This is a genomic window from Devosia sp. Z11_6, from assembly GCF_058133665.1.
Genome location: NZ_JBYUNQ010000001.1, coordinates 1 through 55,312 on the forward strand (window position 1 = coordinate 1; position 55,312 = coordinate 55,312).

Genomic DNA, 55,312 nt, shown 5'->3' on the forward strand with positions numbered 1-55,312 from the left:
TCCTGGGCATCTGCGTATCCTTTCAAAATGGGAGCTTCCCATACTTCAAAAAGGACCACTTCTGTGGGGGCAGACCAGTGTGGGGGCTGAGCTCGGATCGGCACCCCCTCACGGAAATGCCAGCGCCTGATTACGCTCGATAACGCCATGTCGATCACTCCTGTGTCCCCCGACCAACAGCCGGGGAAACGATCAAAACATGGGTCAATTCTCAGCGAAACTTCTGCCCTTGGAGGGTCAGATCTTGGTGGCAATCAACAGAACGGGGTTTCCCCGCAGGTGATGGCAAGCCCAGAGCTTGATCTGTGGACAAATGACCATCATATGGGTATGCGTTGCTTATCATATGAGGGAGATAACGGTGTTGCAGATCGATATTCCAATGCCGACAATGCCCAGCCGGCAGGACTTCTCGGCCGAGAGTGACCGCGTACGGCTCTCGAAGGTCGCCCTGAAAGCCTACAAGCGTCTCGTCCAAGAGTGGGGTCTCAAGGGTGAACAGGCGGCGGCGCTGCTCGATGTGTCCACGAGCACCTGGGAGCGCATGAAGCAGGAGGGAAAGGACAAGACCCTCAGCCAGGATCAACTCACGCGCATCTCCGCCCTGGTCGGCATCTACAAGGGGCTCCATCTGCTGTTCGCCGATGATATGGCCGACCGCTGGCCCTGGTTGGTCAACAAGGCACCGCTGTTTGCCGGGATGAGCCCAATCGACTCCATGCTCAAGGGCGGCATTCCGCAAATGCTCGAGGTGCGCCGCTATGTGGACGCCGTCCGCGGGGGCCTGTGATTGTCGATCGACGGTGTGCCGGTTGTCACCGAAGCCTTTCCGAGGACGGTTCGACTGGTAACGACGGCGCGACTGCGTGCGGCGGTGTTGACGCCTCTGGTCGATAACGAGGATGATCTCGCCGCGCTGGCCGAGATTGAGGGCGCCACGAGCAGCCGGTTGATGGCGCAGGATCGTGGCATTGCGGGGCTCGCCGCCAACGAGCTCGTCTATGACGTGCCGCACGCGCATTTCATCAACGCTTCGTTCGCCTATGCCAAGCCACAGCAGCCGAACCGGTTCAACGGTGCCGATCGTGGTGCCTGGTATGCCGCTCTGGATGTCGCCACCTGCATCAGCGAGGTCGGATATCACCTGACCAACATGCTGGCAGATGCGGGGGAGTACCACGCCACCGTGGAATACGCGGAAATGTTCTGTAGCCTTGCCGGCGAGTTCCTCGACCTCAGGCAGGTACCCAACCATCTATCGCTCGGCCCGGACACGGTTCAAGCCTACCCGGTCGGCAATGCCGTAGCTGACCGCGCCCGGGCCACTGGCCTCAACGGCATCATCTACCCATCCGTACGGCACCCGGGTGGTACCTGCATTGTCGCCCTGCGGCCGGCCGCCGTTCAGTCCGTTCACCAGGGCGCTGTCTACCGCATGATTTGGAAAGGCGATCCAGCACCGCTGATCGAAGGGCCGATGTGATCGCTTCGACCCTGATCAGATGGATGGTTGGACGGAGGCAGGGCAGGGCAGGGGCGCGTTGCCGCCCGGCAGCAATCGACCCCTTATCGGCCGTGAGCGTCAGCGCCTCCATTTCCCGGAAGCCGCCGTTCCTTCACGCCGCGGCAGCCGTCGCAGTGGCAGGCAGGAAGCAGCTCATGATGCAAATGACCTTGATGACGCGATGCGGAAGGCGGTTTTCGCATGGCCAGCATTCGGTCGACGCATCGGGTCACCCGAACGGCTTGGCGCCTGGCGTGTACAATCAGCGAGCTGTCGCGAGCCGGCTCATAGGGCGTAGGCTGTCAGGCCCTCGACCAGGGCGTCGAAGACGAGACGCACCCGCCGCACCTGCTGCAGGTCCTCATGCGTGACCACCCATGTCTCAAACTCCATCCTGAACGCGTCCGGCAACACCCGGACCAGCTCGGGGTCGCGTTCGCCCAGCCCGAGGTGACAGACGCCGATCCCAACGCCCGCACGGATCGCCGCTAGTTGGGCAAGGTCGCTGTCGGTGCGGAAGATGAAATCCTCGGGCCCGAATGAAAGGCCGCGCTGACGCAAGGTGCGGATGCCAGCCGTCTCGCTTTCAAAGCCGATCAGTCCGGCGGATCTGACCTCTTCAAACGAGGTGGGCGTGCCATGGGCGGCCAGATAGCTCCGGCAGGCGTAAAGACCGAGCCGTATAGCGCCGATGCGCTTGACCACCAGCGCGTCCTGCACCGGACGCACCATGCGAATGGCTATATCGGCCTCGCGATCGAGCAGATTCTCGGTGCGATTGTTGAGCCCCAATTCGATCACCAGTCCCGGATGGCGCGCCCGCAGCGCCGCCAGCATTGGCGGCAGAACTTCGACCCCCACGACCTCGCTGGCGGTGATCCGCACCGCACCGGCGAGCGATCCGGCCTCGGCAGAGGCGGCACGCGCAAAGGACCGGGCAGCGCTCGACATGGCCTCGACATGCGCGGTCAGCTCATGGGCAATGGCGGTCGGCAGCAGTCCAGTGGGCGACCGGGTGAACAGCACGATGCCGTGCTCGCGCTCCAGATCCTCGATGCGACGCCGAACGGTGGGTTGGGCGACATTGAGGACCCGGGCCGCAGCCGACAGACTGCCCTCGCGCATCACGGCCATGAAGGCCCGCTGCCGCTCCCAGTCGATGCTCGCATTCGGGGCACTTGCCATCATACATTTTATACTAACCGCCTGAATGCTCTTGTCAATTTGCTTTATAGCAGTCCGCATTCATATTGGTGGGACACAACAGGAGCTCACGATGATCCTTCTTACAGGTGCCACCGGGCAGGTCGGCCTTGAACTGGCGAAACAGCTTGCCGCCCGGGGTCTATCGGCCAGGGCCATGACACGCTCCGCCGCCGCCGCCGACAAGCTCAATGGCCTTGCGGGCATCACGCCGGTCACTGGTGACTTCGACGACCTGGCCTCGCTTGGGGCGGCTTTGCAGGGCGTTGAGCGGGCCTTCCTGCTCACCAATTCCACCGAGCGGGCCGAGCAGCAGCAACTAGCCTTTGTCGCTGCGGCCCAGCGGGCGGGGGTCAGGCATATCACCAAGCTGTCGCAACTGCATGCCGCAGCCAGTTCCCCGGTGCGCTTCCTGCGCTATCACGCGGCGGTGGAGCAGGCGATCCGCGTCAGCGGCATGACCTTTACCTTCCTGCGGCCCAATCTGTTCATGCAGGGATTTGTGGGTTTCGGCGGCGCCATCGCGGCCACGGGCAAGCTGTTTGCGCCCATCGGCAACGCCAGGGTCAGCCTGATCGATAGCCGTGACATTGCCGCCGTCGCCCTCGCCGTGCTGACCACCTCCGGTCACGAGGGCCAAGTCTATGATCTCACCGGTCCGCAGGCGCTGACCCATGAGGATATGGCAAGGCAGATCGGCATGGCCATCGGCCAAGCCGTCACCTTTGTCGAGATCTCGCCCGATGTCATGCGCGATGCCGCGCTCACGGCGGGATTTCCCCAATGGCGAGCCGATGGCCTGATCGAGGATTACGCCCACTACGCCCGCCACGAGGCCGACGGGGTTGGCCCGGCAGTGTCAGCGGTGACGGGGCGTGAGCCCCGCTCATTCGCGGCGTTCCTCGCCGACTACAAGACTGCGTTCACCATCAAGCCGGGAGCTGAACAATGAAACGACGTACGATGATGACTGCCAGCCTTGCGGCAGTGCCGCTGCTGGGAATGACATCAATGAGCCTGGCACAGTCCGGTGAAAGCGAACTGATGGCGATCTGGGACAAGTGGATTGCCATGTGGAATGGCGATCTTGCAATGGCCGAGCAGATCATGGCCGAAGACTACAAGCTCAACATGTACCCCATCGGTGGCGGGGACCTATCCGTTTATGCCGGCGCGGCCGGCATGGCGGGCTGGATCGGCCAGCTTCATGCGGCGATTAAACCTTTCGTCTTCGATGTCCAGGTTCCGCCACTCTTCGGCGATGGCATGATTGCCGGGCGGTGGTTGGCGAGCGGTGTCTACCAAGGCGGTTTTCCCGGTGCCCAGGCCGAGCCCGGCACAGCGGTGCGATTTGCCGGCGCCGACTTCCTGCGCATCGAAAACGGCAAGGTGGCGGAGTACTGGCTCAGTTCGGATCAGCTGGAGCTGATGACCCAACTCAAGATGCTGGGTTGACCTTGGACGGGCGCGGCCTCTTCGAAGCGCGCCCGTTGCCGAAAAGCTGCCGCTGTACCGCCCTGCCATTCGCATCGGTCAAGGGTGAAACGACCGACGCGTCCGACCTGCCGTTCGCCGCCCATACTTCGACGTCGTCATTGCCATGCATATGCTGTACCATGTGCCCGACCATGGCCGGGCCATCGCGGAGATGCACCGGGTGGCTTTATCTCGTCGCTAACCGGGTTGCTTTACCGGGTGGACTTCGGGCGGAGGCCCGAATGGGGCAAGTATTGCATGAGCTCCCGGCGAGATCCCGCTTCCGTTCGGCAAGCGTAGTCGCCAAGCAACCCTGTACTGAACAGGATGCCCCGATATGCACGCAGTCCCTGGTCCTCCGTGTACCCCGTCATCACCCTGGCCTTCTCGGCCAACGCACGGACTTCCTCCAATGCCTCTCGCGTCACCTCGATCTCGCAGGCCTCGAGCAGGGCCTCCAGGCTGAGGTAGCGAACCATGATGCCGTGCCAGAATTCCTTGCCGGCGGGAACCGGAGGCAGGAAGGGCTCGCCCTCCGGCAGGGGCGGCAGTACCCGATGCGGCCTCGGGGGAAAGTTCAGCGGGGGGAAGTAATCGAGTGGCGGGGAGGCCGGGACATGGCTCCCCAGCTTGCCAAGATAGTCGTGCACGGGCGTACACGCTATCGTGACGCGGGAAGGCCCTAACGTGCGTCCCAGTGAGGGACCGATGGGTAACGAGAGGAAATCCTGGGCGCGGTACGACCAATTGTAGGCCTTGTTCCCCTCCGCGGTCCTGACCACGAGAACGGCGTGAAAGACCGCCCGTATATAGTCGTCGCTGGTGACGCCGCCCCTGACCGTCTCCGGGGTGGTCATGCGCAACCCGGACAAGTCGGCCCAAGCGTTCACCACCTTGTAGGGGTCACCATGGACCTGAAGGCAGTAGGGGTCCGTACCCGCGGTGGACTTGGCCTTCCAGGCAACCAGGCCGATGTTCGCCGCCGACCACACGAACAGCAAGGCGACCATACCCGGAACGGCCACCGCCAGACACGTCAGCCGGACCCATCCCGGGCCATGCCTCCCGGCACGCCGTTCAATCCACAGCAGGAGGAGTATCGGCAGGTCCAACAGGGTGTAGAACGCGAGAAGGAAGCCGTAGGACCTGATGTCCTCCAAGCTCCCCGGTTTTGGGTTACCGCCGAACGTGAACAGCAAGACACTGCCCACTATCATCACCGCGCAATGGAGATGCATTGCCTTTCGGGTGAAATGACGCGATTCCAGCCGCCGCCACCACTCGTATGCGGTTGCAATGAACAACACGGCGAACGGCGAAACGACGAACCCTGCCGTGAACAAGACGAGGCCGTGGGGAGCGGGGATGGTCCACCAGACGAGATGCCAAGTCCAATACGCGCACCAGGCACAGGCAAGCAGCCAGAGTAAGGAAGGGATGCCTCGGAAGGCGGAGACGGGGCGGAAGTCGCGGCTCACGTGGTTGGACATCGCTCGACCCACTTCGGGGACCGTACACTAAACTAACCATTCGGACCGCGTATCCTCCGAGCCCGAGTGGCCGGGCAACTACGCGGGGAATCGGATTTGGTGTTCTCAGGTTGTCACCTTTTATATAGGACGGAGCAGTATTGTCTGGTGGTATATAGGCAGGTAACCTTTTGATATTTTAAGTTGTGACGACAATCACGCCGCCTAAGAACAGCCCACCGGGAACATACGATGCCGAAATTGCGCCTGTAGTTGCTCGGCATGTCGGTCCTCGTGGGCATGGGCAGTACGGTCGCCCGAGCCTCCATGGACCTGCAGTGCCCGGCGGCTACCAGGCAGGAGTTCGAACGCGTTCTGGTGGATGATGCAGAGATGGTCCCGCAATCCGGAGGCGCTTACCGCGGGCCGGACGGGACGGTCTTGACCACGCAAGATTACGAGCGGTTCTGCCTGAACGAGAGTGATGCCGGGGTGACCCTCCTCATGGTCGAGACCGACGGCGACTTCGTGGTCATCGGCGTGCGGTTCGGTGCCGATCGCGCGGACGCCGAGCGGCTGCTCGAGGAAGAGGTGCAGTCCAATGCCAGGTTAAGGGGCGTCAAGACTCTTGCCTATCTCACTCCCACCTACAAGGTCGTCAACCTCACGTCTGTGGGCGAATAGTGCCGGAAACCAACCCTGGGGCCACTGTCGCTCGCCCGGGCCTCTGATGAGTGCCTGGCTGCTAGCGCAACAAGACGAGGAAAGCTCCGCGCATAGTTACCTCAAAGTTTGGCATCGCTTCAGCACTTTGACCATCTTAAAGGAGGCATAAGACTGGCTTCGCAACGGTCACCTATAGCATAACTCCCCCGAAAGCCGACTGTCCGCAACCCACCCCAGAACAGACTTTTGGTGATGACAGGAAAATAACCCGCAATCTCTCCTTGAAAACTGGAATGTGCCTGATACACATTGGTTTTCGAGCTATTTCGCTGTAAGCCTTGCGGTTCCGGAACTCCCGGAGAGTCCCTTCCTCTCCGCCACTACGCCTAAGCGCTTGTTCTTTCAGCGTGTGTGCCGCGATGCCCCCGTTGTAACCCCAGCAAGTACACCGAAAAACACTGCTCCCTTACCTCCGCAGCAGGAATGCCGGCTGGCAGTCCAGATTCGTTTGCCCCGTCACCCTTGATCCGCGCTCTTGTCTTTCCCGCAGGCGCCTGACCATGCCTGCGAGCAAGGCCAGAGGGAAAGCCGTTGTTCGCGTCTCGGCCGTGCAGACCGCAATTGCCGAGGTCCAGCTTTTGAACGAGCACTCTCCATGACGCCTCGGGTGTCCCCTGACGCCACGATGGAATGGATCCATCGCGTCCTGCCCACGCCCCGGGGACTTGACGCGCTTGACGCGCCGACCGCGACGACATACAGCGGCCGACCGACAGGACCTTCGATGTCGTGGCACGTTTGCTTCGGGCTCCGGACCTAACCGCCTGGGTGGCTTTCCGAGAACCGCTTTGCGGCTGCCAGCACCGGGATCAAACCGCGGCCGGCATCGCTGAGGCTGTACTCGACGCGCGGTGGTTGCTCGCCAAAATCCTGTCGGATCAACAACCCGTCATGCTCCAACTCCCGCAGATGCTGCGTCAGCATCTTCTGGGAAACCTCCGGCATGTCCCGTCTGAGTTCTGAGTTTCGCAGTCTCGGTCGCTCGAAAAGACGGAACAGGATCGGAAGTTTCCAGCGACCGCTGACCATGGCCAACACTCTCGTGACATGGGCCGCCGATCCCTCTGGCCCCAGGCAAACAGACCGATCCGGATTGGGTACAGGCCCTATTAAGTGCGTAATTGTCTGGGTCATGGACCGATCTATCTATGCGAAACGAACTTCACGATAGGCGCTATGGCATGGATTTGAAACTGGACGGCAAAGTCGCACTCGTTACCGGGAGCAGCAAAGGGATGGGCGAGGCGATTGCGCGTGGGCTCGCTCGCGAGAAGGCGACCGTCATTGTCCATGGTCGCGATCGTGGCAAAACCGAGCAGGTTGCAAAAGAGATCGTCGCCGATGGCGGGCGTGCCCATGCGGTGGTCGGGGACTTGACACTTGATGGGGACGTGCAGCGCCTCGTTACCGAAGCACGGGACCTTGCTTGCCCGATCAACATCGTGGTCAATAATGCGGGTGGCTCCGGCGGCACCGAGGACTGGACCAATACGCGGGCGGCCACCTGGGCTTCCGCTTTTGATCGCAACGTGGTGGCCGCGGTCAGGGTAACGGCTTTGTTGCTGCCGCATATGCGGGCGGCCAAGTGGGGGCGGGTATCAACATCGCGAGCCTGGCTGGTATGATGCCGCCCGCGACGCGGCCGGACTATTCGGCGGCGAAAGCCGCGATGATCGCGATGACGGCATCATTGGCAAAGGCGGTGGCGCTCGACGGCGTCACGGTGAACACCGTGTCGCCTGGCACTATTCGCAGCACCAGCCTCGAGACCGGTTTCCGAGCTGTCGGCATTGCCAACGGTATTCCCGCGGGCGCGGCTTGGGAGCAGGTTGAACAGACCGTGTTGCCCATGTTTGCGCAAGTCCCACTCGGCCGCGTTGGAACATTGGAGGAAATTGCGGACGACATCGCCTTCCTGGTCAGCCCTAGAGCCGGCTATATCACTGGGTCGAACCTGCGATTGGATGGCGGCATGCTGCCGACTACTTAAGTGATGCGGAACGATCAATGAGCATTTTCGACCACGTCAGCATTCATGTCGGTGACTTGACCGGTTAGGCGCATCCTAGTTGCAGGCGGGCAGCCGGCGAATGGCGGTCGCCTGGCGTCCTTGGGCCAAGCGAGCGGGTGGACGTTGTCCCCCGCAGAGTGCTTACCCCCGGGTAGTTTCGACAACGGGCTCCAGTACGGCCGCGCCATGGCGCAAATTATCGCGCCGCTTTCGAAGCGAGGTCTGGCGAGCGCCTTTAGATCGCGCCGAATTCCGACACGTCCACCGCCATTTTGTTGGAAAGGCGGCCAAGGTCATCCGCGATGGCGACGGCTGCTGACTGGAGGATTGGAACAAAGCGCTCGCAGGCCTCCAGTTCAGATGTGAAGGCGGATTTGAAATAGGTCAGCCCCAGGCTCGCCAGCACGCGTCCCTCAAGGCTAATGATCGGCACGGCAATGGTGTTCGAATTGCGCGGCTCGACAAATGAGGCCCGCGTCGCGTAGCCCGCCTTGCGCACCTGTGCCAGCAAACGGTGGACCTCCTGTGGATGATGGCTGAGGCCATCCTCGGGATCTTCCGACTTGGTCAGCGCGTCAAGGATAAGCGCAAACTCTTCGCTCTCGATAAACGCGACATAGGCCAAGCCCAAGCCTCGTGTCAGCATCTGCAGGCGTCGGTTGACCGTGCTATGGAATGGCGACACCGGGCTGTCGGGCACCGTGCTGAAGCGCACAACCATGCTGGTATAGTCTGGCAGGGCGATGGCTATGGGCCACTTGTGCTTGCGGGTAATGGCCAGCGCCCAGGCACGGCCCGCTTCAACTACGAGCGGGCTCTTGTGGTAGCCCGAACTAAGCGAGGTCACCAGCCCGCTCACCTGATAGCCGCCCTGTCGCGTATCGTTCTCCACATAGCCCGCCTCTTCCAGGGTCTTGAGGATGCGAACGAGCGTGGGCTTGGGCAGTCCTGTGCGGGCATGCAATTGCGCGATCGTGTTTATAGGTTGCCGGTTGAGTTCCAGCAGCACACTTAGACACCGTTCGATCGACCGTATGCCCACCGTTTGCCCCTTATTCCATCGCGCATTGTTGTTCCGCAGCACGAAACAGGGGGGACTATAGGTTGAGCCGCGCCGGCGTCAACCTCTATGCCGACTGGGTATCAGGCGGGAGAGTTTTATGGGCACGAGTGCACAAAATCGGGAACAGGCGCGGCAGCTTATGGCCGGTGTCGATGAAGACGTCGCGGCGGGTCTGCTGCGGGGTGCATTGGACCTGCATGTGCATTCCGGCCCCTCGACCATGCCGCGCCAGCTTGACCATATGCAGGCCGCCGAAGAGGCCATAGCCGCTGGCATGCGTGCCGTGCTGTTCAAGGATCATCACTATTCTTCCGCCCCGTTCATCCCGCTGATGGAGCGGCTGATCGATAACGACGAATTCTCCATGTTCAGCGGGCTCGTGCTCAATAACTCCACGGGCGGCCTGAACCCCTATGTGGTCGACGCCCAACTCAAGATGGGCGCCAAGCTGATCTGGATGCCCACAGCGCAGTCCGCCAACCACATCCGCAGTTCGCACCGCAAGTCGCGGCTCGTCTCCAATGTGCAACTGATGAATTCGCCGGCCTTGACGGTCGTCGATGAGCTGGGCAATGTCCTAGACGTTGTTAAGCAAATCCTTGATCAGATTGCCGAGTTCGACGTTATCCTGTCGTCGGGCCACCTGCATGTTTGGGAAATTTGGAAGCTGTTCGACGAGGCACGCAGCCGTGGCGTCAAGCGCCTGTTGATCAACCACCCGATGTACGGATTGCACTTCACCCCTGAAGACGTGCGCGACTTCGCCAATCTTGGCGTGATCGTAGAGCAGTCCGCCGCCATGTATGTCGACTCGCGCTTCAATGTTTATTCGCCCCAGGAACTCAAGGACCACATTGATGCGGCGGGTGTCGCCAATTCGTCGATCGGATCTGACCTTGGCCAGGTGGACAATCCCACCCCGGTCGAAGGCATGCGACAGGCAATCAAGCTCTGCCTAGCGCTGGGCTACAGCGAGGCCGATGTTCGCACCATGGTGACCCACAATCCTGCGCGCCTCGTGGGCCTGGCGACCTGAGGCGGGAGCCAATACCTGATAGAAAAAGCCGGGGTGCTCATGCCCCGGCTTTTTCGTGTCTACGGCTCGGCCCTCGCTATCCGTTGGGCAGCGGGTAGTCGTCTGCATTTAGCACCCAGCCGGGCTTGAGCGAGAAATCCAGCCGCGGCGGCGCGAAAATGTCCACAAGTTGGTTCACCTCCGGCCCTTCGGCTGTCGTGGTATGGATCGAAGGCGGCGGGATCACGCAGATCGAGGGGGACTCGCAATAAAGGTGCTCGTCCTCACGCCATACATTCATGTTCGTGGTCCACGGCCAGCGCAGATGGTGTGTAAAGGCGCCACTGAGCGCCAGCGAGCACTGCTCGAAATCGTCGTGGTGGTGCGGCGAGACGTTGTCGCGCGCCCGCGGACCAACGCGGGGGGTGAGGAAGTTCACCATGAAGGTGGTGCAGCGGAAGATGCGGCCAAAGCGCGACGGATCCTCGGGCACGTCCAGCGTGTACCACCGCAGTTTCAGCCCATCAGCAGGCTCGGGCCAAGCCTGGAACGGCGGCACATTGGGGTGCGGGTCAGCGAAGGCGTCGGCATTTGAAGCGGCATTGGCCATATCCGCCGATTTCGGCGTCAGCAGCCGCACGATTGTACCCGGCGTCAGCATCCGAATAGTGCTCTTGCCGGGGGGCACGAATACCACCGAATATCCTGGTACCAGCTCGGTGCCAGCTTCGGTTGTGATCTCGACCCGCGTTTCTGCATCGGGGATGACAACAGCGTATTCGTCGGCCTGCGCGGTACGCTCGAACGCGCCGCCTTCCAAGGCCTTGCTGTAGGCTACGACGAAGTTCTGCCCCCGGCTGATCCAGGTCTCGCCACTGGCGTCCTTGATCTGGGGCGGGGTGCCATAGAACAGCGCTAGTTGCGAGCCGAAGAACGAGTTGTGCACCCAGCTCGCTTCGGGCTTCGGCTTATCGCCGGACAGGGTGGATCGCGGATCGCTGGAATTATACATGTCAGTTGTCCCTAAGATTATTGTGCAGGCACTATTCGGAAAGCGGCGCCTGCTTCTTGAGTCCGAGGATTTCCCGCGCCTCGCCAGGCGTAGCCACTTGGCCGCCCAACTCCCGCACGAGCCGAACCGCTTTCTCAACCAGTTGCGTGTTGCTTTGGGCTAGCACGCCCTTTTCAAGGAAAATGTTGTCCTCGAGCCCGACCCGGATGTGGCCGCCCAGCAGCCAGGCTTGGGCCAGCATGGGATATTCAAAGCGGCCAATCCCGCACCCACCCCAGTTCGAGCCCGCCGGCAGCAGGCTCTTGAGATAAGCCATCGTTTCTGGCGTGGCGACGGCGCCGTAGCGTACCCCCAGCACGATCTGACAGAATACCGGCGCCTCCAGCTTGCCCTGACGCACCATATCGTTGAGCAGTTGAATGTCGCCGCTGTCGAACACCTCGACTTCCGGGCGAACGCCTGCCGCCTGAATGCGCTCAGCCATGATGGACAGGTTTGTCGGCGTATTGATAACCACCGACGTGCCCGAATACATCGTATTAAAATCGAGGCTGCACAGCTCCGGTCGAAGCACTTCCACATGCGACACGCGCGGTTCAGGCCGCATCAGCGTTGTGCCGGGTGAGGCAATGCTGGGATTTTCCTCGCTTGGAATGAACCGCTGCCCCGGCCCGGTAGTCAGGTTGATGACCACATCTTCGTCGGCCGCGCGAAGGCGCTCGACCACTTCGTGGTAATGTTTGAGTTCCATGCTAGGACGCCCATCGTCATGGCGCACATGCACATGGATGATTGCAGCGCCTGCTCGGAGAGCCTCAAGCCCGGCATTGGCGATCTGCTCGGGCGTTACGGGCAGATAAGGCGTTTGCGCCAAGGTCGTGATATTGCCCGTCACCGCGCAGGTGAGGATGGTGGGATCGGCCACGGTCAGGTCCTTCGAACGGCCGCATAGGCGGCTTGGTGAGGGCTAAGTCCCACTTGCTGTCTGCCACCAGCAACCGGATTCCGGCACCGTTTCGCTCAAGGAAACGCCGTGTCGGCGCCATTTCGCACAGGGAAATGGCACTGGTTCAACGTCTCGCGCTGCTGCCGTCTACGTATAGAAGGTGCGCAAAAGGGAACGATCCATGTCTGAGCAGCGCCCCCACTTCTCCACCTTTCGTGCCCGCCTTTTGGCGCGCGAGCGTCTCTTTGGCACCTTCGTTAAGCTGCCAACTACCCAAGTCATCGAAATGCTGGGGCAGATTGGCTATGACTTCATCATCATCGATCAGGAGCATGCGCCGCTGGATCGCTCCATCACGGACCTGATGATTTTCGCTGCCCGCGCCGCAAACCTCGCGCCGATCGTTCGAATTCCTGAATTTACCGAAGCCAATGTTCTGTCTTGTCTCGACTGTGGGGCGATGGGCATCATGGTCCCCCATGTTGCTTCCGTTGAAAAAGCTCGGGCAATCGCGCGCGCTGCCCACTACACTCCCGGCGGCCGAGGTTTTGTCGGCTTGTCGCGGGCGAGCAACTGGGGCAGCGTGGGTTCAGTCCAGCATATGGCATTGCAGGATAGTCAGATCGCCGTGATCCCCATGATCGAGGATCAGGACGCCATTGATCAGGCCGGCGACATCGCTAAACTTGAGGGCATCGACGCCCTCTTTGTGGGGCGGGGCGATCTGACGGCCTCGTTCCGTGACAACCCGGACGCCGCGCGCAATGTCGCGGACATTGCCCGCCGTGTGGCTGATGCCGCCAAGGAGGCCAATACCCCCCTCATGATGCTGCCGACGACCAAGCCGGATATGGAGTTCGTCACCGCCCTGGGCGCCACAGCCATCGTGCTCTCAAGCGATCACGGCTTCATCCGCAACGCCGCCACGGCGGCGCTCAAGGATTTCTCGGCGTAACAATCGGAGATCTGGCATGGATTTGATTGATGTTCCGCCGCTCGCCGCCCCACGCACCGTTTTGGTGACTGGCGGCAGCAGTGGCATCGGCCGGGCGACCGCCGCGCGACTTGCCGCCTTAGGGTCAACCGTCATCGTTGGCTACAACAGCCAAGCTGAAACTGCCAATAAAGTTGTTGCTGGTTTAAAGGGCAGCGGCCACCTTGCCATGCGGATCTCCATGGAGGATGGCGGGACCATCGCCGAGGCGGCCGCTGCCATCGACCAACGCTTCGGCAGCCTCGACGCGTTGGTCAACTCCGGCGGATCCACGACACCTGTGCCAGTGGCCGACCTCGCCGCTCTGAGCGACGACATTTTTGATCAAACGGTTCTGATCAATCTGCGGGGGCCATTTGCAGTCATGCGAGCCTTTCGCCCCCTGCTGGAGCGCGGCACCGGCGCAGCGATCGTCAATGTCTCGTCAATTGCCGCAAGAACCGGAATCGGCAGCAGCCTGGCCTATGTAGCGGCCAAGGCGGGTGTCGATGCGCTCACCATCGCTCTGGCCAAGGTGTTAGCACCCAAGGTCCGGGTGTTTTCGGTCTCGCCCGCTGGCGTGGATACTGGCTTTGTGCCGGGACGCTCGCGCGAGCAACTGGAAAAGACGGCCGAACGGCTGCCGCTTGGCCATGTCACCACACCTGACGATGTGGCTCGCGCCGTAGTGGCCTGTATCGTCAATTTGACCAGCTCCACCGGCATCGTCGTGCCGGTGGATGAGGGACGGCACCTCTGAGACAGTTCGCCTCGCCAGGCGGAACGCCTGCTGCCGGTGCCTTGCGACCAGAGGATGATGCACTAGTGATGAAAGCGATCGGCCTTACGGGCTTAGGTGGCAGGCATGGATAAGCTGAACTTCTATATCAATGGCCGGTGGGTCGAGCCCGTCGGTGCCCCGACTTTGGGCGTAGTCAGTCCGGCAACGGAGGAAACCATCGGCCGGATCAGCCTGGGCTCGTCTGCCGATGTGGATCGCGCCGTGAGCGCAGCCCGTCGCGCTTTCGCATCCTATTCCGAGACCAGCGTCGAGCAGCGCTTGATCTGGCTTGGCGGCATTATTTCGGGCTTCCGCGCGCGGCTGCCCGAACTGGCGCGGACCATGACATTGGAAATGGGTTCGCCGATCACCTTTTCCACCGAACGCCAGGCCACCGTCGCGCTGTTCCACTTCGAGGAAGCCGCTCGTGTGCTCGCCGACTTTGCTTTCGAGGAACGCATGGGCCCTGGCATCGTGCGCCACGAGCCCATCGGCGTGTGTGGGCTGATAACGCCATGGAACTGGCCGCTCAACCAGGTGGCCTCCAAGGTTGCGCCGGCCATTGCGACCGGCTGCACCGTGGTGCTGAAGCCGAGCGAAATCGCTCCGCTCAGCGCCATGATCCTTGCCGAGATCATCCATGATTCAGGTCTGCCGCCCGGCGTGTTCAATCTGGTCAATGGCGACGGCCCCACGGTGGGGGAGGCGCTTGCCTCACACCCCGAGATCGACCTCGTTTCTTTCACCGGCTCGACCAATGCCGGCATTCGCGTGGCCATGCTGGCGGCCCCAACTGTTAAGCGGGTGGCGCAGGAATTGGGTGGCAAGTCCGCCAACATCATCCTGCGTGATGCTGATATTCGCGCCTCTGTGATCGCGGGCGTCCACGCTTGCTACACTAATGCTGGCCAGAACTGCCAGTCTCCAACCCGCATGCTTGTCCACGTCTCGCAGCGGGACGCCGCCTTTGATGCGGCAAGAACCGCCGTAGCCTCGATCCGCCTCGGCGACCCGCTCCTGCCGGAGACCACTCTGGGACCGCTGGTCAGCCAGAGCCAGTTCGACAAGGTGCAAAAGCTTATCCAGAGCGGCATCGACGAGGGCGCCACCCTGGTCGCCGGCGGGACTGGCCGTCCAGCCGAGATGAACCGGGGCTACTACGTTTGCCCGACGGTGTTCGGCGATGTCACCAGGCAGATGACCATAGCCCGCGAAGAGATCTTCGGCCCGGTTCTTTCAATCCTCAATTACGAAACCGAAGAGGAGGCGATCGAGATCGCCAATGACACGCCCTTTGGTCTGGCAGGCTTCATCCAGTCCAGCGACCCTGAGCGCGCGCTCAAACTGGCCAAGCGCATCAGGGCAGGGCGCATTTATCTAAATGGCGCACCATTCGATCGCAGTCTGCCGTTCGGCGGCTACAAACAGTCCGGAAATGGCCGCGAGTTCGGGGTCTACGGCTTCCGTGAGTATCTCGAAGTCAAGGCTGTGCTGGGCTATCCAGGCTAGCGCCCGAACACCAGCATCAGCTTCAGGAGTGTGCACGTGAAGATTACGCAAGATGTTGTTCAGGGCGGACTTTTCACCGCCATCGGCATCATCGCCCTGCTAATGGCGCTCGGTTATCCGCTGGGCACGCCGGGCCGAATGGGCCCAGGTTTTTTCCCGGTCGTCATCTCAGCTCTGCTGACTCTAACCGGATTTGCCATCCTGGCGCGAGCCCGCCTTGGTACCTCCGAGGCAATCGGACTGACGCGCTGGTTGCCTATTGCCATTGTCTCGGGTGCGATCTGCGTGTTCGGCTTCCTGCTCGACAAGTTGGGATTGCCTCTTGCGGTGCTCCTGCTGTGCCTTGGAGCTGGCATGGCCAGCATTCGGTTCGAACTGAACTGGAAGGCCGTTGGTGGAGCCGCAGCCTTTTCGGTTGTCTGCGGCGTCCTGTTCGTTTCGCTGTTGGGTCTGCCCATCCCGCTGGTCGGGACTTGGCTGCAGGCTCTGGGCGCTCCCAGTATCTAAGAGGTCGACATGGACATCTTCAGCGGGCTGCTGCTCGGCCTACAAACTGCCAGCACGTTTACAAATTTCGCATATTGCTTTGCGGGCGTGCTGCTGGGCACCGCCGTCGGCGTGTTGCCGGGCCTCGGTCCTATTGCCACCATTTCCATGCTCCTGCCCTTCACCTTTGGGCTACCGGTCGACACCGCCCTGATCATGCTGGCGGGCATCTTTTACGGCTCACAATATGGTGGCTCCACCACCGCGATCCTGATGAACCTGCCCGGCGAGGCCTCCTCGGTGGTGACCACGCTCGATGGCCACGAGATGGCCAAGCAGGGCAAGGCGGGTCGGGCGCTCGCCGCAGCCGCCATCGGAAGTTTTTTTGCCGGGACGGTCGGCACCCTTTTCATCGTCATCGCCGCACCCATTCTTGCCGGCATGGCTCTCAGCTTTGGTCCCACCGAATATTTCTCGCTGATCGTACTCGGTCTCGTTACCTCAATGGTACTGACATCCGGCTCTTTGCTCACTGGCTTTGGCATGGTGCTGCTGGGCATGCTGCTGGGCCTCATCGGCACCGACGTTAATTCAGGGGCCGCGCGCTATACCTTCGGCTCACCGGACCTGATGGACGGGCTGAACTTCGTCATCATTGCCACTGGCATCTTCGGTCTGGGCGACGTCCTGGCTAATCTGGAAAATGAGGATACGCGGGCTGCAACCATCGCAAAGGTGAGCTCGCTGTTTCCCACCCGGGACGACTGGAAGCGCATGACAATGCCCATCATGCGCGGTACCGGCATCGGCGTGCTGCTGGGGGTCCTCCCGGGCGCTGGCCTGCTGTTATCTTCATTCTCAGCTTATGCGCTGGAAAAGAAAATCTCCAAGCATCCGCAAGAGTTTGGCAAAGGTGCCATTGAGGGCGTGGCTGCGCCCGAAGCTGCCAACAATGCTGCCGCCCAAACCGCCTTTATCCCCATGCTGACGCTGGGCCTGCCAGGCACCGCAACCATGGCTCTGATGATAGGAGCGCTGGTGGTCCAGGGCGTGCAGCCGGGCCCCAATATCCTGACCGAGCAACCCGCCCTTTTCTGGGGACTGGTCGTGTCGATGTGGATCGGCAATCTGCTGCTGCTTATCCTCAACCTGCCGCTTGTCGGCATGTGGGCCAAGCTGATCTCGGTGCCCTACAAATATCTGTTTCCGCTGATTTGCGTATTCACCGCCATTGGCGTCTACAGCATCCGCAACAGCGCTTTCGATGTCTACCTCATGGCCCTGTTCGGCGTGCTTGGATATGTCTTCCGGAAGGCCGGCGCCGAGCCAGCCCCTCTGATCCTGGCATTGATCCTGGGTCCCATGGCGGAAGAATATCTGCGCCGTGCGCTGCTGATCTCGCACGGAGACGCGACGGTTTTCGTCACGAGCCCTGTCAGTGTCGCAACCCTGCTGATCGCAGCGGTCCTCCTGGTCTCGATCCTCCTGCCTGCCTTCCGAAAGGTGCGGCAGGATGGGCTCCAGGAGTTAGACTGACCTCAACCCGCCCGTTCACTAAACACGAGGACCAGTCATGCAAATCAACGTCGGCCAAGGTGAGGGCGACTATCTCAATCGCGCGGTGCTGTTCGACCTGGTACGCCGCGAACGCTTTGCGCGCGACCAGCGCCGGTTCGATGTGATGGCTGCGTGCTTTCATCGTGACGCCTATGTCCGCACTAGCTGGTATGACGGCAGAGGGGGCGACGCCTATGTCGCGGCAACGCGCAAGTGGATGAGCAACACCGGCAACAGCAAGCATTGGGTGTTTCCCGCTTTTGCTCAGATCATTGGGAACCGCGCCACAATCGAAAGCCCGGCCATGATCTTCAACCGGGCCAAGCTCGAAGGGGTGGAAGTCGACTTCCAGGTATTCTGCCGGTTCTTCTCCCGCGCTATATGCGAGGGTGGCGGCTGGAAGTTGGCTAGCTTCCACGTCTTTTTCGAGCGTGACGTGATGGCGCCCACGCTCACGTCTGACCCGCTGCCGATCGACCGCGCCTTGCTCGACACCATGCGGCCCTCCTACAAGTTTCTCACCTATATCCAGCGCAGCCGTGGCGTGATGGTCAACCAGGACCTGCTTGGTGATGACCGACCGGAGGAACTCGCGGACTTTCACGCCAACGAAGAGCAGTGGTTGGCAGGCGAGGGACCTGTTTCGTGAGGTGGAATGGGCGGCTTGTTGAATACCTGCTGCTGTAGCTATTGCGCTAAGTATCGCTCCAGCCAAGCCCAAGCAATCGAAGAGGGCGTGCAGGAGGGAAACATGAAAAGACGCGAATTTATCGTCCTTGGCGGTACCGCAGGACTATTGGCCTCAACAGGAATTTCGTTCGCGCAAGATAGCTGGCCCAGCAAGCCGGTTACAGTTCTTTCAGCTTATCCGCCGGGCGGCACCAGCGACATCCTTGCGCGCCTCGTTGCCGATATCCTGACCAAAGAATACGGCCAGCAATTCGTGCTTGAGAATATTGCTGGTGCCGCTGGCGCGCTGGCCGGTGGCAAGCTCGCGCGGTCCGCGCCGGATGGTTACACTATCCTGGTAAGCGGCAGCGCACCTCTGGCGGCGAACAAGGTGGTGCAAACCAACCTTGCCTATGACCCGGAAGCTGATTTTGAGCCCATTACGGTTTTTGCCGAAAGCCCGGCGCTGCTGACTGCCAGCATGAACGCCCCAGCCAAGACGCTGCCGGAGTTGATCGCCTATGCCAAAGCCAATCCGGGGCAGGTCAATATCGGCAATCCCGGCGCCGGCACCAAGGGTCACATTTGTGCTGCCATCATTGGCCAACAGGCGGGAGTGGAAATCAACCACGTCCCCTACAAGGGCTCGCCGCCTTTGGCCGCCGACCTGCTTGGCGGGCACATAGATTTTTCCGCCGACGCCCCGGCCAACTACCTTGCGCATATCAAGGCCGGCAAGCTGCAGGCCCTTGCGGTCACCTCGGCCCAGCGCATGGGCGAGCTGCCGGATGTGCCAACCGTTGCCGAGCAGGGGTTTGACGGTTATCAGCAAACCCTATGGTTTGGTATTGTTGGCCCCAAGGGCATGCCGGCCGAGATCATCAGCAAGATCAACGATACGCTCAAGACCTGGAGCAAATTGGCGGAATCGCAGGCGCTGCTGGTTTCGCTCGGCGTGGCGCCTGTCCTGAACACACCGGACGAAATGCGCGAAACCGTTGCCCGCGAGATCGAGGCGATCCGGCCGCTCGTCGACGCCGGGCTCGTGCAGCCGACCTAAGGACACGTTCTAAACGCATGTTTATTACCGCCCCTCGCTCAGGGGCGGTAATACCCGCCACGAGTATCGCCCCGCTGACCATGTCGGCGGGCTCTCGAATGTAGGGGCGATTTCTGCACTTCAGCAATTTCGTTGCTCTATACCTTGAGCTCCCAAGGTCCGCCCTCCTCAAGCACCAGCCACCATTGCCAGCGCTCGCTTCTGCGCGGCGATACGGAAGGGGGCGTTGAGAGCGCCGTAGCCGGCATAGCCTGCCCGGCGTTGCACAATCTCAAAAAAGAAGCCTTCCCCAGTATTGCGCGAATACACCTGGAAGAACTCCCCATCGGCATCCCGGTCATAAAGAACATTGCCGGCGCGCAGCCGATCGAGCATGGCTTCGTCAATCCCCAGCCTTGCCTGCAGATCCTCGTAATAATTGGGCGAGATTTCGAGCGTCGCCATGCCATTGGCGCGCAGTGCGTTGGCAGCGGCAAAGATGTCGGGGGTAGCGAAAGCCAGGTGCTGGATGCTGGAGCCAAAAGTTTCGGCGATGAAGCGGCCGGCTAGCGTTCGCTGACTTTCCGCGCCGTTCAGCGTCAGCCGCAGTGAGCCCGACGCATTTTCGATGACCTGGCTGCGCACCAGCCCTGACGGGTCCACCACATCCACCATCGGGCTCTTGTCGGTGACAAAAATGGATCGATAGAAGAGGATCCAGGTCAGCATTTCCTCGTAGTTCATGGTTTGCGCCACGTGGTCGAAATGCCCAAGCCCGGCTGTCTGCAGCGCTTCGGGGTCGCTCACGGATTCAAATTCGATATCCCAGACCCGGCCCAGCGGGCTTCTCGTGTCGAGGAAATAGATCACGCCGCCCCCGACGCCGCGGATGGCGGGGATGCTGAGCTGGTCCGGGCCGACGCGTTGATTGAACATTTGCGCGTCCAGCGCCCGGGCGCGTTCGACCGTCGCGGCAGCGTCATCGACGAGGAGGCCAATGGCATAGGCCGAGGTGCCGTGGGTCTGGTAGGCGGAGTGGGCAAGGCCCTCGCGTTCGGTGTTGATGATGATGTTGATCTCGCCCTGGGTGAAGCGCTCGACGGCCTTGGCCCGGTGCCGGCCAGTGAGGCGGAAGCCAAGTTGGCGCAGATAACCGGCCAGCACGCCCGCTTCGGTTTCGTCGGCGGCAAACTCCACGAAAGCGACGCCCTTGACGTCGACGCGCGGCGGCAGTGTGGGCACGGCGATGGCGATATCGGGCTCGGCCTGGCGGACCTGATCCATCAGGTAAACCAGCGAGCGATGGCCATCGAGCGCGATGGTGCGCGGCGAGCCGGAGCGGAACTGGTCGTTGAAGATCTCGAGGGAAATGGGGCCGTCATAGCCCGTGGCGGCGACGGCGCGCATGAACTCGGTGACCGGCAGATCGCCTTCGCCGGGCATGTTGCGGAAGTGGCGGCTCCAATACAGCAGGTCCATGTCGATCAGAGGGGCATCAGCCAGTTGCACGATGAAGATCTTGTCGCCGGGAATGGAGCGGATGGAATTGGGGTCGAGCTTGCGCGAGAGCGTGTGGAAGCTATCGAGGATGATGCCCAGATTGGGGTGATCGGCGCGGCGCACGATTTCCCAGGCATCGCGATGATCGTTGACATGGCGGCCCCAGGCTAGTGCCTCGTAGCCGATGCGCAAGCCCCGGCGCCCGGCCCGCTCGCCCAATTCCCGCAGATCGGCGGCAGCGCGGTCGATGCCGCCCAGCGAAAGGGGGGAAACGCTGGAGCAGACGAGGATCAGGTCGGTTCCGAGCTGCTCCATGAGGTCGAACTTGCGCTCGGCCCGGTCAAAGGCTTGGCTGCGCTGCGGCTCGGGCAAGCCTTCAAAGTCTCGGAACGGCTGGAAGAGGGTGATGCTGAGGCCAAGATCGGCCACCATCGCCGCCACATCGCGCGGGGAATGGGCATAAGCGAGGAAATCGTTCTCGAAAATCTCGACCCCGGCGAAGCCGGCGGCGGCAACCGCCTCGAGTTTTTCGCGCAGATCGCCGCTGATCGACACGGTTGCAATCGAGGTCTTCATGGCCGTTCTCCCCATTTTGAGAGGAGAGTACGAACTAGTTAGTACATTTGCAATGCAGGTTCGAATGGTGGCCGAAGCGGTGGCGATGCTGATGGCTCAGGGGAGCTTGTCGGGCCTCGTGACGAAGCGCAGCACCATCTCAACGGCCTGCTGGCGCAGCGAGGCCTGGGCGGCGGGGCTGCCCACATCCTTGCCGAAGATCTTGGAGAACGTGGCGCGGTTGGACACGTTGAAAAAGCACAAGGCGCTGATCTGCCAGTGGACTTCGAGCGGGTCGAGCCCGGGACGGAACACGCCGTCCGCCAGGCCCTTGGCATAGATGGCTTCGATATTGCCGATGGCGGTGACGTTGAGTTCGCGGATCACGCCGGAGCGCTCGAGGAACTCGCCATGATGAATGTTCTCGATCATCACCATGCGGATAAATTCCTCATGCTGATGGTGATGGTCAAAGGTGAATTCCACCAGGCGCTTGAGCGCATCGAGCGGGGGCAGGCCCGCCACGTCGAGTTGGGCTTCGCCCTCGCGCACCTGGCGATAGGCGTTCTCGAGGGCGCTGAGATAGAGCCCTTCCTTGCTGCCGAAATAATAATAGATCATGCGCTTGGAGGAGCGCGTCTTGGCGGCGATCTCGTCGATGCGGGCGCCGGAAAGTCCGTTGAGGGCAAATTCCTGCGCCGCCACTTCAATGATGTTCTGCCGGGTGCCCTCGGGATCCTGCGCGCGGGTTGGCGCGGCCCGGGCGCGGGTCTTGGTGGTTTCGAGCCGGGTACTCATATCAGCAACACCTTCCTCCGGCGCGGCAATTGACTAAACTAACCGGTTCGTACATTCTGCCGCAAATCGCTCAACAGCATTTATCGGCTGGCCGGCGTGAAACACAAGGCCACTCCCAGTTGCAACGGCAAGTGGCGGGCGGGGAGACGGGTTTTGCACATCGCCATTAGTCCGGCACAGCCGTTGGCCCACCTGGTGCTGAACGGGGAACTCCCCGCGCGCGACGGGATCACCATCGGCCTGGTGGGTCGCGGCATTGGCGGGTCCCTGTCGCCGCTGATGCATGAGCGTGAAGGGCAAAGGCTGGGGCTCGATTACCGCTACCACCTGATCGATTTTGACCAGCTTGGCCTGAGTGACGCGCAATTGCCGGAAATCCTCGCCGAAGCGCGGGAGTTGGGCTTTGCCGGCCTCAACGTCACTTATCCCTTCAAGCAGGCCGTGCTGCCGCTGCTTGATGACCTGGCGCCCGATGCCGCCGCAATCGGCGCGGTTAACACCGTGGTGCTGGGTGATCGTATGGTCGGGCACAACACCGATTGCTGGGGTTTTGCCGAAAGCTTCCGGCGCAATCTGCCGTCGGCCGCACGCCAGCGGGTGCTTCAGCTCGGCTCCGGCGGGGCGGGGGCCGCGGTGTCGCAGGCGCTGCTGCAATGCGGGGTCGGGCGGCTCGATATCTACGACACCGATGCCGCGCGGGCGCAGGCGACGGTGAGCCGCTTGCGTGAGCGGCTCGATGCCGATGTCCATGCCATCAGCGATGTGGCAGAGGTCGCGGGGCGGGTGGATGGGATTGTCAACGCCACCCCGGTGGGCATGACCAAGCTGCCAGGCATGCCGATCGATCCGGCCTTGATTTCGTCGCGGCATTGGATTGCCGATGTGGTGTATTTCCCGCTGCAAACCGAGTTGATCCGGCATGCCTATTCGCAGGGTTGCGCGGTGATGCCGGGCGGCGGCATGGCGGTTTACCAGGCGGTGCGCGCTTTTGCGCTGTTTAGCGGATGCCAGCCCGACCCGCGGGCCATGGCGGACAGCTTCAACGCTGCCATTACCGGCTAGATCCGGCCGGTCGAGAGCACATAATCGACGCCGCTCCGGATATGGGTCGCGAGCTTGGCGACAATGGCGTCGGCATTGCGCTCCATCGCCAGCTCGAACAGCGCCTTGTGGTCGCTCATCACATCAGCGCCGCGAAAGCTTGCCGCCAGCATATGATAGCGAATGAAGCGGTCAAACACGGAGGCATGCAGCGCCAGCAGCGTCTGGGAGCCGCAGGCCGAGATCAGCGCATTGTGGAAGGTGAAGTCATAGCGCACCCATTGGGCGGTTCGCTCGATCTCCCCGCGCAGCAACTGCGCCTCGACCACCGAAAGCTTGTGATGAGCAGCGACGACGCGGCCCTCCCAATCGAGATCGCCGCTGGCCAGCGACAGGCGGATGGCGTGGCTCTCGAGCAGGAGGCGCAGGTCGGCCACCTCAAGCAAATTTTCGGCTGAAGCGGGCGCCACCTCAAAGCCGCGCTGCCCCTCGGCGACGACGAGACTTTCGCTCGCAAGCCGGTTGAGGATTTCGCGTAGCGTGCTGACGCTGGCCCCATATTGTGCCTTGAGGGTGTCGAGCTTGAGCTTGCGGCCAGGGGGGAGCGTGCCGGCGATGATGTCGCCGCGAATTCGACGGAAGGTGAGGTCCGCTACGCCTTCATCCAATTGCTGCCCTTCGCCTGCCACGTCGTCTCCTGCGTTGTTCTGACCTCATGATCATCATACGAAAGGAAAAATCAATGACAAAGACGATTTAGCCGGTTAGCTTCGAATGCATCAGAAGCCGCATTGACATGAACGAACTGTTTCGTACATTGTGCAGCGAGGACGAACAAACGACGGTGGCAAGCCGTGCGTCCGTTACGCCTGATAGCGGGCGACCACATGGGAGGATGACTATGCGTTTTGGATTTACGCGTCGCGCAGTGGTGCTCGGCGGCCTGTTGTTGGCAGCGGCCATGCCGGTGGCAGCCCAGGAGAGCAAGCCTGTGCTCCGGTTTTCGGCAGTGTTCACTGAACAGGACATTCGCGCCGAAATGATGAGCCGCTTGAGCGAGGGTATCGCCGAGATCGCGACCATCGAGCCCTATTTCGGGGGCAATCTGTTCAAGCAGGGCACCGAACTGGTGGCCTTGCAGCGCGGCAATCTGGAAATGGGCAATATCGCGCCCCAGGATATCTCCAACCAGATCCCGGCCTGGTCGGTGCTGACCTCGGCCTATCTGTTCCGCGACGCCGATCACCTGCGCACCTTCTTTGACAGCGATGTCGGTGCCGAGTTCAAGCAGATGGCGGAAGACCAGCTTGGCATCCGCATCCTTGGGCCGACCTATTTCGGTGCCCGCCAGGTTGGTTTGATCACCGACAAGAAGATCAATACGCCAGAGGACATGGCCGGCGTGAAGCTGCGCATGCCCGGTGGCGATGCCTGGCAGTTCCTCGGCACCTCCATCGGCGCCAATCCAACGCCCATGGCCTATGCCGAAGTTTATACCGGCCTGCAGACCGGGGCCATCGACGGCCAGGACAATCCGCTGCCCAATGTGGAGAACATGAAGTTCTACGAAGTCATGAAGCAGATCGTGCTGACCTCGCATCTGGTGGGCTTTGACCTGCTGGTGATCAGCAAGGCGAGCTGGGACGCGATGACGCCCGAGCAGCAGGCTGCCTTTGACGCCGCCGCCAAGGACGCCATCGACTTCAGCCAAAAGGAGCATCTGGCGCGCGAAGCCGAGCTCGTCGAGCGCTTCAAGACGGCCGGACTTGACGTCTATGAGCCAGACCTCGAGGCCTTCCGCACCTTTGCCCAGCAGAAATACCTGGAATCGGAGTTGGCCAAGGATTGGCCCGAAGGCGTGGTCGACCGCATCAACGCGCTCTAGCCGCACACTTCACGACGGCGGCACTCCCAAGGGGTGCCGCCCCAGCATCCATGTCTGGCCAGCCGCTGCGGCTGCGCACCGGGAGTTGCGCCATGCCTTCTTCTTTCTCCAGCATCGGCCGGTGGCTGCATGCGCGCGCCGAAAACCTGCTGGCGGCCATGCTGGCCATCATGTTCGTGGTCTTCATCATCCAGATCGTCTTTCGCTACCTGCTTAACCTGCCCATCGGGTGGACGCATGAAATCAGCGTCGTGATGTGGCTGTGGATGGTGCTGTTCGGCACCGCCTTCGTGGTGCGCGACGACGAGGATATCCGCTTCGACATCTTTTACGGCGCGGCGCGTGGCAAGGTGAAGAGGGCGATGGTGCTGGTGTCCTCGCTCACCCTCGTTGTGCTGTTCACCCTCTCGCTGCCGGCGGTGGTCGATTACATCGCCTTCATGAAGGTCGAGAAGACGGCCTATCTCAAGATCCGCTTCGATTATCTCTATTCCATCTATGGCATTTTTGCCGTGGCGATGATCGTGCGCCAGCTCCACCTCGCCTGGCAGGCGGCCTGGGGCCAGAGCGCGGACGATTTCGACTACACCAAGGTGAGTTCGGGCATATGACCATTTCCCTGGCATTCGGCTTGTCGCTGGGGCTGTTGACGGTTCTGGCCTTTCTCGGCCTGCCCATGGGGCTGGCGATGATCTGCGGCTCGATCCTTTATCTGCTGATGAAAGGGCAGGACCCCGGCATCGTCGCCGAGCAGTTTCTCAACGGCATGTACTCCAACTACATCATGCTTGCGGTGCCGCTGTTCATCCTGGCGGCCGAGATCATGAATTCAGGCACCTTGTCCGAGCGGCTGCTGAAATGGTGCGACGCGCTGGTCGGCCGGTTCCGTGGCGGCCTGGCGCAGGTCAATGTGCTGCAATCCATCGTGTTTGCCGGCATGTCCGGCTCGGCCGTGGCGGACGCTGCCGGCTCGGGCAAGATGATGCAGTACATGATGACCAAGGACAACAAATACACCCCGTCCTATGCCGCGGCGCTCACCGCCGTCACTGCCGTGATCGGCCCCATCATCCCGCCCTCCATTCCGATGGTGCTGTACGCGCTGGTGGCCGATACCTCGATTGGCTACCTGTTTCTGGGCGGCGTGGTCCCTGGCCTTCTCATGGCCGGTTTCATGATGGTGCTGATTGCCGTCACGGCACGGGTCAAGAATTTCCCCATCGAGCCGCCGGTGCCGGTGCGCCAGCTGCCGCGCATGACCTGGCAGGCTTTGCCCGTCCTCTTCATGCCGGTCGTGCTGATGTATGGCATCTATGGGGGCATCACGACGCCAACCGAAGCGGCCGCTGTTGCCGCAGCCTATGCGCTGCTGGTGTCGGTGCTGATCTACCGGGCGGTGAAGTCCAAGGACCTTTACCAATCGGTGCTGGTTAGCGCCAAGACCACGGCCTCGATCGGCATGCTGATCGCGGGGGCGCTGGTGTTCAATTATGTGGTCACCATCGAAAACATCCCGCGCACGATCAGCACCATCCTGCTGTCGTGGGATCTGAACGCGGTGACCTTCCTCATCATCGTCAACCTGATCCTGCTGGTGCTGGGCTGCGTGCTGGAAGGCACGACGATCCTCCTCGTCATCGTGCCGGTGCTGATCCCGACGGCGCAAGCGCTGGGCATCGACATGGTGCATTTCGGCGTCGTTGCCGTGGTCAACATCATGCTCGGGCTCATCACCCCGCCTTACGGGATGCTGTTGTTCATCATGACGCGCATTTCGGGCTCACCGATGCGGGCGATCATCGGCGATGTCATGCCGTTTTTGTGGACGCTGATCGGCGCCCTGATCCTCTTTACCTTCGTGCCCGACACCGTGCTCTGGCTGCCCAGGATGTTTGGCTATGGAGCCGTGCAATGAAGCCCATCTATGTTCTAAACGGCCCCAATCTGAACCGGCTGGGCAAGCGCGAACCGGCGATTTATGGCACGACGACCCTCGCGGAAGTGGAGCAGATCTGCCGCAGCGCCGCGGGCGAGCGTCCGGTCGTCTTTGGGCAAACCAACAGCGAAGAGCAGCTGATCGACTGGGTGCACGAGGCGATCGACGAGGGGGCGGGGATCCTCATCAATCCTGCGGCCTTCACCTTCACCTCCATTGCCCTGCTCGATGCGCTCAAGATGTTCGAGGGGCCGGTGATCGAGTTCCACATCTCCAATGTGCACCGGCGCGAGCCGATTTATCACCGCTCCTATGTGTCCATGCGCGCCGACGCCGTGCTGGCCGGCCTGGGGGCCTCCGGCTACGCCACGGGCGTCGCGGCGCTGCTCAAGATGATTGAAAGCCGGAGCTAGCGGCGAGCGGCGCCAGCCCTGGCGCCGGGTGGGAGGGAAAGCATGGGATTTGTGCGCAACGGCGAGGTGGTGCTGCGGTATTCGGTGCAGGGGCGCGCCGATGCGCCAGTCCTCGCCCTGGTCAATTCGCTCGGCACCGATGCGCGGATCTGGGACGGCGTGATCGAGAGGCTCGTGCCGCACTATCGCCTCCTGAGCTATGACAAGCGCGGCCATGGCCTCAGCGATGCGCCCCCGGGTCCCTACGCCCTTGCCGATCACCTGTCCGACCTTGCGGCGGTGCTCGATCATTTGGGGGTGGAGCGGCTCGCCTTGGCGGGGGTTTCGGTGGGCGGTTTGATCGCGCAGGGCTTTGCGCTTGCGCAACCCCAGCGGCTCAGCGCCCTGATCCTGTGCGACACCGCGGGGCGGATTGGCAATGACGGGCTGTGGAGCGAGCGCATCGCCGCCGTTGAGAATGGTGGCATGGCGGCGCTGGCAGACCTGCTGGTGGAGCGCTGGTTTTCACCGGGCTATCGGGCCGCTGAGGCGGACGCCGTCACCGGTTGGCGCAACATGCTGCTGCGCACCCCCGCCATTGGTTATGCCGGCACCTGCGCCACGCTGCGCGACACCGATCTGACCGAAGCCATTGCCGCTATCGGGCTGCCCACGCTGGTAGTGGCCGGCGATGCCGATCTCGCCACGCCGCCGGAGCTGGTGCAGGCGACCGCGCAGCGCATCCCCGGTGCGCAGTTCAAGATCATGCCCGGGGTCGGGCATATCCCATCCATCGAGCAGCCCGGACTCTTGGCCGGGTTGATCGCCACTTTCCTCAGCGAGGCCGGTTATGGCAACAAGCCCAAGCTTTGAACGCGGCATGGCGACCCGTCGCGCCGTGCTCGGCGACAACCATGTCGACAAGGCGAACGCGCGCAAAACCGTGTTCGACGACGATTTCCAGACCTTTATCACCGAAGGCGCCTGGGGCTCGGTATGGTCGCGGCCGGGATTGAGCAAGCGCGAGCGCTCCATGCTGACCATCGCGCTCTTGGCGGCGCTGGGCCACGACGAGGAAGTGGCGATGCATGTGCGCGCCAGCGTCAACACGGGCACCTCGCCCGACGACATCAAGGAGGCCCTGTTGCATGTTGCCGTTTATGCGGGCGTTCCGGCCGCCAACCGGGCCTTCCGGATTGCCAAGGAAGAGCTGGCCAAACGCGATGAGGTGAGCCAATGAGCGCGATCATGCTGCCCGGCGCCGATGGCGCCCTCTATCAGCGCGACCACAGCTGGCACCCGCCGGCCAACACCCCCGGCTACAAGAGCACGACCTTTCGCGCGCCGCGCCAGCCCCTGCTGGCGCTGGGCGCGACGGCCAGCGAGCTGACCGGCCCCACCTTTGGTCATTCGATGCTGGGCCAGCTCGATAATGATCTGATCCGCAACTACAGCCAGGATGGGACCGAGGCAATCGGCCAGCGCATGATCGTTTATGGCCAGGTGCTGGATGAAAACGCCCGCGCCGTGCCCAATACGCTGGTGGAATTTTGGCAGGCCAATGCCGGCGGGCGCTATCGCCACAAAAGGGAAGGATATCTGGCCGCTATCGACCCCAATTTCGGCGGCTGCGGGCGGACCATCACCGACGAAAACGGGTTTTATTCCTTCCGCACGGTCAAGCCGGGAGCCTATCCCTGGCCCAATGGCGCCAATGACTGGCGCCCTGCCCATATCCATTTTTCCGTGTTCGGGCACGCCTTTGCCCAGCGGCTGATTACCCAGATGTATTTCGAAGGAGATCCGATGATCTGGCAATGCCCGATTGTGGGCACCGTGCCCGACAAGGCTGGCATTGAGCAGCTGATCGCCCGGCTGGATCGCCACAACACCACGCCCATGGACGCGCTCGCCTATCGCTTTGACATCGTGCTGCGCGGACGCCGCTCGACCATGTTCGAAAACAAACTGGAGGGGAACTGATGTTGCACCCCGTTCCAACCCTGCGCGAAACGCCCTCGCAAACGGCCGGGCCCTATGTGCATATCGGCATGACGCCGAACTTTGCCGAAATCCGGGGCATCTATGACGCCGATCCGGGCCTGGCCATGCTGACGCCCCAGACTGTGGGCGAGCGCATCGAGATCGTGGGCCGCATCGTCGATGGCGCGGGCTCACCGGTTGGCGATGCCGTGGTCGAAATCTGGCAGGCCGATGCGAGCGGCGCCTTTGCAGCGCCCATGGGGCCCAACAGCAATTCGGCCCCCCCTTTTACCGGCTGGGGCCGCCAGCCGGTAAATGCCGAGGGTGTTTTTACCTTCGAGACGATCAAGCCCGGTCCCGTAGCAGGACCGGACGGCAAGCCGATGGCGCCGCATGTGAGCCTTTGGATCGTGGCGCGCGGCATCAATATCGGGCTGCAGACGCGGCTTTATTTCGCCGATGAAGCGGAAGCCAATGCGGCCGATTTCGTGCTCAACAAGATCTTGGATCCGCGCCGCCGGCAGACGCTGATTGCCCGGCGCGAGGAGGGCATGGTGCCGCGCTATGTGCTCGACATTTACCTTCAGGGTGACAAAGAAACAGTGTTCTTCGACATCTGAGCGGGGGAGAGTGACGGCTATGAACACCTTGCTCAGGGCTCTCGCCGGCGACGCCGAAGTCGCGTGCCTACTCTCCGATGACGCCCAGATCACGGCCATGCTGGCGGTGGAAACGGCGCTGGCCGAGGCGAGCGCCGAGTGCGGCTGGATCAGCGAAGATGCGGCGGCCGCAGTGGCTGCCGGCATCAACGACTTTGTCCCCGATTGGCAAGCTCTGGCGGCCGGAATGGCGCAGGATGGCGTTGTGGTGCCCGCGCTGGTGCGGCAATTGCGGGGGCTGGTTGCTGAGCCTCATCGCGCGGCCGTGCACAAGGGCGCGACCAGCCAGGACATCATCGATACCGCCCTGATGCTGCAGCTCGCCGAGGTGTTTGATCTTTATGAGGAGCGGCTGAGCGCCCTGCTGGGGCAGCTCGACCGGCTGGCGGAAACGGCTGGCGAGCGGGAGCTGATGGCCCATACCCGCATGCAGGTGGCACTGCCGACCAGTTGGGGCGCCAAGCTCGCGAGTTGGCGCGAGCCCCTGCAGCGCTATTTGCGCCTGCTGCTGTCCATGCGCCGTACCCTGCTCGTGGTGCAACTGGGCGGGCCGGTGGGGGATCGCGGCAGTTTTGCCGGGCAAGGCGACGCCATTGCTGCAGCCCTCGCGCGGCGGCTTGATCTGGGACTCGCTGCCCCTTGGCAGGCCACGCGCGACCCCATCGTGGCGCTTGGCAATCTTCTGGCGATGATCAGCGGCAGTCTGGGCAAGATCGGAGCGGATATCGCCTTGTTGGCGCAAAATGAGGTGGCAGCCGTGCAGCTGCACGGCGGGGGCGGCTCGTCGGCCATGGCGCACAAGTCCAACCCGGTCAATGCCGAGGTGCTGGTGGCGCTGGCCCGCGCCAATGCGGGCCTGGCCGGCACGCTGCAACAGGCCATGGTGCATGAATATGAGCGCTCGGGCGCGGCATGGACGCTGGAGTGGCTGACCTTGCCGCCCATGCTGATCAACACCGGCGCGAGCCTGCGGCTAGGCCTGGCGCTGCTGGACCAACTGGAACTGCTCTAACGCGGCGATCGAGCGTCAACTGGCGCCATAGGCAGTGCGTGGCAGCGGAAGGATGGCAAGCCACTGTTCCATGGGTGAAACTGTTCGTCCAAATCCGCGATCTGCCGCTCGCAAGTGCAGCGGCATATCTTGTTCATGTTCTTAGGAGAAACGACATGAGCAACAGCCAAATGAGCGAACAATCCACCCAGCTTCCACCCGATGATCCCAGCCGCACCGCGACCATCATCCACCCAGAGGATGCAGGACTTACTCATTTGGGTATCGGAGCTGGCACCTACACCATCCTGATCTCGGGCGAGCAGACCGGCGGTCGCTATACAATGATCGACATGCTGGTGCCGGCCGGTGGTCCACCGCCCCATCGGCATGATTTCGAGGAGGTTTTCCACATCCTCGAAGGCGAGTTGGAAATTGCCTTTCGTGACGAGGTCCACCACGTCGGCCCCGGCCAATCCATCAACATCCCGGCCAATGCGCCGCATGGCTTTCGCGTGGTGTCGGCGGCTCCGGCCCGCTTCCTCTGCATCTGCCTGCCGGCGGGGCAGGAAGAATTCTTCAAACTCGTCGGTGAAGTGCTCCCGAGCCGCACCACGCCACCGACCCCGCCAACTCCCGAAATCCTGGCGGAGCGCCGGGATATCCTGATGGCCAATGCCGCCCGCTTTCACAGTGAGTTTCTGCCTCCTCGTGGATGAACCATCCTTTCGTCACCATGCGACATAGGCCGCCAACTCGTCCGGCGTGCCTTTGGGAAAGGCCAGCCGCAAATGCTCGAGAAAGGCCGATACGCGCGCACTTAGCAGGCGCCGAGAGGGATAAAGCGCCCAAAGAGTGGTGTCGGGAGCATCGATGTCGCCCCAATGCACCAGCCGGCCGGCGGCCAGGTCATGGCTGACCAACGAGATCGGCAGTTGCCCGGCGCCGACCCCTGTAAGGACAGCATCGCGGATCATGGGCAGCGATGAGAGTTTAAGAATTGGATCAATGGCTATGCTCTTGGGTCCGTTCTGCGAGCGCAGGCTCCAGGTCACGGCGCGCTCGCCTGACACCTGGACAACCGCTGGAACCGGCTCGCCCTTATCCGGACGCGCCAAGGCGGGGCTCCCAACCACAACGAGCCGATCGTGCAGGAAGGCGCGTCCGACCAGACTTTCATCGGGCTTTGGGTTGACCCGGATCACCAGATCATAGGCCTCCTCAACCATGTCGACATTGCGGTCCTCACCCGTCACCTCGAGCCGGACCTGCGGGTATTTCATCGCAAACTCGGCGGCGAGTTTTCCCATCGCCATCTGGGAGAACAACAATGGCGCGCTGATCCGCAGCGTGCCGCGTGGATTCTCGCCACCGGATGCAATAGCTGCCGCAGCCTCCTCGAGTTCAGTGAGCAGAACGCCAGTTCGCTCGAACAAAGCGCGGCCTTCCTGCGTGAGCTTCAGGGCGCGCCCGCCCCGCTCAAACAAGCGCAGTTGCAGGCTCGCTTCCAGTTCGCTCACCCGGCGGGACAATGTTGCCATGGGGCGCCCAGCTTCTCTTGCCGCCCTGCCGAACCCGCCATGGCGGGCAACCAGATTGAAGTCAGCGAGAGCGAGCAAATCCATGTATTTCACCTCTAAGACATTGGGCCCAGACATATCGCCTATTGGGTGACCAAGCGAAAAGGGAGCCTTGGCTCCCCTTGTGTCTTGAACGATGATGACACGGCTATTGCCGTGAACCCGGTTGAGCTGTCACTCGCTGGCCCAGTGGCCATACATGATGGGCATAAGCCCGACCATGGAGGCGAAGCGCTCCCAGCTTTTATGCTCGGGCAGGGTCCAGCCCGCTTCGGCGATGGCAGAAAGGCGGGGGAAAACCAGGCGATCAAAGATGGCGCGGTCAGTCATTGATTCCGACCAGATGCAGCTCTGGATACCCAACAGGTGCTTGAGCGCCTCTGGCGAAAAACCCTCCCGTGCCTCGAACTCATAGGTTTCGCGCGGGCCGGACCATCCCGCCCAGCCGGCACCCGGCTCGGCCCAGGAGACGCCATTGGCCATGTCGAGATAATAGCGCTGGCCCGGGGAAACCACGATGTCGAACCCGCGCTCGGCCAGCTCGGCATTGACCTCCACATTACGCCAGCCGATCACATAGGAATGCTCCTTGGTCACGGCATCGCCATGCGCCGCCTCCTCCCAGCCGCCGGTCAGGGCGCCTTTTTTGGTGATATAGGCGTGGACGCGCTTGATGAACTCGGCCTGCAGGATCGCGGTGGGGGAGCCTTCGATCTCGTCGGCGCCATGATGGTTGCCCAGCTGGTTGAACTGTGCCTCGTGCTTTTGACGCATCTCGGACCCTGCGAGCTGTTCCAGCATGTCCAGCGCCAGCGGCGAGCCTGACCAGGCCGCCAGCGGCACCTCGTCGGCGCCGATATGGAAGATGCCGGCCGGAAACAGCTCCAGCACTTCATCCACCACGGCCTCGACGAACCGGTAGACCGGCTCATGGGCCGGGTTGAGGCTGTTGTTGGGAAAGCCTTGCACGCTTTGGTATTGGCCGGTCTCACTGGGATCGCGCAATTCGGGCAGCGCTTGCAGCGCGGCATAGAAGTGCCCTGGCATGTCCACTTCGGGGATCACCGCGATCCCTAGACTATCGGCCAAGGCCACGATCTGGCGGATAACCGGTTTGGAGTAATACCCCCCTGTGGGCTGCGGCCCCGAGCCCAACAGCGGCGGCATCGCAAGACCATGGCCACGCCAGGCCGCAACCTCGGTGAGCGCGGGATAAGCATCGATCTCGATGCGCCAGGCTTCGTCCTCGGTCAGGTGCCAGTGGAACTTGTTCATCTTGTTCCAGGCCAGGATCTTGAGAAACTGGCTGACCTCGGCGCCGGTGTAGAACTGGCGCGCGACATCGAGGTGACTGCCCCGAAACGCAAATCCGGGCTCGTCGGTAATGGTGCCCCCCGTCGGGAAGCTGAACGTGCCTGGATGGAGCCGCGCTCCCCGCAGCATCTGCCCCAAGGTCACAACCCCATAAAACAGCCCCTGCCGCGTGGTCGCCGCCACGATGGCGCCAGCCTCGGCAAACTCGATCCGGTAGGCTTCCGCCGCCATACCCGGCTGCTCCACCAGCCTCACCGGTAAGCCCGCTTCGGACGCCGGGCGCACAATGGCCTCCACGGGGAACAGATCATGCACCAGCCCGGTAAAGGCTGCCGCCGCGCGGTTCGCCGCTTCGCCCTGCGGTTTAAGGTCAAAACCCGCGGGCGCAATGCGGCTGCCCGTGGTCGCCACCTGGCGCGGCCAGGGAATGATCGCATGGCGCGCGGGTGATCGGGCCGGCACCGCAAACCGGGCTGCGCCTTTCAGGAGTGGGGAATTGTGCCCCTTGCCGTGGGTGGGCGCGGTCGTTACCGCCACCGCCGTCCCGTCCTCCAGCACCACATAAGCCGCATTGGCCCCGTCGCTCCAGTGCCGCAGGCCATAAGACAGGCCGCGGGCGGTCGCCACCCAGGTTTCGCCAGGCTGCAGCACCAGCCCCTCGGGCGGCCCGATCAGCGTGTGGTTGGAAAGGCGCTTGAGCAGCGTGCCATTTTCCAGCGTTGCCGTCGGATCGATCCGTGCCGGCCCTGAAAAGCCAAGCTGGAAGTTGGCAACCGGGCTGGTGCCGGTATTGGTCAGCTCCAGACCATAGCCGAGCGGCTCCCCGTCAGCGGCAGGGGACCAGGAGGTTCGGAGGGCAAAGGCGATGGTCATGGGCAAAATTCACTCTACAGGCTGGAAGAAGGGACGGCGTGGCAGCACCCGCCCTGGGACGAGTGAAATGGACGGGGAAACAAGGCGTCGGTGGGGACAACCGAAGAAAGCACCACGCAAAGCCCTAGTCCCCCAGCGGCTGGGCGTCGTCACCGTCGCGGTTGACGACCAGTTGGTGCTTGATGCGGCGCATGCTGCCAATGGCACGGGAGCCCAGGCGCACGGCCACGGTCTGGGCGAGGATGTCGAGCGTGGCCAGAAAGGCGTAGCGCCCGGGAGTGGGGCGAACAATGTCCTGGTTTTCGCGCCAAAAGACGGGCACCAGCACATCGGCCTGCTCAGCCATGGCCGAACCCGCGCGCGAGACCACCAGTCGCGTCGTGCCATATTCCCCTGCCGCTGCCAGCGCCCGCGCCAGCGGCAGGTTATTGCCCGAAAGCGAAAACGCGAGCACGACACTCCCTACTGGCGCGGAAGCGGCGCGCATCAGCTGCACCTGATGGTCGGTGGATGAGGTCACCTTGAGCCCCAGACGAAACAAACGGGCCTCCGCTTCGCTCGCGACCATGGAGGAGGAACCCCCCGAGCCAAAGCACAGCACAAAGCTCGAAGCCGCCAGCGCCTCGGCCGCGCGCTCGATGGCGTCAAAATCCAGCGCCTCGAAGCTGTCGTAAAGCGTGGACTGGATGCCGTTCACCACCTCCTGGGCGATGTCATGCACGCTCGTTGGCCCCGAACTTGGGGCGATATAGCGCTGGCCCACAAAGCGCGACTGCGCCAGCCTCACCTTGAAATCGGCATAGGAGTCGCAGCCCAGCCGGCGGCAAAACCGTGTCACCGTGGGCGGTGACACCTCGGCCTGGGCGGCAAGATCGACAATGCTCATCTTGAGCACGCCTTCCACATCGGCCAGCACGATTCCGGTAAGGGCCTGCTCCGAGCGGGTAAAAACCGTCTTCTCGCTCTGCAGCAGCCCGACAATGTCCAGCATGGGCCCTCCCCGAACGCGCGCCCGCCTAGTAGATGGCGAGCCCCCGGCTATCAAACACATGCACCTGGTCGGGCTCGAAGCTAACCTCGATCGGAGCGCCTTCGGTGATCCTGGGATCCCCTTCAAAGAGCCCGATGAAGTTCTCGCCGCCCGGCAGCCCGGAATAAATCACTGTGTGGATGCCCAGATGCTCGACAATGCGCGGCATGATGGTGAGCGTGAAGGCGCCGGGCCCGAGATTGAGATGCTCGGGACGAACGCCCAGCGTCACGGGCTCACCGATAGCGGGCGCCGACCGACGGGGCAGGGAAAGAGTCCCAAGCACGCCCAGATCAAGGCTCACCATCGCGCCATCGAAGGCGGCCACCGTGCCGTTGATGAAGTTCATCTTGGGCGAGCCGATAAAGCCCGCCACGAACAGATTATCGGGCCTGTGGTACAGATCGAGCGGGGAGCCGACCTGCGAGATCTGGCCGGCGTCGAGCACCACGATCTTGTCGGCCATGGTCATGGCCTCCACCTGGTCGTGGGTCACATAGATCATGGTCGAGCCCAGCCGCTTATGGAGCTCCATCAACTCGATGCGCATCTCCGAGCGTAGCGCCGCATCCAGATTGGAAAGCGGCTCGTCAAAGAGAAAGATCTTGGGCTGACGCACGATCGCCCGCCCGATGGCCACGCGTTGCCGCTGCCCGCCCGAAAGCTGGCCCGGCCGATGCTGCAGGCGCGGCTCCAGCTGCAGTACCTTGGCCGCGGCATGGACGCGCTTGTCCACCTCGGCCTGGGGCAGCCTTTCCACCCGCAGGGGAAAAGCGATGTTCTCGAACACGGTCATATGCGGATAAAGCGCATAGGATTGGAACACCATGGCAATGCCGCGTTGCACCGGCGGCAGCTCATTGACGGTCTTGCCCGAGATGACGATCTCGCCGGCGCTCACATCCTCGAGCCCCGCGATCATGCGCAAGAGGGTGGACTTGCCGCAGCCCGAAGGCCCCACAAACACCACGAACTCGCCATCGGCCACGTTCAGATCGATTCCCTTGATGACGCGGGCTTCATTGAAGCTCTTTTCAACGCTTTTGAGGCTGAGCTGCGACATGGATCTGCTGTCTCCGATGGGGAAAACCGCCGCCCGTGGGCGGCGGCGAGATCGCTGTAGTTTCTTACTTGTACTGCTCGATTTCGGCGGCGGCGTTTTCCAGCGCAGCCTGCGGCTCGGCCTGGCCAGTCACCACGGACTGGACCATCTCGATCATCACGTTCTGGAAGCCGACATAGTCAGTGAGGAGCGGTTCGGGACCGCCAAACTCGATGCCATCAACGAAGGGCTTCCAGTGCGGTTTTTCGGCGATCATGGCGTCCACTTCAGGAGAAGGCCGCAGCGGAGTAAGACCGCCTTCGGACAGCTCGTAGGCCAGCTGGTTTGCCGGCGACGTCAGGAACTTGCCAAATTCGATAACCTTGTCTTCTTGGCCGGTGCCCTTGAACACGGCCAGGGAGTCGGTGATCAGCAGCGTGCCCGGACCCTGTGCGTCAGGACCAACTGGTAGGGGAGCAACGCCCCAATTGATGCCGGCTTCCGTGCCGCGATTGGCGCAGCTGACCGAGCAGTGCATCATGGCAAGGCCACCGTCGAGCCAGATGGCGCGCACTTCGTTCTGCTCATAGGCCGTGGGGCCTTCTTCGGAATAGGGAACGATGTCCTTGAAGGCCGTCAGGGCCGCAAGGTTCTGCGGGCTGTTGAGGACGATATTTCCATCGGCATCGATGACCTGCCCGTTGTTGGTGTAGATCCAGTGCAAGAACCAGTGCACGGTGCCATCAAAGGTCTTGGCGATCATGCCAAAGCCCGCGGCGTCAGTGTTCTCGGTGATCTGCTTGGCAAAAGCCTGCTGCTCTTCCCAGGTCTTGGGCGGAGTTTCGGGATCGAGCCCAGCCTGTTCGAACAAATCCTTGTTCCAGAAAAACGCCTTGGTGGAGAACGCCACCGGGATGCCCCACTGCGCGCCTTCGAAGGTCACGGTCTCGGGCACGAAATTGTAGTAGGCGGCCTTCTCCTCGTCCGACATCGGGACGGGAACGATCAAGTCGTTCTGGGCGAATTGCTTGAGGGTGCGCGAGCCGACATAGGCGATGTCGACGGGGGTGCCGGCGACGGCGAGGGTCGTCACCTTGTCCTGGCACTGACCCCAGCCGACGAGTTCGGGCGCAACGGGGTAATCGGGATTGGCGGCGTTCCATTCTTCGAAGAGTTTGGTGTAGACCGGGGTCACCACATCACCGCACAAGATGATGTTGATCTCCTCGGCGGCGGCCATTCCCGCCAGTCCGGTGGAGCCGGACAGGGCGGCAAGCGAGGCCAGGACGAAGCGCTTGGATATTTTCATGCGTTAGTCTCCCTTTGTGATGCGCGGTCCCTTCCAGAGCCGCTTCTTTCCTTGGCCGGGAGCAGGGTCCCGGCGTCCGAAACCCTTGGTTGCTTTATTGCTTGACTGCCCCGGCGGTGAGGCCGGCTACGAGATAGCGTTGCAGAAAAACGATCACGATCATGACGGGCAGGATGCCCACGAAGGAGGCCGCCATCAGCTCGTTCCAGAGCACCTCCTGCTTGCCGAAAAAGGCATAAAGCCCGATCGGCAGCGGCATGAACTCCGTCTTGGAATTAAAGGTCAGCGCAAAGATGAATTGCTGCGCATACGCCCCGATAAAGGTCATGATGGCCACGACAACGATGCCGGGCATGGCCAGCGGCAGGATCACCCGGCGCAGGGTATAAAGGCGTGAGGCACCATCGACCCAGGCGGCCTCGTCCAGTTCGCGCGGAATGCGCAGCATATAGGTGCGCAACAGCCAGATAGACGAGGGGATCAGGAACGCCGCACCCGGCACGATCATGGCGAAATAGCTGTTGAGCAGGCCCATGGCCCGCATCAGCCGGAACAGCGGGATCAAGAGCACAGCACCCGAAAACATGTTCACGGCCAGGAACATGCCCAGCAGCATGCCGGCCCCGGCGAAGCGGAAGCGGGCAAAGGCATAGGCCGCCGGCACCACCACGACGAGGACGATCAGCGTCACCACGCTGGAGATGAAAAACGAGTTGAAGATGTGCAGGCCCAGCATGGGGACGCTGGACCACATATCGATATAGGCGTTGAAGGAGCCGTTTTTCGGAATGAAGCTGTAGGGCGTCGAGAACAACTGGGCGAGCGGCTTCAGCGAGACCATGAAGCCCTCGATAAAGGGCGCCAGCACGAAGAACAGGAATAGCGCGATCCCCGAATAGATCGCGACCACTTCGTACCACTGGTAGCGGTCGATCATCGCCCTTGTGGAGCGTGCCCTGGCCTTGCGCCCCCGGCGGACCAGCGCCGCATCATTGAGGGCCGCAACTTCTTGGGAATGGGGCACATCGGTCACTTGGCTTCTCCTTGCCCGAGGCGGCGCACGGCGCGGAAATAAACGAGGCAGAATATCGACACGAAGATGCAGATCACCACGGCCCGCGCGGCGCCTTCGCCATATTTGCGGCTGCCCATAGCGGTCTTGTAGGTGTCGATAATCATCGTCGTGGTGGAGCCCGAGGGGCCCCCTTGAGTCAGGATCCAGATGATGTCGAACGAATTGAATGTGGCGATAAGCGAGAGCAGGCTCATGGTGACGATGGCCGGCACCATCAGCGGCAGGGTGATGCGGCGCCAGCGATAAAAGCGCCCGGCACCATCGGTCCAGGCGGCCTCGTAGAGATCCTTGGGGATCGACTGCATGGCCGCGAGGAAATAGATCGTGACCATGGGCACGCCGATCCACACATCGGTTACGATGGTGGCCCAGAAGGCGGTGTGGCCATAGGCGAGCCAGGCGACGGGACCGTTGATCAGACCGAAATTCTGCAGCAGGCCCGAGATCATCCCGAATTGGCCATTATACATCCAGCCCCACATGAAGATGCCGATCGCGATAGGCACGATCCAGGGCGGCATGGTGAGGATGCGAAACAGCGTCTGGCCGGGGACAGCCGCATTGAGCAGCACGGCCCCGCACATGCCGATGATCATCTTTATGGAGACCGAAAAGAAGGTCCAGATGATGGTGCGGATGATGATTTCGGTGAAATTGCCGGCGCCAAAGATGCGCTCGTAATTGGCCCAGCCCACGAAATCATAGCCAGGGCGCAGGGCGGCATTGGTGAAGGAGAGAATGATGGTGTCGACCAGCGGATAGGCGACAATGGTCAGGATGTAGATCAGGGCCGGAGCCAGCAGGGCGAGAGCGAAAACTGTTGCGCTTCTGGTGCTGGTCATCGGCGGTCCCCCTTACTGGCTTCGGCCGAGTGCATTGTCGAAGCGCTGCCAGATCGGGGTCATGTGGACCACCGATCGCGTTTTCATCGCTTGGTCCATGGCCAGCGCCAGCAAGCCTGCCTCAAGCGCGTCGGTGACCGACACCGGCAGGGGCACCCCCTCGGTTAGGTGCCGCAAAATGTCCTCGGCCATCTGCTCATCGGCCCCGTAATGTACCGAGAGGTCGCTTGCCTTGTAGGTCTTGTCTTCAAACCGCTCGGAGGTGCGACTATCGGTGACCTTGAAGTAATTGCGCACGAAGTCCCCTTCGGCCATGCCCTTGGCGCCAATCACCGCAAAGCGCCGGTAATCGTCGGGCACGTTAAGATTGGTGTGGAAGGTGAGCGCAGCGCCAGTTTCGTACTGCACGATCGCAGTCTGGAAATCGATGATGTCGCCATCGCTATCAAAGACCTTGTCGGAGCCTTCCCAGCCCGAGGGCTTGCGATGATAAACTTCGAGATCGTTGGCGCCGGCGCCCTGTGGTGAATTGGCTGGCGTGAAGCTGCGGCGACCGCCGAAGCTCGCCACATGCAGCGGCCGGCACCCCATTACCCCATTATAAAGATCAAGGTCGTGGCAGCATTTTTCGAGCATGAAGCTGCCGGCATAGCGCTCATAACGGCGCCAATCACGCATGAAAAAGGCGCCGTGATAGGGCGGGATGGTCTCGGAAGCCTCGATGGCCACGATGTCGCCCAGCTGGCCTTCCGCCTGCGCCTGGCGCAAATCCTGGTATAGCGGCGCATAGCGCAGCACGAGGCCGACCATAACCCGATCCGTGCCGTATCGCCCGAGCAGTTCGGCCAGTGCCATGGTGTCATCGACCGAGGTAACGACGGGCTTTTCGGCAAAGATCTTCATGCCGCGCTCAAGCCCGATGCGGATGTGCTCGAGATGCAGGTGATTGGGTGAGCCGACCATCAGCAGATCGAGTTGGCCCTCTTCGATCAGCGCCTCAAGGCTTTGGAAGGCATAACCGACGGAAACACCGTGTTCCTGCGCATAGGACAGGCCGGCGGGAGCAGGATCCACATAGCCCACAATCTCGAAGTCGTCCCTGGCTGCGGAAAACACCCGCGCTAGATAGCCCAAACGAAATCCGAGACCGATTACGCCGACCCGCATGAATTCGCTACCCCCGCGTTCTTCTTGTGCCGGCCCCGGGTGGGGTCAGTACTTTCTTGTAAAGTATTTTCAAGCTAGGCGGCTTTCAAAGCGCGTGTCAACATTGATTGTGTGGCTCGCACAACAGCAAACAGCAGAGCGATTATTCTGCTCAAAGCGGCAGCAAGTTGCCGTATGTTCAGGCAAAAACTCGGTTCACGCTCCGGCGATGTAAGCGCTCCATCTTGGTGCAGCAAGGCACAGCCTGCCTGCTGGAAGCACTTGTGCAAGCTGTGGGGAAAGGGCAGCGTTCAACGCTGACCCTGAAAATCCCCAACAAGGCTGCGGATGGCGCAGCCGCGTCTGTCGCCGCTCTTATGTTAACCTTGGTTGATCCCTGGGCAGCGGTTGATTTTCTTGCTTGCACCGGCCATGTGCCTTTGGAACCGTATTGGAGCGCGCCGTTGAAGGTCGTGTTGACACAGCCCAAGGTCCGAATGCTCGATGGAGACGATATCGGCAGGATCGCAAAGAGCATTAAAAGACGCGCCTTCAAGGGTGATCAGGATGACGTCATTCTCTTGCCCGAGCTGGTTGGGAGGGCTACTCACCAGCGGACTACCACACGGCCGTTGCCGAGATGGCGCGAGAGTTCGGCTGCCATGTTGTTGGTGGCAGCCAGTTCGACAACCTCAGCGCGCTCCCCGTGAACCAAGGCATTGTTGTCGACCCCGGCGGCGCCGTCGTTGCACGGTACCAGAAGGCTAATCCCTACGGCCGGGAGCGGAACATCTCCCAAGCGGGGGAACGCGCGGGAGCCAGCTTCAACATTGGTGGGGTGCAGTGTTTCGTCCTGGTTTGTGCCGATTTCTTTCATGTCGAGACTTACCGCCATCTTGAGACCCCGCCGGAAATCATCTTTGTTCCAGCCCTCTCGGTTAGCCGAAAAAGCACTCCCCACATGGCCCGGGCGCGCTGGAGACATGCCATGATTGCGCGCGCCTTCGAACAGGCCGCATATATCGCCGTCAGCGACTGGGCCTATCCGGTGCGCGGCGGTGGGGGCGAGCACCCAAGTTCGGGCGTGGCCGGCCTCGCCCATCCCGCCCCCCAAACCACCGCAGACCTCCTGAGCTTGCTTGGCCGCAGTCAGGTGCGCGTTTTCGACATCGATCTCGAAGCTGGCCGCTTGTTGCGAGCCGACCAAAGGTCCCGGGGCTTTGAGATCGCCGGGCTGCGACAGGAGCAACCATGAGCATTAGCGACAAGCAGATCCTGGTTATCGTTTCGGGCGGCATTGCCGCCTACAAGGCACCCGATCTTGTGCGCCGACTGAGAGAACAGGGCGCCAAGGTGCGCTGTGTGATGACGGAGGGCGCGCACAACTTCATCTCCCCGACTACCCTTGCGGCGGTAAGCGGCCAGCCGGTTGCTTCCGACCTCTTCGAGCCGGTCGCCGGAGCCGATGTCGGCCATATCCGAATTGCACGCGAGGCCGATCTCATTGTTGTCGCGCCCGCCACCGCCGATTTCATGGCCCGGATGGCGCTTGGCCTCGCGGACGATCTTGCAACGGCAATTTTGTTGGCGCGCGACAGTCCGGTCCTCGTTGCCCCAGCCATGAACCCAAAGATGTGGGACAACCCCGCCACCCGGCGCAATGTCGCGACACTCACGGCCGACGGCGTGTTGTTTGTTGGGCCGGAGAGCGGGGAAATGGCGGAGTCCGGGGAAGCCGGGCTTGGCCGAATGGCAGAACCAATGAAAATACTCGAGGCTGCCCGACAAGCCCTCGCGCCAAAACAGCAAAGGCTCGCCGGACTTTCCTTTCTCGTGACCTCGGGCCCGACCGAAGAACCGATCGATCCAGTGCGCTTTATCTCCAACCGGTCCTCGGGCAAGCAGGGCCATGCCATCGCGGCCGCCCTGGCGCGCGAAGGCGCTGCCGTCATGCTGGTTTCCGGCCCGACCACCATGCAGGACCCCAAGGGCGTGACGGTTATCAACGTCAAGACGGCAGCGGAAATGCTGGAGGCCGCCACCGGCGCTCTGCCGGTAGACGGCGCAATCTTTGTCGCCGCGGTGGCCGACTGGCGGGCGGCAACAATTGCTTCCAGCAAGCTCAAGAAGCAGGGGGGCGACGACGAACAACTCTCTATTCAGCTCGTGCGCAACCCTGACATCCTCGCGACCATCGGCCACCATCACCAGAGGCCACAATTGGTCGTTGGGTTCGCTGCTGAAACCGATGACCTTATCAGCAATGCCCAGGCAAAGCTGGGCTCCAAGGGCGCCAACTGGATCCTCGCCAATGACGTGTCATCCGCCGCTGGTGTGTTTGGCGGCGAGCTAAATCACATTCATCTTGTTGCCGCCGACGGGGTCACCGATCTTGGCGCCGGAACCAAACAGGAGCTGGCGGATCGCATAATCGAGCGTGTCGCCCGATTCTTTGGTCGCGCTTGACCGTCCACTCGCCGGGATGGGCAGACGTCGTTCGCGACGCCTTTACTCCGTAACCAGGCGGTTACTTATCGGTTGACAGAGGCTGCGGAGGAACAGCAATCTGGCGAGGTGATCACGGAAATATCCGGATCACGTGCACCTTGGGAGGAAATTCGATGAACAGACGAATGCTGTTTGTCTTGGCGAGCGGCGCGTCAGCGCTGATGCTGGGCACGTCCTTGACGGCCGCGCAGGAGTGGAAGCCCGATCGTCCAATCAATCTGATCGTGCCTTGGGGGGCTGGCGGCTCCACTGATCAGGTTACCCGGGTCACAGCTCCCATCTTGGCTGAGGCCTTGGGCGTTGAAGTTGTGGTCGTCAATCAGCCGGGCGCTTCTGGTGCGATCGGTACCCAGGAGGTGCTGAACGCCCCCCATGATGGCTATACCTGGACGGCAAACGCGATTGCCAACAACGCGACCTACTCGGTTTCGGGACTGCTCGAAGATACCGACATCGACGACTGGCATATCTACCTTTCCGTCGCCAATGTGCCGGTGGTTAGCGTTCCTGCTGATAGCGAGTTCACCGATTTCGGCCAGTTGCTCGAAGCGCTCAAGACCCGGGGCCCGGAGATTACGGTTGCCACTGCCGGCATAACCTCCTCGGGCGGAACGGCTGTTGCCGCGCTCAGCGACGCTGCCGATTTTGAATACAACATGATCACCTATGATGGCGGTGGCCCCGCCGCCATTGCGACAGCATCGGGCGAAGCCATGGTGACCACGCAATTGGCCGTGGAGCAGACCGAGTTGATCCGCGGAGGTCGCCTCAAGGCTCTGGCCGTGTTGTCCGACCAGCCGCTGGTGCTGGAGGGTGTTGAGCCCATTCCGCCGATCACCAACTGGCTGCCGGAAATGGAACTGGCACCCGATTACTTCGGCATCTTCCTTCCTGCCGATTCGCCACCCGAAGTGCTGGCGACGCTGGACCGGATTTGGGAGGAGAAGGTGATGACTTCGCCCGAACTGAAGGCCTATGCGGAAACCTTCGGCGCCGTGTTCGCCCCTTCTTACGGCCCCAAGGCGCGTGAACTGGCCATGCCTGTTGTTATTCTTGAGGCTTGTTCTTCAGTGGACCGGGGGGAGGCCGTCAACGATCCTTCGACCATCGGCATTGATTGCGCAACCCGCGCCGAAGTTGGCACGCCCTAGAGCATCGTGGCGGGTGGGAGCCCGCCACCTCCTCCCTCTTCGTCAGGCCGTCTCAAGAGTACCGCGATGGACACTACGAACACCCCCGGGGACGAAGCAATTCGCTCTCGCGCCGATCTCCTGACGGCCCTTGTGCTGCTCGCACTGGGGTTGGCCGTGATCTACCTATCCTGGACCATGCCGCGGCTCGAAGTGCGCCGGATCAATCCTGCGACGATCCCGGGACTGGTTCCCCTTGTCTTGGGCGTCTTGCTCACACTGTGCAGCGCTCTGCTCGCGGTGCGCTCCTGGCGCATCAAGGCGCCTGGTGCGTGGCGGGGACTTGCGGCACTACTGGTGACCCCCGAAGCGCGGCGCGTACTCGCGGTGATGGCCCTCGCCCTGTTTTACACCCTTATCCTCGTGGGTTGGTTGCCGTTCTGGGCGGCGTCCATGCTCTTCATCTTCAGCTTTATCGTGCTGTTCGAGGTCGTTCTGACCGATGCGCCAATGCCCCCACTGCAAAGTGCGGTCTGGGCGCTCGGCATCGCGGTTGCGGGCGGCACCGGAATCTACCTCGTCTTTGCCCGCGTTTTTCTGGTGCGCTTGCCCTAGGATCTGTTCATGTTCGATGGATTGCTGCTGCTGGGGCAGGGGATTGGTCACTTCCTCAATCCCCAGTCCTTGTTCAATGTCGTGTGGGCTACGCTCCTCGGCCTCGTGATTGGCATCCTGCCGGGTCTGACCGCCACCATGGGCGTTGCCCTCCTTGTCACGCTCACCTACAAAATGGCACCCGATCAGGCGATCCTGACGCTGATGTGCGTTTATCTGGGTGCCATCTATGGCGGCAGCCGCACCGCCATCCTGCTCAATATTCCGGGTACGCCCGCCAATGCTGCCGCAGCGCTGGATGGTCACCCATTGGCTCTGCAAGGGAAGGCGGGGCTGGCGATGGGGCTCGCGACAACCTCCTCGACACTAGGCACCTTGGTCGGCATCTTCTTTCTCGCCATCATCGCCCCCCTCCTGTCCGAGGCCGCGCTGAAGTTTGGCTCCTATGAGTATTTCTGGCTGGCGCTCTTCGGGGTGGTGATTTCGGGCCAAATGTCGGGTAGCGACACGCCGCTCAAGGGCTATATCGCCGGCATATTGGGCTTGCTCATTGCCATGATCGGCATGGAAACCCTGCATGCCCATCAGCGCTTTACCTTCGGTATCCAGGCGCTCGGTGGCGGCATCGACCTTATCCCCGCCATGGTCGGTGCCTTCGGCTTTGCCGAAATTCTTTCAGCGATGAAGCGGCGCGCGGTGGCCCAGATTGCCGCGGTCAATGACCGCGTCGTTCCTACCCTCGGGGAAGTCTTTCGCTATTGGCGCACGATCATTCGCTCGGGCTTGATCGGCACCTTTGTCGGCATCATCCCAGGCGTTGGCGAAGACGTTGGCTCCTGGACCTCCTATGCCGCCGCCAAGCGCGCCTCCAAGCATCCAGAGGAATTCGGTAAAGGCAGTCAGGAGGGCCTGATCGCCGCCGAAACCGGGGACAATGCCGTGGTTTCGGCTGCCATGATCCCGACCCTGACCCTGGCATTGCCCGGCTCTGCCGCGGCAGCGGTGCTGATCGCGGCCATGTATATCCACGACATCAGACCCGGCCCGATGCTGATGGTGGAGAACCCGGCTTTCCTTTACCAGGTGGTCGCCATGCTGCTGTTGGCCACCTTGGCCAATTTCATCTTCGGGCTATCGCTCACCAAGCTGTTCATCAAGGTCCTGATGGTGCCGCGGGAACGGCTGATGGCAGTGATCTATGTTCTGTGCGTGGTTGGCTCGTTCGCCATCACGCAACGCATGTTCGACGTCTATGTGATGCTGTGCTTTGGCATTGTCGGGTTCGTTTTGCGAGAGATGAAATACCCCATGGCCCCGCTGGTGCTCGGCATCATCCTGGGTGACTTGCTTGACCTCAATTTGCGCCGCGGCCTGCAATTGACCAATGGCGATCCTTCGCCATTTTTCACCCGCCCCATCAGTGTCGTCCTTTGCCTCGTGATCGTGATCACGATCATCATGTCGGTGCCGGCTGTGTCGAGGCGGGCGCGAGCGGTGTTGAAACGGCAAACGTCCTGATGGTCAGGCTACGGACCGGCCTTGTGCATCGAAGCGGTGCAGGTAAAGCGGGTTGGGGGTAACAAATACCGTCGTCTCGGGCGTGAAGGCTTGTTCGCCAAACAAGCGGACGGTGATCAGTCCCGCCGCCTCGCTTTCGAGGTAAAGATTGGTGTCGGCGCCCAGATGCTCCACGTGCATCACGCGGGTTGCAAGCTGCCCCTCGGTGGTGCTGACCGTCAGGTGCTCGGGCCGGATACCGATGGTGGCAGCGTCGGCAACACCCAGCCTTTCAGCCGGAATGAAGTTCATCTGCGGCGAACCGATAAAGCCGGCGACAAAGATGCTGGCAGGCTTGTTGTAAAGCTCCATGGGCGAGCCGACCTGCTCGATCCTGCCGGCGTTGAGCACGACGATCCGGTCGGCCAGCGTCATCGCTTCGACCTGGTCATGGGTGACATAGATCATGGTCGCCTTGAGCTGCCGGTGCAGCCGGGCGATCTCGAGCCGCGTATTGACCCGCAGCGCGGCATCGAGATTGGAGAGCGGCTCGTCGAACAAAAAGAGCTTGGGCTTGCGCGTCAGGGCGCGCCCAATGGCGACACGCTGGCGCTGGCCACCCGAAAGCTCGGCGGGCCGCCGCTCGAGATAGGGCTCGAGCGACAGCATGCGGCTGGCTTCGGCCACCCGTGCTTCGATGTCGGCCGCCGGCTCGCCCGCCTGCTTCATCGCCAGCGCCATGTTGTTGCGCACCGTCAGGTGCGGATAGAGGGCATAGGTCTGGAACACCATGGCGATGCCGCGCTTGGCCGGCGGCAGGTTGTTGACCACTTTGCCGTCGATCTCGATCGCGCCCGAGCTGGCGTCCTCGAGCCCGGCGATCATGCGCAACAGGGTGGACTTGCCGCAGCCAGAGGGGCCGACAAAAACCACGAATTCCCCATCGCCCACTTCGAGATCGACGCCGCGGATAACCTCGGTCGAGCCAAAGCTCTTGGTCACGGCATTGAGGCGCAGGCGGGTAGCAATGTCAGCCATGTCTGGTCCTAAAGGTCGATGGCGCGCATTTCGCGCGCGCTCTGGTCGGCGGCGAGGACGATCTCGAGCGAGCGCACCGCGTCTTCGTTATGCTTGGAGAGATCGATGTCCTCGCGGATGGCCCGCAGCATGAAGCGCTGCTCGCGTGCACAGAGCTCATCATGGCCGGGCTCATCTTCGGTGGACAGCCATTCATCGGCGTGCGCAAAGCTGCCATCGGCCTGCAGTTCGGCATGGTGGGTGCGGATGCGTGCCGTCTTGGTGTGGGTCGAATGGTCCGAGGAACGTGCGCCTTCGTCCATGACAATCGACACCGCTCCCTTGGCCGAAATCACGTCTTTGACGAAAAACGCGGTTTCGCTGATCATCGGACCCCAGCCCGCTTCGTACCAGCCCACCGAGCCGTCATCGAACGCGACCTGCAGATGGCCGTAGTTGAACTGGGCGGGCGCAATCTCGTCGGTCAGCCGCACTCCCAATCCGCGCACCTGCACCGGCTTGGCATCGGTGATCTGGCACATGACGTCGACATAATGCACGCCGCAGTCAACGATAGGCGAAGTGGATTCCATCAAGGTCTTGTGCACCTTCCAGAACGAGCCGGCCGATTGCTGGTTGAGGTTGAGGCGGAACACATAGGGCGGGCCAAGCTCGCGCGCCTTGGCGATGAAGTCGATCCACGAGGGGTGGTGGCGCAGTATGTAGCCAATGACGAGCTTGCGATCGTGCTGGCGCGCCGCTTCAACGACACGCCGGGCATCCTCCACAGTGGCGGCAATTGGCTTTTCCAGGAACACATGCGCGCCCGCCTCCATTGCCGCGATGGCGTAGGGGGCGTGGGTGTCGGTATAGGTGTTGATGGAAGCGAGCTCTGGCTTGGTCGCCGCCAGCGCTTCGTAGAAATCGGCGAAATGCGCATAGGCCTTGAGCTCTTCGGGCACCCTGCCGCTGCGGGTCACCACGCCCACGATCTCGAAACCGGGTTCATTGTGATAAGCCAGCGCATGGCTGCGCCCCATGGTTCCCAAGCCGGCAACAAGCACGCGAACAGGTTGATCGGTCATTTCACAGCACCCGAGGTAATCCCGCGGATCAGCTGGCGCGAGAAGATGAGATAAAGAACCAGAACCGGCAGGATCGCCAGCGACAGCGCCGCCAGCACTGCATTCCAGTTGGTGACATATTGCCCGATAAAGATCTGCGAGCCCAAGGTGATGGTCTTGGTCGCCTCGCCCGGCGCCAGGATCAGCGGGAACCACAGATCGTTCCAGATCGGGATCATGGTGAAGACGGCAACGGTCGCCATAGCCGGGCGCACCAGTGGCAGCACCAGGCGAAAGAAGATCTTGTATTCTGACAGCCCGTCGATGCGGCCGGCATTCTTGAGGTCGTCGGACACCTGCCGCATGAATTCGGAGAGAATGAAGATCGCCAGCGGCAGACCCTGGGCGGTGTAAACGAGGATCAGCGCCCAGTGCGTGTTGACCAGCCCGCCCGCCACCATCAGCTGCAGGATGGCGACGGTACCAAGGCGGATTGGGATCATGATGCCGAGCGCGAGGTATAGCCCCATCAGCGTGTTGCCACGGAAGCGGTATTCCGAGAGCGCAAAAGCGGCCATGGCGCCGAACAGCAGCACGAAAAACAGCGACGCGACCGTCACCAGCAAGCTGTTGGAGAAGTAGAGCAGGAAATTGCCCTGCCCAAGCGCGGTCTCGTAGCCGATCAGGGTGAAGGTTTCGGGCGTCGGCACTTCGAGGGGCGAGTTGAAGATCGCGCGCTTGGACTTGAACGAGTTGACGATGATCAGGAACACGGGGAACAGCGCGATCACCGTATAGGTGATGAGGATTGCATGCGCCGCGATCTGGCTGCGGAGGGACGTGCGGGTCTGGGCCATCAGAATTGGTACCGGCGCATGCGGCGCTGGATGCCGAAGAGATAAACGGCAACGCCTGCGAGGATGATGAAGAACATCAGCGTTGCGATGGTCGCGCCAAGATGCCGGTCGCCCAGTTGGGTCTGAAAGCCAAAGAAGGTGCGATACAGCAGCGTGCCCAGGATGTCGGTCGATCCATCCGGCCCGGCAATGGCGCCCTGGACGGCATAGATCAGGTCGAAGGCGTTGAAATTGCCGACGAAGGTGAGGATCGAGATGATGCCGATGGTCGGCAGGATCAGCGGCAGCTGGATCTTGAAGAACTGGGAAAAGCCGGTGACGCCATCGATCTCGGCCGCCTCGATCACATCATCGGGGATCGACAACAGCGCGGCATAGATCAGCATCATGGGAATGCCGACATATTGCCAAACCGAGATCAGCGACACGGTGATCAGCGCCGAATGCGCCTCGCCCAGCCAGGGCGCGAACAGGTGCTTGAGCCCGACCAGATCGAGCAGATAGGGCGAAACGCCCCAAAGCGGCGACAGGATCAGCTTCCAGATAAAGCCGATGATCACGAAGGACAGGATGGTCGGCACGAAAATGGCGGTGCGGTAGAAGCCACGCAGCTTCAGGCCAGGCATGGACAGCAGCGCCGCCAGCAGGATGCCGATAGGGTTTTGCACCAGCATATGGATAGCAAAAAAGATGAAGTTGTTGGAAAGCGCGTTCCAGAAGCTCGCGGCCAGCCGCGGATCGCCTAGCAGGCGGGCAAAATTGTCGAGTCCTACGAAACGCTGCCCCTCGGGCCCGGCGACAAACAGCGACAGGCGCAGGGTCTCGACCAGCGGATAGATCATCACCACCGTGTAAACCAGCAGGGCCGGCGCCAGAAACACCAGGATGTGCCAGCGCCGTGGCTTGGACGCGGCGGCAATGGGCGGGGAGGGGGCGTCGACGGTCATGCTGTTCCAGTGCGGCCGGGGGCGGCAAGCAAAAAGGGCTGCAAAGGATCAAGCCTTCGCAGCCCCATGGTCATAGGCGCTTAGTTGGACTGCTGCGGCTCATACCAGGAGGCGAGGCCATCCTGGGTGATCTTGGCAGCATCTTCCGGAGTGGTGGTGCCGTTGATCACATTGGCCGATTCACGCCAGGTCTCGATGTCGAGATTGGGCTCGCCGCGGCCCAAAATGGCGGCTGGGTGGCGAATGGTGGTCTCGCAATCCTCGCGCCAGGAGACGAATTCCTGGGCCAGTTCGTTCTCGAGCGGCACGGCCGCCGAGTTCAGGCTGAAAAAGCCGGGCGAAGCATTGGCATAGATTTCGGCGAACTCGGTCGAGGCGACCCAGGACAGGAAGGTGCGCGCCGCTTCCGCATTGGGCGACGCGGCATTGAGCCCCAGGCCAATATCGTTGTGATCCGAGATGTAGCAGGTGTCGCCGGCATTCTTGACCGGCGGCTTGAAGGCGCCCATCTCGAAATCGACCTGCGGCTCGAAGACCGAGATCTCCCAGGAGCCCGCGGGGAAGATCGCAGCGCGGCCGAGGGTGAAGAGGTTCTGGCTATCGGGATAGGTCTGGGCTTCAAAGCCGTCCCCCAGATAAGCACTCCAGCGCGCCAACGTCGTATAGGGCTCTACCCATTGCGGGTCGGTCAGCTTCTGCTCGCCCGAGATCAAGGCGAGACGGCCTTCCTCGCCTTTGTAGGCATTGGGGGCGATGTTGTAGTAGCCCATGGTGGCCGCTTCCCACTGGTCCTTGGTGCCCATGGCCAGGGGAGTATAGGTGCCATCTTCCTTGATGGCGTCGAGCACGGCAAAGAACTCGTCTTCCGTCGCTGGCACTTCAAGGCCCAGCTCGGCAAAGATGTCCTTGTTGTAGATAAAGCCATGGATCACCGAAGCCATGGGCACGCAAAAGGTCGTGGCGCCATCATCGGTGGTCCAGGCAGACTTGGCGACATCGGAGAAATTCTCGATGCCGGGCAGGTCATTAAGCGGGGCCAGATAGCCCTGGGTGAACTGGGCGAGCGCCAGATCGAAGGGGCGGCAGGTGATGAGATCGCCGGCAGTGCCTGCTTCGAGCTTGGCGCCAACAGCCGAATTGTATTCGGTCGGGCCCAGCGGCGCGAACTCGACATTGATCTCGGGATGAGCGGACTCAAAGGCTGGGATGATCTTCTCGTTCCAGATGGGCAGATCGTCGTTGCGCCAGCTTTCGATGGTCAGCGTGGTTTGCTGGGCGAAAGCCAGCCCCGACGAGCCCAGGAAAGTGGATGCCAGCAGCAGTCCCGTTACAATTCGCTTCATCTTGGTGGTCTCCCGGTCGCGCCCATATTGGGCAGCTTATTATTGCGGTGTGGGCGGCAGAGCGCAGCTAAGCTGCCCCGCTGCCTGTAAGTTTTACTTCATCAGGCCCAATCGGCGCGGTCAATCCAATCTCTCGAGCCCGCCACTATTTGCCCAGCTTGACGCGAGTTTACGCTCTAACCCCGATGGCGCTCCACCAGCGTGGCAAGCCGCTGGACGGCAGCGACCGACGCGGCATGATCCTGGGAGAAGTTCAGCCGGATGCTGGCACCCGAATGGGGGCTGAACTCGGTGCCGGGTGTCACGGTCACACCGGCCAGCACGCGCAGCACGGTCACGAACTGCGCCGGCTCGATGCTCAGTTCGGGCAATTGCGGGAAGAGGTAACTGCCCGCTTCGGGCGTGCGGACAAAGCAGCCCTCGATGGAGCGGAACTGCTCCACCAGATCGTCGCGGATAGCCTGGTGTTGGGCGATGCGGTCGTCCATCCAGCCGGCGGGCTCATCGAACCAGCTGCGCAGCACGGCCTGGTTGTAGCCGGCGGCGCGCAGGGACACGATCGCCTGCAGCTTTTCCATGCGCTCGATGATTTCGCTCGAGCCAAAGGCGACGCCCAAGCGATAGCCGCTGAGGGATTCGGTCTTGGATGGCCCCATGATGGTCACGACGTTTTCGGCGTCGACCGCGCCTGCGCGCAGATGGGTATAGGCGACGCCCTTATAAAGCAGCCGCGAATAAAGCTGATCCACGATCACGCTGGCACCATAGCGCGTGGCGAGAGCGGCGATGCTGGCGATCTCGTCGCTCGAATACACGACGCCGGTGGGGTTGTTGGGGTTGGAGAAGAGAAAAAGCTTGGCGCCGGCCTGGAAGGCGGCTTCCAGCTGGTCGAGATCCAGTCCTGCCTGTCCGGCTGGCGCTTGCCGATAGCCCAGTTGCACGGGCACCATTTCGCCCTCGAAGAATTCAACGAGTTTGCGGTTGGCGAAATAATCGGGCTGGACGATCGCGACTTTGTCGCCGCGCACCATGGTGGCGGCGACCGCGAGGAACAGCGCCCCCTGGGTGCCGGGGGTAATGATCAGCCCGTCGCGGGCATCAACCGGCGCGCCCGTAAAGGCGGCGAGGCGGGCAGCCACTGCGTCGCGGATCTCGCCAGAGCCGCGATATTCCGTATAGGCCTGCGCTCCGCCCTTGGGGACGCCGGCGTTGAAGAGATCGAGAGCACCGGGCGTGGGCTCATGGGCGTCCACATCGCCATGGGAGAAATCGACGGGCGTGCCCGCGAGCGTTTCGCCGCTCAGAAAGCTCTCGGTGCCGGCAATAGCCTGCCGGGTTTCCTGGCCCGGGGCATTCTGGGTGCCCAGTTTGCTGAACTTGCTGTGGATCGACATTCAACGTCCTTTATTCTCAACCGAACGGCGTTTGATGGGGCAATCCTGGAAGGGGGAAGACCAAGCTCCAGGGGCTCGGGAGTGCAATTAAATCCGAGTTGGTCCTTGCTCGCCAGCCACTAGACCAAGGCCACGCCTGTGCCGCCGAGGATACGCCGAAGCGAGCCGACCGCGGAGAGCGGCGTGTAGGATCCCGTCACCCCACCCAGCGAGCGCGAGGATACGCCAATATCCCAGTCAAAGCCCTCGCCCGTGACTTCGATACGATGCTGATTGGTGGCGAGGCCCGGTTCCGCAACAATCCGGCTGGTTGTCTGGTCAAAACCGATCCCCGCCAGGGCAATGGCGGCGTGAACATTGACGTTGCGCGGAAACAACCGGCACGCCTCGCGCACAGATCCCTCGAACACCACGCCCCCTATTTGCGGATCAAGCCCAAGGCTCTTACCGCTTTTGGTCGTGGTGATGGTAACGCTTTCAATGAGGTCGCGCCCATCGGCAATGCCGTCCAGCCCCAGAACGGCGCCATGGGGCACAAAGAACCGGCGCCCCGATCGTGCCGCCGCGGCGCGGACAGCCCGGTCGGTCTCGGCATCTGCCAGCGCCGAGCAGCTGAAGGCGCAAAAATCGGCTCGATCGAGCCAGCCTGGCGCCAGCGCAGCAACCAAGGCTGGCGTTGCCGCCTCGAGCACCAGGTCAGCATCCCGCTCAACTGCCGCGGCGGGATCGGTCACAACCAAGCTGGGGTCCACATCGAGGCCCTGCAGCTTGCCCGCATCCCGCACCAAGATGAATGCCACTTCAACCTCGAGCATGGCGGCGATGGCACGCAACAGCGACTGCCCGATTGCCCCGGCCCCGATCAGGCCGATTTTCTTGTGCTGGTAGATTTGGTGACCTCGGTTCCTGCTTGTTCCTGCGGGCATACTATTGCGGGCGCGTGCTTGGCAATCGAGTGCGTGGCTTCTTCTTGTCGATCTTGCGCCTTTCACTGAGGGCAGGGCGCGAATGGCACAAATTGGTCTATGTCCCTAGCTTTTGCGCGGAGCCGGATCAGCCGATTGGCGTTATTACGGTAACCACGAGGTTTACCATGAGCATTACGCAGGAAAAATTCACTGGCCGATGGCTGCATCACGGCGACTGGCACGGCAGGGAGTTCAGCCACGAACTGGCCGAATACGACCATGACGAAAGCCCGGGCGCTACGGGCGCGACGCCGATGCGGCACGCCCAGATCGAGCGCGAAGGCAAGCAGATTGGGGTCTGGGTGCCCGCCAGCTGGAGTGACGATCAGGCTCGCGAAGCGCTGGAAAGCAACTGGTAGGGCTCGGGCATATCGAGCGGGGATGCCCGGCCACGCGAGGGGGGCCGGGCATGGGACGTGTTTAGCGGGCCTCTGAGCCAGAGCCCAGGGTAGCGTCTTGAGGGCGAGCAGAACTGTTGCCCAGCATCAAATCGGCTTGCTCGAGACAAGCCTGCAATTCGCTGCTGCCGTTCGCGACTAGATGCGCGCCCGCTTCGCGCAGCACTTCGGCCCGCTTGCCGCG

At 62.0% G+C, this 55,312-nt stretch carries 56 protein-coding genes and 2 pseudogenes (1 of these 58 cut by a window edge); 33 read left to right on the forward strand and 25 right to left on the reverse strand.

Annotated features, from left to right (window positions below):
* Positions 1–361 precede the first annotated feature (361 nt).
* Positions 362–790 carry an antitoxin Xre-like helix-turn-helix domain-containing protein gene (locus tag AC3YMN_RS00005; protein WP_489888448.1) on the forward strand — a complete coding sequence of 143 codons (429 nt, stop codon included), beginning with the start codon at positions 362–364 and terminating at the stop codon, positions 788–790.
* Positions 791–1,483 carry an RES family NAD+ phosphorylase gene (locus AC3YMN_RS00010; protein WP_489888449.1) on the forward strand — a complete coding sequence of 231 codons (693 nt, stop codon included), beginning with the start codon at positions 791–793 and terminating at the stop codon, positions 1,481–1,483.
* 306 nt (positions 1,484–1,789) lie between these two features.
* On the opposite strand, the gene AC3YMN_RS00015 is transcribed toward AC3YMN_RS00010, so the two are convergent.
* On the reverse strand, positions 1,790–2,689 hold the full coding sequence (locus tag AC3YMN_RS00015; RefSeq protein WP_489888450.1) for a LysR family transcriptional regulator: 900 nt from the start codon (positions 2,687–2,689) through the stop codon (positions 1,790–1,792).
* A gap of 91 nt (positions 2,690–2,780) precedes the next feature.
* Here AC3YMN_RS00015 and AC3YMN_RS00020 point away from each other — a divergent pair, with 91 nt between their 5' ends.
* From AC3YMN_RS00020 to AC3YMN_RS00030, 3 genes are all read left to right on the forward strand, one after another.
* Positions 2,781–3,659 carry an SDR family oxidoreductase gene (locus AC3YMN_RS00020; RefSeq protein WP_489888451.1) on the forward strand — a complete coding sequence of 293 codons (879 nt, stop codon included), beginning with the start codon at positions 2,781–2,783 and terminating at the stop codon, positions 3,657–3,659.
* Entirely contained in the window at positions 3,656–4,162 is a 507-nt protein-coding gene (locus tag AC3YMN_RS00025; RefSeq protein ID WP_489888452.1) for an ester cyclase, read from the forward strand. Before AC3YMN_RS00020 ends, AC3YMN_RS00025 begins: the two co-directional genes overlap by 4 nt.
* A gap of 151 nt (positions 4,163–4,313) precedes the next feature.
* On the forward strand, positions 4,314–4,385 hold the full coding sequence (locus AC3YMN_RS00030; protein ID WP_489889174.1) for a hypothetical protein: 72 nt from the start codon (positions 4,314–4,316) through the stop codon (positions 4,383–4,385).
* Positions 4,386–4,395: 10 nt separating this feature from the next.
* On the opposite strand, the gene AC3YMN_RS00035 is transcribed toward AC3YMN_RS00030, so the two are convergent.
* Positions 4,396–5,673, reverse strand: a complete 1,278-nt coding sequence (locus AC3YMN_RS00035) for a hypothetical protein (RefSeq protein ID WP_489888453.1) — start codon at positions 5,671–5,673, stop codon at positions 4,396–4,398.
* Positions 5,674–5,934: 261 nt separating this feature from the next.
* Between AC3YMN_RS00035 and AC3YMN_RS00040 the strand changes: the two genes are divergently transcribed.
* The gene (locus AC3YMN_RS00040) at positions 5,935–6,336 is read left to right on the forward strand and encodes a hypothetical protein (RefSeq protein WP_127751704.1); all 402 of its coding nucleotides are present in this window, start codon (positions 5,935–5,937) and stop codon (positions 6,334–6,336) included.
* Positions 6,337–7,134: 798 nt separating this feature from the next.
* Here the strand turns inward: AC3YMN_RS00040 and AC3YMN_RS00045 are convergent.
* Entirely contained in the window at positions 7,135–7,407 is a 273-nt protein-coding gene (locus tag AC3YMN_RS00045; RefSeq protein ID WP_489889175.1) for a winged helix-turn-helix transcriptional regulator, read from the reverse strand.
* 152 nt (positions 7,408–7,559) lie between these two features.
* On the opposite strand from AC3YMN_RS00045, the pseudogene AC3YMN_RS00050 reads away from it, so the two are divergent.
* A pseudogene (locus AC3YMN_RS00050) lies at positions 7,560–8,368 on the forward strand (SDR family NAD(P)-dependent oxidoreductase).
* Positions 8,369–8,624: 256 nt separating this feature from the next.
* Here AC3YMN_RS00050 and AC3YMN_RS00055 read toward each other — a convergent pair.
* Entirely contained in the window at positions 8,625–9,473 is an 849-nt protein-coding gene (locus tag AC3YMN_RS00055; RefSeq protein ID WP_489888454.1) for a helix-turn-helix domain-containing protein, read from the reverse strand.
* A gap of 76 nt (positions 9,474–9,549) precedes the next feature.
* Between AC3YMN_RS00055 and AC3YMN_RS00060 the strand changes: the two genes are divergently transcribed.
* A complete protein-coding gene (locus AC3YMN_RS00060; RefSeq protein WP_489888455.1) occupies positions 9,550–10,488 on the forward strand; it encodes a DUF6282 family protein in 939 nt (312 codons plus the stop codon).
* Between the two features lie 76 nt (positions 10,489–10,564).
* On the opposite strand, the gene AC3YMN_RS00065 is transcribed toward AC3YMN_RS00060, so the two are convergent.
* A complete protein-coding gene (locus AC3YMN_RS00065; RefSeq protein ID WP_172124631.1) occupies positions 10,565–11,479 on the reverse strand; it encodes a cupin domain-containing protein in 915 nt (304 codons plus the stop codon).
* 31 nt (positions 11,480–11,510) lie between these two features.
* Positions 11,511–12,404, reverse strand: a complete 894-nt coding sequence (locus tag AC3YMN_RS00070; protein ID WP_489888456.1) for a beta-keto acid cleavage family enzyme — start codon at positions 12,402–12,404, stop codon at positions 11,511–11,513.
* A gap of 202 nt (positions 12,405–12,606) precedes the next feature.
* Here AC3YMN_RS00070 and AC3YMN_RS00075 point away from each other — a divergent pair, with 202 nt between their 5' ends.
* The 7 genes from AC3YMN_RS00075 (at position 12,607) to AC3YMN_RS00105 (ending at position 19,460) form a co-directional block, all read left to right on the forward strand.
* Entirely contained in the window at positions 12,607–13,380 is a 774-nt protein-coding gene (locus tag AC3YMN_RS00075; RefSeq protein ID WP_489888457.1) for an HpcH/HpaI aldolase family protein, read from the forward strand.
* Between the two features lie 16 nt (positions 13,381–13,396).
* Complete coding sequence (locus AC3YMN_RS00080) at positions 13,397–14,158, forward strand: SDR family NAD(P)-dependent oxidoreductase (protein ID WP_489888458.1); 762 nt, start codon at positions 13,397–13,399, stop codon at positions 14,156–14,158.
* 105 nt (positions 14,159–14,263) lie between these two features.
* Positions 14,264–15,688 carry an aldehyde dehydrogenase family protein gene (locus tag AC3YMN_RS00085; RefSeq protein WP_489888459.1) on the forward strand — a complete coding sequence of 475 codons (1,425 nt, stop codon included), beginning with the start codon at positions 14,264–14,266 and terminating at the stop codon, positions 15,686–15,688.
* Positions 15,689–15,724: 36 nt separating this feature from the next.
* Positions 15,725–16,195, forward strand: a complete 471-nt coding sequence (locus AC3YMN_RS00090; protein WP_164854883.1) for a tripartite tricarboxylate transporter TctB family protein — start codon at positions 15,725–15,727, stop codon at positions 16,193–16,195.
* 9 nt (positions 16,196–16,204) lie between these two features.
* A complete protein-coding gene (locus AC3YMN_RS00095; RefSeq protein WP_489888460.1) occupies positions 16,205–17,710 on the forward strand; it encodes a tripartite tricarboxylate transporter permease in 1,506 nt (501 codons plus the stop codon).
* 37 nt (positions 17,711–17,747) lie between these two features.
* Positions 17,748–18,380, forward strand: coding sequence for a nuclear transport factor 2 family protein (locus tag AC3YMN_RS00100; protein ID WP_489888461.1), 633 nt, complete (start codon positions 17,748–17,750; stop codon positions 18,378–18,380).
* A 102-nt stretch (positions 18,381–18,482) separates the two neighbouring features.
* Positions 18,483–19,460, forward strand: a complete 978-nt coding sequence (locus AC3YMN_RS00105; protein ID WP_127754265.1) for a Bug family tripartite tricarboxylate transporter substrate binding protein — start codon at positions 18,483–18,485, stop codon at positions 19,458–19,460.
* Positions 19,461–19,628: 168 nt separating this feature from the next.
* Here the strand turns inward: AC3YMN_RS00105 and AC3YMN_RS00110 are convergent, their stop codons facing one another.
* Both AC3YMN_RS00110 and AC3YMN_RS00115 read right to left on the reverse strand, forming a co-directional pair.
* Complete coding sequence (locus tag AC3YMN_RS00110) at positions 19,629–21,515, reverse strand: bifunctional sugar phosphate isomerase/epimerase/4-hydroxyphenylpyruvate dioxygenase family protein (protein ID WP_489888462.1); 1,887 nt, start codon at positions 21,513–21,515, stop codon at positions 19,629–19,631.
* 96 nt (positions 21,516–21,611) lie between these two features.
* On the reverse strand, positions 21,612–22,292 hold the full coding sequence (locus tag AC3YMN_RS00115) for a TetR/AcrR family transcriptional regulator (protein ID WP_127751910.1): 681 nt from the start codon (positions 22,290–22,292) through the stop codon (positions 21,612–21,614).
* Positions 22,293–22,445: 153 nt separating this feature from the next.
* On the opposite strand from AC3YMN_RS00115, the gene AC3YMN_RS00120 reads away from it, so the two are divergent.
* Positions 22,446–23,354: a shikimate dehydrogenase gene (locus AC3YMN_RS00120; RefSeq protein WP_489888463.1), complete on the forward strand. Its 909-nt coding sequence runs from the start codon at positions 22,446–22,448 to the stop codon at positions 23,352–23,354.
* On the opposite strand, the gene AC3YMN_RS00125 is transcribed toward AC3YMN_RS00120, so the two are convergent.
* Positions 23,351–24,022, reverse strand: coding sequence for a GntR family transcriptional regulator (locus tag AC3YMN_RS00125; protein WP_489888464.1), 672 nt, complete (start codon positions 24,020–24,022; stop codon positions 23,351–23,353). The two genes, AC3YMN_RS00120 and AC3YMN_RS00125, sit on opposite strands and share 4 nt — an antisense overlap.
* 212 nt (positions 24,023–24,234) lie before the next feature.
* On the opposite strand from AC3YMN_RS00125, the gene dctP reads away from it, so the two are divergent.
* The 10 genes from dctP to AC3YMN_RS00175 all read left to right on the forward strand — a co-directional run bounded on the left by dctP (position 24,235) and on the right by AC3YMN_RS00175 (position 31,898).
* Positions 24,235–25,218, forward strand: coding sequence for a TRAP transporter substrate-binding protein DctP (gene dctP / locus AC3YMN_RS00130; RefSeq protein ID WP_489888465.1), 984 nt, complete (start codon positions 24,235–24,237; stop codon positions 25,216–25,218).
* Positions 25,219–25,310: 92 nt separating this feature from the next.
* A complete protein-coding gene (locus tag AC3YMN_RS00135) occupies positions 25,311–25,829 on the forward strand; it encodes a TRAP transporter small permease (RefSeq protein ID WP_489888466.1) in 519 nt (172 codons plus the stop codon).
* Complete coding sequence (locus AC3YMN_RS00140) at positions 25,826–27,133, forward strand: TRAP transporter large permease (protein WP_127751914.1); 1,308 nt, start codon at positions 25,826–25,828, stop codon at positions 27,131–27,133. The genes AC3YMN_RS00135 and AC3YMN_RS00140 overlap by 4 nt, the downstream gene beginning before the upstream one ends.
* Entirely contained in the window at positions 27,130–27,567 is a 438-nt protein-coding gene (locus AC3YMN_RS00145; protein WP_489888467.1) for a type II 3-dehydroquinate dehydratase, read from the forward strand. Before AC3YMN_RS00140 ends, AC3YMN_RS00145 begins: the two co-directional genes overlap by 4 nt.
* 42 nt (positions 27,568–27,609) lie before the next feature.
* Positions 27,610–28,419, forward strand: a complete 810-nt coding sequence (gene pcaD, locus AC3YMN_RS00150) for a 3-oxoadipate enol-lactonase (RefSeq protein ID WP_489888468.1) — start codon at positions 27,610–27,612, stop codon at positions 28,417–28,419.
* Positions 28,397–28,786, forward strand: coding sequence for a 4-carboxymuconolactone decarboxylase (gene pcaC / locus AC3YMN_RS00155; protein ID WP_489888469.1), 390 nt, complete (start codon positions 28,397–28,399; stop codon positions 28,784–28,786). The genes pcaD and pcaC overlap by 23 nt, the downstream gene beginning before the upstream one ends.
* Complete coding sequence (pcaH, locus tag AC3YMN_RS00160) at positions 28,783–29,529, forward strand: protocatechuate 3,4-dioxygenase subunit beta (RefSeq protein WP_172125767.1); 747 nt, start codon at positions 28,783–28,785, stop codon at positions 29,527–29,529. The genes pcaC and pcaH overlap by 4 nt, the downstream gene beginning before the upstream one ends.
* Positions 29,529–30,149: a protocatechuate 3,4-dioxygenase subunit alpha gene (gene pcaG / locus AC3YMN_RS00165; protein WP_489888470.1), complete on the forward strand. Its 621-nt coding sequence runs from the start codon at positions 29,529–29,531 to the stop codon at positions 30,147–30,149. The genes pcaH and pcaG overlap by 1 nt, the downstream gene beginning before the upstream one ends.
* 19 nt (positions 30,150–30,168) lie before the next feature.
* Positions 30,169–31,200 (forward strand): 3-carboxy-cis,cis-muconate cycloisomerase, encoded by a 1,032-nt coding sequence (locus AC3YMN_RS00170; protein WP_489888471.1) that lies wholly within the window; start codon positions 30,169–30,171, stop codon positions 31,198–31,200.
* A gap of 155 nt (positions 31,201–31,355) precedes the next feature.
* Entirely contained in the window at positions 31,356–31,898 is a 543-nt protein-coding gene (locus AC3YMN_RS00175; RefSeq protein WP_489888472.1) for a cupin domain-containing protein, read from the forward strand.
* 12 nt (positions 31,899–31,910) lie between these two features.
* Here the strand turns inward: AC3YMN_RS00175 and AC3YMN_RS00180 are convergent, their stop codons facing one another.
* The 8 genes from AC3YMN_RS00180 to AC3YMN_RS00215 form a co-directional block, all read right to left on the reverse strand.
* A complete protein-coding gene (locus AC3YMN_RS00180) occupies positions 31,911–32,804 on the reverse strand; it encodes a LysR family transcriptional regulator (RefSeq protein ID WP_489888473.1) in 894 nt (297 codons plus the stop codon).
* A 129-nt stretch (positions 32,805–32,933) separates the two neighbouring features.
* Entirely contained in the window at positions 32,934–34,946 is a 2,013-nt protein-coding gene (locus tag AC3YMN_RS00185) for a beta-N-acetylhexosaminidase (RefSeq protein ID WP_489888474.1), read from the reverse strand.
* A gap of 124 nt (positions 34,947–35,070) precedes the next feature.
* On the reverse strand, positions 35,071–35,937 hold the full coding sequence (locus AC3YMN_RS00190; protein WP_489888475.1) for a MurR/RpiR family transcriptional regulator: 867 nt from the start codon (positions 35,935–35,937) through the stop codon (positions 35,071–35,073).
* Positions 35,938–35,962: 25 nt separating this feature from the next.
* Positions 35,963–37,039 carry an ABC transporter ATP-binding protein gene (locus tag AC3YMN_RS00195; protein ID WP_489888476.1) on the reverse strand — a complete coding sequence of 359 codons (1,077 nt, stop codon included), beginning with the start codon at positions 37,037–37,039 and terminating at the stop codon, positions 35,963–35,965.
* A 64-nt stretch (positions 37,040–37,103) separates the two neighbouring features.
* Positions 37,104–38,327 carry an extracellular solute-binding protein gene (locus AC3YMN_RS00200; RefSeq protein WP_489888477.1) on the reverse strand — a complete coding sequence of 408 codons (1,224 nt, stop codon included), beginning with the start codon at positions 38,325–38,327 and terminating at the stop codon, positions 37,104–37,106.
* A gap of 94 nt (positions 38,328–38,421) precedes the next feature.
* Entirely contained in the window at positions 38,422–39,264 is an 843-nt protein-coding gene (locus AC3YMN_RS00205; protein ID WP_489889176.1) for a carbohydrate ABC transporter permease, read from the reverse strand.
* Between the two features lie 92 nt (positions 39,265–39,356).
* A complete protein-coding gene (locus AC3YMN_RS00210; protein WP_489888478.1) occupies positions 39,357–40,244 on the reverse strand; it encodes a carbohydrate ABC transporter permease in 888 nt (295 codons plus the stop codon).
* A 12-nt stretch (positions 40,245–40,256) separates the two neighbouring features.
* Positions 40,257–41,411 (reverse strand): Gfo/Idh/MocA family protein, encoded by a 1,155-nt coding sequence (locus tag AC3YMN_RS00215; RefSeq protein ID WP_489888479.1) that lies wholly within the window; start codon positions 41,409–41,411, stop codon positions 40,257–40,259.
* 619 nt (positions 41,412–42,030) lie between these two features.
* Between AC3YMN_RS00215 and AC3YMN_RS00220 the strand changes: the two are divergent.
* The 6 genes and pseudogenes from AC3YMN_RS00220 to AC3YMN_RS00245 form a co-directional block, all read left to right on the forward strand.
* A pseudogene (locus AC3YMN_RS00220) lies at positions 42,031–42,360 on the forward strand (carbon-nitrogen hydrolase family protein); the annotation flags it as partial.
* An 18-nt stretch (positions 42,361–42,378) separates the two neighbouring features.
* Entirely contained in the window at positions 42,379–42,645 is a 267-nt protein-coding gene (locus tag AC3YMN_RS00225; RefSeq protein WP_489889208.1) for a hypothetical protein, read from the forward strand.
* Positions 42,642–43,856, forward strand: coding sequence for a bifunctional phosphopantothenoylcysteine decarboxylase/phosphopantothenate--cysteine ligase CoaBC (gene coaBC, locus AC3YMN_RS00230; RefSeq protein WP_489888480.1), 1,215 nt, complete (start codon positions 42,642–42,644; stop codon positions 43,854–43,856). The genes AC3YMN_RS00225 and coaBC overlap by 4 nt, the downstream gene beginning before the upstream one ends.
* Before the next feature lie 155 nt (positions 43,857–44,011).
* On the forward strand, positions 44,012–45,049 hold the full coding sequence (locus AC3YMN_RS00235; RefSeq protein WP_489888481.1) for a Bug family tripartite tricarboxylate transporter substrate binding protein: 1,038 nt from the start codon (positions 44,012–44,014) through the stop codon (positions 45,047–45,049).
* A gap of 66 nt (positions 45,050–45,115) precedes the next feature.
* Entirely contained in the window at positions 45,116–45,643 is a 528-nt protein-coding gene (locus AC3YMN_RS00240; protein WP_489888482.1) for a tripartite tricarboxylate transporter TctB family protein, read from the forward strand.
* A gap of 9 nt (positions 45,644–45,652) precedes the next feature.
* A complete protein-coding gene (locus AC3YMN_RS00245; protein WP_489888483.1) occupies positions 45,653–47,161 on the forward strand; it encodes a tripartite tricarboxylate transporter permease in 1,509 nt (502 codons plus the stop codon).
* Positions 47,162–47,164: 3 nt separating this feature from the next.
* Here the strand turns inward: AC3YMN_RS00245 and AC3YMN_RS00250 are convergent, their stop codons facing one another.
* The 7 genes from AC3YMN_RS00250 to AC3YMN_RS00280 form a co-directional block, all read right to left on the reverse strand.
* A complete protein-coding gene (locus tag AC3YMN_RS00250) occupies positions 47,165–48,178 on the reverse strand; it encodes an ABC transporter ATP-binding protein (protein WP_489888484.1) in 1,014 nt (337 codons plus the stop codon).
* Between the two features lie 8 nt (positions 48,179–48,186).
* Positions 48,187–49,242, reverse strand: a complete 1,056-nt coding sequence (locus AC3YMN_RS00255) for a Gfo/Idh/MocA family protein (RefSeq protein ID WP_489888485.1) — start codon at positions 49,240–49,242, stop codon at positions 48,187–48,189.
* Positions 49,239–50,078, reverse strand: a complete 840-nt coding sequence (locus tag AC3YMN_RS00260; RefSeq protein ID WP_489888486.1) for a carbohydrate ABC transporter permease — start codon at positions 50,076–50,078, stop codon at positions 49,239–49,241. Before AC3YMN_RS00260 ends, AC3YMN_RS00255 begins: the two co-directional genes overlap by 4 nt.
* Positions 50,078–51,025, reverse strand: a complete 948-nt coding sequence (locus tag AC3YMN_RS00265) for a carbohydrate ABC transporter permease (protein ID WP_489888487.1) — start codon at positions 51,023–51,025, stop codon at positions 50,078–50,080. Before AC3YMN_RS00265 ends, AC3YMN_RS00260 begins: the two co-directional genes overlap by 1 nt.
* Positions 51,026–51,105: 80 nt before the next feature.
* Positions 51,106–52,368 (reverse strand): ABC transporter substrate-binding protein, encoded by a 1,263-nt coding sequence (locus tag AC3YMN_RS00270; RefSeq protein ID WP_489888488.1) that lies wholly within the window; start codon positions 52,366–52,368, stop codon positions 51,106–51,108.
* Between the two features lie 176 nt (positions 52,369–52,544).
* On the reverse strand, positions 52,545–53,762 hold the full coding sequence (locus AC3YMN_RS00275) for a pyridoxal phosphate-dependent aminotransferase (RefSeq protein ID WP_489888489.1): 1,218 nt from the start codon (positions 53,760–53,762) through the stop codon (positions 52,545–52,547).
* Positions 53,763–53,881: 119 nt separating this feature from the next.
* A complete protein-coding gene (locus AC3YMN_RS00280) occupies positions 53,882–54,688 on the reverse strand; it encodes an aspartate dehydrogenase domain-containing protein (RefSeq protein ID WP_489888490.1) in 807 nt (268 codons plus the stop codon).
* A gap of 167 nt (positions 54,689–54,855) precedes the next feature.
* On the opposite strand from AC3YMN_RS00280, the gene AC3YMN_RS00285 reads away from it, so the two are divergent.
* Complete coding sequence (locus AC3YMN_RS00285; RefSeq protein WP_172124577.1) at positions 54,856–55,089, forward strand: hypothetical protein; 234 nt, start codon at positions 54,856–54,858, stop codon at positions 55,087–55,089.
* Between the two features lie 61 nt (positions 55,090–55,150).
* Here AC3YMN_RS00285 and AC3YMN_RS00290 read toward each other — a convergent pair whose 3' ends face one another.
* Positions 55,151–55,312, reverse strand: the 3' portion of a protein-coding gene (locus tag AC3YMN_RS00290) for an HAD family hydrolase (RefSeq protein ID WP_489888491.1). It continues 618 nt past the right edge of the window; the window shows 162 of its 780 coding nt (coding positions 619–780); the start codon falls outside the window, past its right edge — the gene reads right to left on this strand; the stop codon is at positions 55,151–55,153.

Excerpts from the sequence above, each read along its gene's own strand:
- AC3YMN_RS00015 (WP_489888450.1), bottom strand. The coding sequence starts at position 2,689 with ATGGCAAGTGCCCCGAATGCGAGCATCGACTGGGAGCGGCAGCGGGCC.
- AC3YMN_RS00020 (WP_489888451.1), top strand. The coding sequence starts at position 2,781 with ATGATCCTTCTTACAGGTGCCACCGGGCAGGTCGGCCTTGAACTGGCG.
- AC3YMN_RS00025 (WP_489888452.1), top strand. The coding sequence starts at position 3,656 with ATGAAACGACGTACGATGATGACTGCCAGCCTTGCGGCAGTGCCGCTG.
- AC3YMN_RS00035 (WP_489888453.1), bottom strand. The coding sequence starts at position 5,673 with ATGTCCAACCACGTGAGCCGCGACTTCCGCCCCGTCTCCGCCTTCCGA.
- AC3YMN_RS00040 (WP_127751704.1), top strand. The coding sequence starts at position 5,935 with ATGTCGGTCCTCGTGGGCATGGGCAGTACGGTCGCCCGAGCCTCCATG.
- AC3YMN_RS00045 (WP_489889175.1), bottom strand. The coding sequence starts at position 7,407 with ATGGTCAGCGGTCGCTGGAAACTTCCGATCCTGTTCCGTCTTTTCGAG.
- AC3YMN_RS00060 (WP_489888455.1), top strand. The coding sequence starts at position 9,550 with ATGGGCACGAGTGCACAAAATCGGGAACAGGCGCGGCAGCTTATGGCC.
- AC3YMN_RS00065 (WP_172124631.1), bottom strand. The coding sequence starts at position 11,479 with ATGTATAATTCCAGCGATCCGCGATCCACCCTGTCCGGCGATAAGCCG.
- AC3YMN_RS00075 (WP_489888457.1), top strand. The coding sequence starts at position 12,607 with ATGTCTGAGCAGCGCCCCCACTTCTCCACCTTTCGTGCCCGCCTTTTG.
- AC3YMN_RS00080 (WP_489888458.1), top strand. The coding sequence starts at position 13,397 with ATGGATTTGATTGATGTTCCGCCGCTCGCCGCCCCACGCACCGTTTTG.
- AC3YMN_RS00085 (WP_489888459.1), top strand. The coding sequence starts at position 14,264 with ATGGATAAGCTGAACTTCTATATCAATGGCCGGTGGGTCGAGCCCGTC.
- AC3YMN_RS00095 (WP_489888460.1), top strand. The coding sequence starts at position 16,205 with ATGGACATCTTCAGCGGGCTGCTGCTCGGCCTACAAACTGCCAGCACG.
- AC3YMN_RS00100 (WP_489888461.1), top strand. The coding sequence starts at position 17,748 with ATGCAAATCAACGTCGGCCAAGGTGAGGGCGACTATCTCAATCGCGCG.
- AC3YMN_RS00105 (WP_127754265.1), top strand. The coding sequence starts at position 18,483 with ATGAAAAGACGCGAATTTATCGTCCTTGGCGGTACCGCAGGACTATTG.
- AC3YMN_RS00110 (WP_489888462.1), bottom strand. The coding sequence starts at position 21,515 with ATGAAGACCTCGATTGCAACCGTGTCGATCAGCGGCGATCTGCGCGAA.
- AC3YMN_RS00115 (WP_127751910.1), bottom strand. The coding sequence starts at position 22,292 with ATGAGTACCCGGCTCGAAACCACCAAGACCCGCGCCCGGGCCGCGCCA.
- dctP (WP_489888465.1), top strand. The coding sequence starts at position 24,235 with ATGCGTTTTGGATTTACGCGTCGCGCAGTGGTGCTCGGCGGCCTGTTG.
- AC3YMN_RS00135 (WP_489888466.1), top strand. The coding sequence starts at position 25,311 with ATGCCTTCTTCTTTCTCCAGCATCGGCCGGTGGCTGCATGCGCGCGCC.
- AC3YMN_RS00140 (WP_127751914.1), top strand. The coding sequence starts at position 25,826 with ATGACCATTTCCCTGGCATTCGGCTTGTCGCTGGGGCTGTTGACGGTT.
- AC3YMN_RS00145 (WP_489888467.1), top strand. The coding sequence starts at position 27,130 with ATGAAGCCCATCTATGTTCTAAACGGCCCCAATCTGAACCGGCTGGGC.
- pcaD (WP_489888468.1), top strand. The coding sequence starts at position 27,610 with ATGGGATTTGTGCGCAACGGCGAGGTGGTGCTGCGGTATTCGGTGCAG.
- pcaC (WP_489888469.1), top strand. The coding sequence starts at position 28,397 with ATGGCAACAAGCCCAAGCTTTGAACGCGGCATGGCGACCCGTCGCGCC.
- pcaH (WP_172125767.1), top strand. The coding sequence starts at position 28,783 with ATGAGCGCGATCATGCTGCCCGGCGCCGATGGCGCCCTCTATCAGCGC.
- pcaG (WP_489888470.1), top strand. The coding sequence starts at position 29,529 with ATGTTGCACCCCGTTCCAACCCTGCGCGAAACGCCCTCGCAAACGGCC.
- AC3YMN_RS00170 (WP_489888471.1), top strand. The coding sequence starts at position 30,169 with ATGAACACCTTGCTCAGGGCTCTCGCCGGCGACGCCGAAGTCGCGTGC.
- AC3YMN_RS00175 (WP_489888472.1), top strand. The coding sequence starts at position 31,356 with ATGAGCAACAGCCAAATGAGCGAACAATCCACCCAGCTTCCACCCGAT.
- AC3YMN_RS00180 (WP_489888473.1), bottom strand. The coding sequence starts at position 32,804 with ATGGATTTGCTCGCTCTCGCTGACTTCAATCTGGTTGCCCGCCATGGC.
- AC3YMN_RS00185 (WP_489888474.1), bottom strand. The coding sequence starts at position 34,946 with ATGACCATCGCCTTTGCCCTCCGAACCTCCTGGTCCCCTGCCGCTGAC.
- AC3YMN_RS00190 (WP_489888475.1), bottom strand. The coding sequence starts at position 35,937 with ATGCTGGACATTGTCGGGCTGCTGCAGAGCGAGAAGACGGTTTTTACC.
- AC3YMN_RS00195 (WP_489888476.1), bottom strand. The coding sequence starts at position 37,039 with ATGTCGCAGCTCAGCCTCAAAAGCGTTGAAAAGAGCTTCAATGAAGCC.
- AC3YMN_RS00200 (WP_489888477.1), bottom strand. The coding sequence starts at position 38,327 with ATGAAAATATCCAAGCGCTTCGTCCTGGCCTCGCTTGCCGCCCTGTCC.
- AC3YMN_RS00205 (WP_489889176.1), bottom strand. The coding sequence starts at position 39,264 with ATGATCGACCGCTACCAGTGGTACGAAGTGGTCGCGATCTATTCGGGG.
- AC3YMN_RS00210 (WP_489888478.1), bottom strand. The coding sequence starts at position 40,244 with ATGACCAGCACCAGAAGCGCAACAGTTTTCGCTCTCGCCCTGCTGGCT.
- AC3YMN_RS00215 (WP_489888479.1), bottom strand. The coding sequence starts at position 41,411 with ATGCGGGTCGGCGTAATCGGTCTCGGATTTCGTTTGGGCTATCTAGCG.
- AC3YMN_RS00225 (WP_489889208.1), top strand. The coding sequence starts at position 42,379 with ATGATTGCGCGCGCCTTCGAACAGGCCGCATATATCGCCGTCAGCGAC.
- coaBC (WP_489888480.1), top strand. The coding sequence starts at position 42,642 with ATGAGCATTAGCGACAAGCAGATCCTGGTTATCGTTTCGGGCGGCATT.
- AC3YMN_RS00235 (WP_489888481.1), top strand. The coding sequence starts at position 44,012 with ATGAACAGACGAATGCTGTTTGTCTTGGCGAGCGGCGCGTCAGCGCTG.
- AC3YMN_RS00240 (WP_489888482.1), top strand. The coding sequence starts at position 45,116 with ATGGACACTACGAACACCCCCGGGGACGAAGCAATTCGCTCTCGCGCC.
- AC3YMN_RS00245 (WP_489888483.1), top strand. The coding sequence starts at position 45,653 with ATGTTCGATGGATTGCTGCTGCTGGGGCAGGGGATTGGTCACTTCCTC.
- AC3YMN_RS00250 (WP_489888484.1), bottom strand. The coding sequence starts at position 48,178 with ATGGCTGACATTGCTACCCGCCTGCGCCTCAATGCCGTGACCAAGAGC.
- AC3YMN_RS00255 (WP_489888485.1), bottom strand. The coding sequence starts at position 49,242 with ATGACCGATCAACCTGTTCGCGTGCTTGTTGCCGGCTTGGGAACCATG.
- AC3YMN_RS00260 (WP_489888486.1), bottom strand. The coding sequence starts at position 50,078 with ATGGCCCAGACCCGCACGTCCCTCCGCAGCCAGATCGCGGCGCATGCA.
- AC3YMN_RS00265 (WP_489888487.1), bottom strand. The coding sequence starts at position 51,025 with ATGACCGTCGACGCCCCCTCCCCGCCCATTGCCGCCGCGTCCAAGCCA.
- AC3YMN_RS00270 (WP_489888488.1), bottom strand. The coding sequence starts at position 52,368 with ATGAAGCGAATTGTAACGGGACTGCTGCTGGCATCCACTTTCCTGGGC.
- AC3YMN_RS00275 (WP_489888489.1), bottom strand. The coding sequence starts at position 53,762 with ATGTCGATCCACAGCAAGTTCAGCAAACTGGGCACCCAGAATGCCCCG.
- AC3YMN_RS00280 (WP_489888490.1), bottom strand. The coding sequence starts at position 54,688 with ATGCCCGCAGGAACAAGCAGGAACCGAGGTCACCAAATCTACCAGCAC.
- AC3YMN_RS00285 (WP_172124577.1), top strand. The coding sequence starts at position 54,856 with ATGAGCATTACGCAGGAAAAATTCACTGGCCGATGGCTGCATCACGGC.